Annotated in this window: 42 protein-coding genes and 1 tRNA gene (2 of these 43 running past the window's edge); 16 read left to right on the top strand and 27 right to left on the bottom strand. The window is 31.8% G+C overall.

Translation table 11 applies throughout. The annotated features are described in order from the left end of the window. From ACYEKI_RS08005 to ACYEKI_RS08015, 3 genes are all read right to left on the bottom strand, one after another. Window positions 1-707, bottom strand: partial view of a T9SS type A sorting domain-containing protein gene (locus tag ACYEKI_RS08005; protein WP_459210656.1) — the start only. 841 nt of this gene lie to the left of the window's left edge; 707 of the gene's 1548 nt are visible here — the first part of the coding sequence; its start codon is at window positions 705-707; its stop codon lies beyond the left edge, outside the window. 208 nt (window positions 708-915) lie between these two features. Beyond that, window positions 916-1647, bottom strand: a complete 732-nt coding sequence (locus ACYEKI_RS08010) for a LytR/AlgR family response regulator transcription factor (protein WP_459210657.1) — start codon at window positions 1645-1647, stop codon at window positions 916-918. Window positions 1648-1661: 14 nt separating this feature from the next. Then, on the bottom strand, window positions 1662-4853 hold the full coding sequence (locus tag ACYEKI_RS08015; protein WP_459210658.1) for a ligand-binding sensor domain-containing protein: 3192 nt from the start codon (window positions 4851-4853) through the stop codon (window positions 1662-1664). Between the two features lie 400 nt (window positions 4854-5253). On the opposite strand from ACYEKI_RS08015, the gene ACYEKI_RS08020 reads away from it, so the two are divergent. The 4 genes from ACYEKI_RS08020 to ACYEKI_RS08035 are packed head-to-tail and all read left to right on the top strand — an operon-like array spanning window position 5254 to window position 7580. Next, window positions 5254-5793 carry a carboxymuconolactone decarboxylase family protein gene (locus tag ACYEKI_RS08020; RefSeq protein ID WP_459210659.1) on the top strand — a complete coding sequence of 180 codons (540 nt, stop codon included), beginning with the start codon at window positions 5254-5256 and terminating at the stop codon, window positions 5791-5793. Window positions 5794-5795: 2 nt separating this feature from the next. Then, window positions 5796-6257 (top strand): YHS domain-containing (seleno)protein, encoded by a 462-nt coding sequence (locus ACYEKI_RS08025; protein ID WP_459210660.1) that lies wholly within the window; start codon window positions 5796-5798, stop codon window positions 6255-6257. Between the two features lie 26 nt (window positions 6258-6283). Continuing rightward, window positions 6284-6694, top strand: a complete 411-nt coding sequence (locus ACYEKI_RS08030) for a DUF1348 family protein (protein ID WP_459210661.1) — start codon at window positions 6284-6286, stop codon at window positions 6692-6694. Window positions 6695-6704: 10 nt separating this feature from the next. Next, complete coding sequence (locus tag ACYEKI_RS08035; RefSeq protein WP_459210662.1) at window positions 6705-7580, top strand: helix-turn-helix domain-containing protein; 876 nt, start codon at window positions 6705-6707, stop codon at window positions 7578-7580. Between the two features lie 399 nt (window positions 7581-7979). Here ACYEKI_RS08035 and ACYEKI_RS08040 read toward each other — a convergent pair whose 3' ends face one another. Continuing rightward, window positions 7980-10736 carry a CHAT domain-containing protein gene (locus ACYEKI_RS08040; RefSeq protein ID WP_459210663.1) on the bottom strand — a complete coding sequence of 919 codons (2757 nt, stop codon included), beginning with the start codon at window positions 10734-10736 and terminating at the stop codon, window positions 7980-7982. 124 nt (window positions 10737-10860) lie between these two features. Continuing rightward, window positions 10861-12141: a S8 family serine peptidase gene (locus tag ACYEKI_RS08045; RefSeq protein WP_459210664.1), complete on the bottom strand. Its 1281-nt coding sequence runs from the start codon at window positions 12139-12141 to the stop codon at window positions 10861-10863. A gap of 241 nt (window positions 12142-12382) precedes the next feature. Between ACYEKI_RS08045 and ACYEKI_RS08050 the strand changes: the two genes are divergently transcribed. The 4 genes from ACYEKI_RS08050 (at window position 12383) to ACYEKI_RS08065 (ending at window position 15823) form a co-directional block, all read left to right on the top strand. Further along, the gene (locus tag ACYEKI_RS08050) at window positions 12383-12928 is read left to right on the top strand and encodes an RNA polymerase sigma factor (RefSeq protein ID WP_459210665.1); all 546 of its coding nucleotides are present in this window, start codon (window positions 12383-12385) and stop codon (window positions 12926-12928) included. A gap of 11 nt (window positions 12929-12939) precedes the next feature. Beyond that, window positions 12940-13761, top strand: coding sequence for a tetratricopeptide repeat protein (locus ACYEKI_RS08055; RefSeq protein ID WP_459210666.1), 822 nt, complete (start codon window positions 12940-12942; stop codon window positions 13759-13761). Between the two features lie 290 nt (window positions 13762-14051). Further along, window positions 14052-14849 carry a hypothetical protein gene (locus ACYEKI_RS08060; RefSeq protein ID WP_459210667.1) on the top strand — a complete coding sequence of 266 codons (798 nt, stop codon included), beginning with the start codon at window positions 14052-14054 and terminating at the stop codon, window positions 14847-14849. A gap of 44 nt (window positions 14850-14893) precedes the next feature. Further along, the gene (locus ACYEKI_RS08065) at window positions 14894-15823 is read left to right on the top strand and encodes a hypothetical protein (RefSeq protein WP_459210668.1); all 930 of its coding nucleotides are present in this window, start codon (window positions 14894-14896) and stop codon (window positions 15821-15823) included. Window positions 15824-15870: 47 nt separating this feature from the next. Here the strand turns inward: ACYEKI_RS08065 and ACYEKI_RS08070 are convergent, their stop codons facing one another. Both ACYEKI_RS08070 and ACYEKI_RS08075 read right to left on the bottom strand, forming a co-directional pair. After that, window positions 15871-18645, bottom strand: a complete 2775-nt coding sequence (locus tag ACYEKI_RS08070; protein ID WP_459210669.1) for a CHAT domain-containing protein — start codon at window positions 18643-18645, stop codon at window positions 15871-15873. Between the two features lie 86 nt (window positions 18646-18731). Next, window positions 18732-20078, bottom strand: a complete 1347-nt coding sequence (locus tag ACYEKI_RS08075; protein ID WP_459210670.1) for a S8 family peptidase — start codon at window positions 20076-20078, stop codon at window positions 18732-18734. Between the two features lie 81 nt (window positions 20079-20159). On the opposite strand from ACYEKI_RS08075, the gene ACYEKI_RS08080 reads away from it, so the two are divergent. Then, a complete protein-coding gene (locus ACYEKI_RS08080) occupies window positions 20160-20720 on the top strand; it encodes an RNA polymerase sigma factor (protein ID WP_459210671.1) in 561 nt (186 codons plus the stop codon). Continuing rightward, complete coding sequence (locus ACYEKI_RS08085) at window positions 20705-21520, top strand: tetratricopeptide repeat protein (RefSeq protein ID WP_459210672.1); 816 nt, start codon at window positions 20705-20707, stop codon at window positions 21518-21520. The genes ACYEKI_RS08080 and ACYEKI_RS08085 overlap by 16 nt, the downstream gene beginning before the upstream one ends. Window positions 21521-22433: 913 nt before the next feature. On the opposite strand, the gene ACYEKI_RS08090 is transcribed toward ACYEKI_RS08085, so the two are convergent. From ACYEKI_RS08090 to ACYEKI_RS08100, 3 genes are all read right to left on the bottom strand, one after another. Beyond that, window positions 22434-24467, bottom strand: coding sequence for an immunoglobulin-like domain-containing protein (locus ACYEKI_RS08090; RefSeq protein ID WP_459210673.1), 2034 nt, complete (start codon window positions 24465-24467; stop codon window positions 22434-22436). A gap of 146 nt (window positions 24468-24613) precedes the next feature. After that, window positions 24614-25501, bottom strand: a complete 888-nt coding sequence (locus ACYEKI_RS08095; protein WP_459210674.1) for a T9SS type A sorting domain-containing protein — start codon at window positions 25499-25501, stop codon at window positions 24614-24616. A gap of 197 nt (window positions 25502-25698) precedes the next feature. After that, a complete protein-coding gene (locus tag ACYEKI_RS08100) occupies window positions 25699-33153 on the bottom strand; it encodes a hypothetical protein (RefSeq protein ID WP_459210675.1) in 7455 nt (2484 codons plus the stop codon). 541 nt (window positions 33154-33694) lie between these two features. On the opposite strand from ACYEKI_RS08100, the gene ACYEKI_RS08105 reads away from it, so the two are divergent. From ACYEKI_RS08105 to ACYEKI_RS08120, 4 genes are all read left to right on the top strand, one after another. Continuing rightward, window positions 33695-35353, top strand: coding sequence for a hypothetical protein (locus ACYEKI_RS08105; RefSeq protein WP_459210676.1), 1659 nt, complete (start codon window positions 33695-33697; stop codon window positions 35351-35353). A 303-nt stretch (window positions 35354-35656) separates the two neighbouring features. Continuing rightward, window positions 35657-37318: a hypothetical protein gene (locus tag ACYEKI_RS08110; protein ID WP_459210677.1), complete on the top strand. Its 1662-nt coding sequence runs from the start codon at window positions 35657-35659 to the stop codon at window positions 37316-37318. Window positions 37319-37322: 4 nt separating this feature from the next. Further along, window positions 37323-38204: a hypothetical protein gene (locus ACYEKI_RS08115; RefSeq protein WP_459210678.1), complete on the top strand. Its 882-nt coding sequence runs from the start codon at window positions 37323-37325 to the stop codon at window positions 38202-38204. An 18-nt stretch (window positions 38205-38222) separates the two neighbouring features. Further along, a complete protein-coding gene (locus tag ACYEKI_RS08120) occupies window positions 38223-38519 on the top strand; it encodes a transposase (protein ID WP_459210679.1) in 297 nt (98 codons plus the stop codon). A gap of 254 nt (window positions 38520-38773) precedes the next feature. On the opposite strand, the gene ACYEKI_RS08125 is transcribed toward ACYEKI_RS08120, so the two are convergent. The 15 genes from ACYEKI_RS08125 to mraZ form a co-directional block, all read right to left on the bottom strand. Beyond that, a tRNA-Arg gene (locus ACYEKI_RS08125) sits at window positions 38774-38847 on the bottom strand. Window positions 38848-38888: 41 nt separating this feature from the next. Beyond that, window positions 38889-39338: a GatB/YqeY domain-containing protein gene (locus ACYEKI_RS08130; RefSeq protein ID WP_459210680.1), complete on the bottom strand. Its 450-nt coding sequence runs from the start codon at window positions 39336-39338 to the stop codon at window positions 38889-38891. Between the two features lie 96 nt (window positions 39339-39434). Beyond that, a complete protein-coding gene (ftsZ, locus tag ACYEKI_RS08135) occupies window positions 39435-41474 on the bottom strand; it encodes a cell division protein FtsZ (RefSeq protein ID WP_459210681.1) in 2040 nt (679 codons plus the stop codon). Window positions 41475-41571: 97 nt separating this feature from the next. Then, on the bottom strand, window positions 41572-42942 hold the full coding sequence (gene ftsA, locus ACYEKI_RS08140) for a cell division protein FtsA (RefSeq protein WP_459210682.1): 1371 nt from the start codon (window positions 42940-42942) through the stop codon (window positions 41572-41574). Between the two features lie 7 nt (window positions 42943-42949). Continuing rightward, complete coding sequence (locus tag ACYEKI_RS08145) at window positions 42950-43666, bottom strand: cell division protein FtsQ/DivIB (protein ID WP_459210683.1); 717 nt, start codon at window positions 43664-43666, stop codon at window positions 42950-42952. Next, window positions 43656-45008: a UDP-N-acetylmuramate--L-alanine ligase gene (gene murC / locus ACYEKI_RS08150; protein WP_459210684.1), complete on the bottom strand. Its 1353-nt coding sequence runs from the start codon at window positions 45006-45008 to the stop codon at window positions 43656-43658. The genes ACYEKI_RS08145 and murC overlap by 11 nt, the downstream gene beginning before the upstream one ends. A gap of 1 nt (window position 45009) precedes the next feature. Next, complete coding sequence (gene murG, locus ACYEKI_RS08155) at window positions 45010-46104, bottom strand: undecaprenyldiphospho-muramoylpentapeptide beta-N-acetylglucosaminyltransferase (RefSeq protein ID WP_459210685.1); 1095 nt, start codon at window positions 46102-46104, stop codon at window positions 45010-45012. Then, a complete protein-coding gene (locus ACYEKI_RS08160; RefSeq protein WP_459210686.1) occupies window positions 46101-47318 on the bottom strand; it encodes an FtsW/RodA/SpoVE family cell cycle protein in 1218 nt (405 codons plus the stop codon). Before ACYEKI_RS08160 ends, murG begins: the two co-directional genes overlap by 4 nt. Before the next feature lie 19 nt (window positions 47319-47337). Then, window positions 47338-48690 carry a UDP-N-acetylmuramoyl-L-alanine--D-glutamate ligase gene (gene murD / locus ACYEKI_RS08165; RefSeq protein WP_459210687.1) on the bottom strand — a complete coding sequence of 451 codons (1353 nt, stop codon included), beginning with the start codon at window positions 48688-48690 and terminating at the stop codon, window positions 47338-47340. Then, window positions 48690-49931 (bottom strand): phospho-N-acetylmuramoyl-pentapeptide-transferase, encoded by a 1242-nt coding sequence (mraY, locus tag ACYEKI_RS08170; protein ID WP_459210688.1) that lies wholly within the window; start codon window positions 49929-49931, stop codon window positions 48690-48692. The genes murD and mraY overlap by 1 nt, the downstream gene beginning before the upstream one ends. 44 nt (window positions 49932-49975) lie before the next feature. Further along, window positions 49976-51439 carry a UDP-N-acetylmuramoyl-L-alanyl-D-glutamate--2,6-diaminopimelate ligase gene (locus ACYEKI_RS08175; RefSeq protein WP_459210689.1) on the bottom strand — a complete coding sequence of 488 codons (1464 nt, stop codon included), beginning with the start codon at window positions 51437-51439 and terminating at the stop codon, window positions 49976-49978. Beyond that, on the bottom strand, window positions 51436-53430 hold the full coding sequence (locus ACYEKI_RS08180) for a penicillin-binding protein (protein WP_459210690.1): 1995 nt from the start codon (window positions 53428-53430) through the stop codon (window positions 51436-51438). The genes ACYEKI_RS08175 and ACYEKI_RS08180 overlap by 4 nt, the downstream gene beginning before the upstream one ends. Before the next feature lie 13 nt (window positions 53431-53443). Continuing rightward, the gene (locus ACYEKI_RS08185) at window positions 53444-53755 is read right to left on the bottom strand and encodes an FtsL-like putative cell division protein (protein ID WP_459210691.1); all 312 of its coding nucleotides are present in this window, start codon (window positions 53753-53755) and stop codon (window positions 53444-53446) included. A 17-nt stretch (window positions 53756-53772) separates the two neighbouring features. Continuing rightward, complete coding sequence (gene rsmH / locus ACYEKI_RS08190) at window positions 53773-54687, bottom strand: 16S rRNA (cytosine(1402)-N(4))-methyltransferase RsmH (RefSeq protein ID WP_459210692.1); 915 nt, start codon at window positions 54685-54687, stop codon at window positions 53773-53775. Beyond that, window positions 54674-55135 carry a division/cell wall cluster transcriptional repressor MraZ gene (gene mraZ / locus ACYEKI_RS08195; protein ID WP_459210791.1) on the bottom strand — a complete coding sequence of 154 codons (462 nt, stop codon included), beginning with the start codon at window positions 55133-55135 and terminating at the stop codon, window positions 54674-54676. Before mraZ ends, rsmH begins: the two co-directional genes overlap by 14 nt. A 296-nt stretch (window positions 55136-55431) precedes the next feature. Between mraZ and ACYEKI_RS08200 the strand changes: the two genes are divergently transcribed. Both ACYEKI_RS08200 and yihA read left to right on the top strand, forming a co-directional pair. Then, window positions 55432-56196 carry an alpha/beta fold hydrolase gene (locus tag ACYEKI_RS08200; protein ID WP_459210693.1) on the top strand — a complete coding sequence of 255 codons (765 nt, stop codon included), beginning with the start codon at window positions 55432-55434 and terminating at the stop codon, window positions 56194-56196. A gap of 83 nt (window positions 56197-56279) precedes the next feature. Next, a complete protein-coding gene (gene yihA / locus ACYEKI_RS08205) occupies window positions 56280-56888 on the top strand; it encodes a ribosome biogenesis GTP-binding protein YihA/YsxC (protein ID WP_459210694.1) in 609 nt (202 codons plus the stop codon). Here yihA and ACYEKI_RS08210 read toward each other — a convergent pair. Then, the gene (locus ACYEKI_RS08210; protein WP_459210695.1) at window positions 56885-57247 is read right to left on the bottom strand and encodes a GTPase; all 363 of its coding nucleotides are present in this window, start codon (window positions 57245-57247) and stop codon (window positions 56885-56887) included. The two genes, yihA and ACYEKI_RS08210, sit on opposite strands and share 4 nt — an antisense overlap. 111 nt (window positions 57248-57358) lie before the next feature. After that, window positions 57359-57671, bottom strand: partial view of a gliding motility protein GldC gene (gene gldC, locus ACYEKI_RS08215; RefSeq protein ID WP_459210696.1) — the 3' portion only. Its footprint extends 26 nt past the window's final position; the window shows 313 of its 339 coding nt (coding positions 27-339); its start codon lies off the right edge, out of view; it ends in the stop codon at window positions 57359-57361.

Consider the following 57671-nt stretch of genomic DNA (forward strand, 5'->3'; position numbering starts at 1 on the left):
GGGATAATAGTTTCTCCTACTATAGTTTCATTACATTTTATACAAATGTTTGGATCTGATAAACTTGTAGGTGCTGGTGGTTGTGGTATTACTGTATTTCTTTGAGGCAAGTATGATGTAAACCCATCAACAACTCCCTCACTAGGTGTTAATTTAAATTTCTGATTATCTAAGCCTGTAAAACTCCCAAAATAAATATTATGATTTCCTTCCCAAGGGTATTCATAAGGATTATTCCCTTCCCATGTATTGCTACAGCTAATATAATTTTGAGCATTCAACGGACTACCTATATAAAATTCTCCATTTCCTGCATCTGTAAATTTAAAGACTTGGTTATTTCCACCATGGGTATATTCTGGGTAAGAATATACATTCCCAAGTCCCCAGTTTGGAATATACCATATATCTGCAATTCCTCCAGTCGCTTTATCTGCAATAAAATAATCTGAGCTCCCAGGATATGTTGGCATGATTAACCATTTTTGGTTATCTCCTCCATGATATCCCCAATATCCATAAATATTAAGATAATAATCTCCTGTACCCATCCATCTATCCCAACTTCTATTAAATTGTTTATCAGAGATTCGGTAATAATTTTTGTAAAGATCATTTAATGCTACTTGATTTTGTCCTTTTATTTCTGAGCAAAAACTCAAAATAAAAAAAACACTACATACTAATGTAAATTTAAAAACCTTCATTGTGTTTGATTTGTGTGAAAATTCCCTACTCTATCATTGGCTTTTCGGGTTTCGCCTTTTATCTATTTCGAAGGTCGTTTACATTAAATATTAATACAAAATATGATACATCAAAGGTTATTTTTTAAACATAATCGGTTTTAAACTACAATTAGTTCTTATCTTCTATTTCTATGAATATAGTTCTTACATTATTTAACTTAAAATACTATTCCAATACTTTTAATAAGTCCTTTTTATTTCTTCTACTAAGACTTATCTTGTAATCTCCTATTATAATAAGATTATTATTAACATCTATATTATCTATTCTATCTATATTAACCATGCATGACTTATTTACTTTAAAAAAACATGCAGAAGGTAGTTTTTCGGCTAACTCTTTAAGTGATGTTTTAACAGACAATAATCTATCTTCTAAAACTATACTAGAATATCTATTATTCACCTCGATATAATAAATAGATGGAATATGTATTTTATGAAGTCTATGTCCTGCTTTTATAAAGAAGCTATTTCCTTGATTATCATATTCTTTTTCTTTCCATATATTAGAAGATTTGAGAATCTTTGTTCTATTTTGATCTAATGCTAATGCGATAGTTCTTTTAACAGAAATTCTATCAAAAGGTTTCGTTATATATGCAAAAGGTTTTGTTTCTTTAGCATTTTCAAAGGTTACATCGTCTGATAAAGATGTTATAAAAATAATACTGATAGGGATTTTTTGTTCTTGTATACGTGTTGCTATTTCTATACCGTTCCATCGACCTCTAAGATGAATATCTAACAATATTAAATCTGGTTTGGTTGCTCTTATTAATCGAAATGCTTCGCTAGAATCTCCTGTATGTCCTATTAATTCACAATTCATTTCTTTTAATAAAACTTCTAATACTTCAACATAAATACTATCATCTTCTATAATTAATACTTTCATAATTTAATTAGGTTTTATGTATAAAATATCACTCGAAATACACTTCCTTTTTGTAATTCACTTTCAACTTCTATAATAGCATTATTCAGTTTTGCAAATTCTTTACACAATATTAATCCTAGACCACTACCTTGTTCTTTTCTAACACCATAATGATTTGTTTTACAGCTAATATCAAAAAGTTGTTCAAGTGTTTTTGTATCCATTCCAATTCCAGAATCTTTTATTTCCAAAATGACTCTTCTGTTTAACGTGAATGCATTTAATTTTATATATCCTTTATTGGGGGTGTATTTGATAGCATTACTTAATAAATTCCGAATAATACTCATCGTAGAATTATAATCTACGTATAAAAGGATATCATCTGGTATGGTTATTATTATATCTATTTCACATACATCTATACTTACTTGATATTTTTCAACGCATTCATCTACTACTGATTTCAAGATTATTCTTTCTGGATTACTTGAGATATTTTGCTGTTGAATCATTGCCCAATTCAATAAATTATTTAAAAGATCGTGAAGCCCTTTAGCAGATTGTTCTACCTTATTTATTATTTTTTTTATCTTATCAATACGGTTATTTTCTAAAAAATGATTTATCAAATATGGTATCTCTTGAAAAGAAGTAAGTGGCCCTCTTAAATCATGTGCTACTATTGAGAAAAAAAGGTCTTTTGTATGATTAGCTGTTTTTAATTCTACAGTTCTTTCATGAACTTCTTTTTCTAATTTCCTTTTTTGTGATTGAATAAATCGAATATGTATTATATAACCTACAAGTAGAAGTAATAAAATCAATATTCCTATTACAATTCTAAATGTAGTTGTTACCCAAAAAGGAGGTATTACGTGAATAGGTAACACTATTCCCTCTTCATTCCATACACCTTGATTATTTGATGCTTTAATGCGTAGTTTATATTTTTTGTTTGAAAGATTTGTTAGCGTTATATGTCTTCGATTTCCTAAAGATATCCAATTGTTATGTAACCCTTCCAATTTATATGCATATTGGTTTTTATAGGGTTTATCATAATTCAATGCAGCTATTTCAAAAGATACTACTTTGTCATTGTGAGATAAGGTTAATACCCCTTTAGATGAAAGGCTTTTCTTTAAAGAAATCTCTTTATTAAACTTTTTAAACTTTGTAATAACTAATGGTGGACAATATTGATTGTATCCTAATTCATTTGAAAAAAAAGTAGATACACCTCCTTCTCCTCCTAGAAAAAGTTTTCCCTCTTTATTTTTATATTTAGCTCTTGGAAATAAATTTGTATTAAGAATACCATCTCTTTGATCATAATTCACAAAAAACTCATTCTCAACGTCAAATTTAGAAACACCTTGTGGAGTTCCTAACCACAATTTCCCTTCTCTATCTTCCAAAATAGACATTATTCTATTTCTTGGTAAGACGTCTTGTATACGATAATATTTAAAAGTTTCTTTTTTGCGATTAAATAAGTTTAATCCTCCTGAAGTAGCTATCCAGAAATTTCCTTTTTGGTCTTCGTGGAAATCATGTACACTATTGTTACTTATGCTATTCTTTTGCTTTGAATTATGCTTATATCTAGTAAACTTCTTGGTTAACCGATCCATAAAAGCTATTCCATTCTCTTCTGTCCCAACCCATATTCTCTTTTGTTTATCAATATAAACTGTCTCTACAATTCCACTAGGAATGCTATAAGGATCATCTGGAGAATGTTTATACCATTGAAATACTCCTTTTTGTAAATCAATTTTTTGTAAACCATTACTACATGCTAGCCAAAAAATATGTTGTCCTTCTGGAACTATATCATATATATCTACTTCGTCATTATCATTTTCTTTTTTAGGTTCGTATAAAATTATTTCATGTGTTCGTTTGTTAAATTGAAGTAATCCTAATCGTGAAATAGATATCCATAACAAATGATTTCTACCTTGTGGATCTCCTACAATCTTTAGTGGTCTACGAGATTTTTCTCTAGATATAAGTTTTTCTGAATCGTATTTCAATTTTAGATTAATAGGAGTTGTTGAATTTTGATCAAAAAATGCTAAGCCCCAATGCCCTCCCATCCATACAGTTTTATCTAAATCTTCATAAACAGTTTCTACTAATCCATCAAAATCATAATTCTGTATTTGCGCTTTTTCTATATTAATTTTATATACTCCTATTTCTGTAGCTATCCACGCAATGCCAGATTGATCTACTAATACAGTATTTACCCGTTCTATAGTTTTATTTTGAAACCTGATTAAAGGATAGTGTTTTAAAACTTTATTCTTCTCAGGATCAAATGCAATTACTCCATCTGAACTAGATTTCCATATAAGTCCATTTTTTGCTTTAAAAAGTAAATTACTAAACAAGGGTTTTTTATTTATATCTTTTTGTTTTCCTTGTAACGATAAATCATATTGGTATTTTTTTGTTTTTCCTGTAGAGATATCAAAACTTTCAATTTCCTCTTCATTATGTCTATATATTTTTAATTCCCCTTTTTTGTCTTTAACTATAATCTGTCTATCATGTTTATTGGAACGTTTAAATTGTTTTGCGTATTCATGTTCAATAAACGTTTTTTGTTCAATATCAAAGACAGCTACATCTTTCCCTCTAATGTCTAAAAACAGATACTTGTTCTTTTGATCCTCATGAACATCAAATACATATTTATATTCTTGTTTTTCTCCGTATGATTCTATTTCGTGATTCTTTGGGTTATACTTCTTAATAATAAGGTGTTCTGTTATCACCCATACAATCCCTTGATTATCAATAAAAATCTTATAAACATTACCATCTTCAGGTTGGGTTAGTTTTTCAATCTTTATTTTCTTAAAACATTCGGTAATAGGGTCAAAGGTGTATAGGCCTCCCTCGAAGGTTCCAATCCACAGTTTTCCTTTTTTGTCTTCGTTTATAGTAATTACTATGTTACCTTGAAAGCTACAAGAATCAAAAGAAGTTTCACTATATGTCTTATAACGATATCCATCATATCTATTTAAGCCATTATTAGTACCAAACCAGATGAACCCTTTACTATCTTGAAATATCGTTTTAATACGGTTACTAGCTAATCCATCGAATTTAGTCAAATGCTCTATGGAACTATCATATTCTTGTGCATATATAACTTGTAAAAAGCATAACACTACATATATGTAAATAATAAATACTAACCTCATTAAGGATTTCTCATTTTTAGTAATTTGAAAATTATTAATGGCCTATCTCAGCCTTATTCATTCATTTCATTTTCTAGTAAAAAACTCTTCAAAAACACTAAACAAATATTAATCAGTCTTTTACTTTCTTATTACTAATCCTGTTATCCCTTTTCTAAGCTATAATTTTTTCTCAGGTTTCTACTGTGTATTTTACGCAATATTATTACGTATTTTTAATATCATACTTAACTTCTAAAACAACGCCTTAAACACAAAACAAATAACACACTCACTACCAATACACTACACAGTATTGAGAAAATTGTCCATTTATAAGCGTAAATCATCCATTCTCTAGCAGGCTTCATATTAAGAAATTTGTACTGTCAATAATGATATAACTTTTAAACAAAATAATATGACACGTTTACAGCCCGTAACACCTGAAAAGGCTACAGGAAAAACCAAAGAGTTATTTGATGGAATTCATAAAAAACTAGGTATGGTTCCTAATATGATGAAAACTATGGGAAATTCTTCTGCTGTGCTAGAAGGGTATTTAAATTTAAGTGACGCTCTAAGCAAAGGATCATTAGGTGCTCCATTAGGAGAGTTAATAGCCTTGGCTGTTGCCAATACTAATTCCTGTAATTATTGCCTATCTGCTCATACTTTTATTGGTCAAAATCTAGTAAAAATAGATCCTCAAGTTTTAAAACTTGCTCAACAAGGAAAAAACGCTGATAAAAAGGTAGAAGCGGCTTTAACTTTTGCTCAAATCTTAGTTAACAAAAAAGGACAATTATCTGATAGTGATCTTGATATTGTAACTTCTGTAGGATATACCAATGGTGAAATTAGCGAGATCATTGCTCATGTATCCTTAAATATTTTGACTAATTATTTTAATAATGTCGCTAATACCGAAATAGATTTTCCTTTAACCTCAACTATATAATTATGAATACTTTCAAATTTTTATTTACAATACTTTTTATTTCATTTGTTTCAATTGCACAAGCTCAAGTAGCTCCAGTAGACGATAAAGGAGTTGCCATTGGTGGTTATGATGTTGTCGCTTATTTTTCTGATCAAGCTCAAAAAGGTCATAAAAAGAATAAAGCGACTCATAATGGTGTGACTTATTATTTTAAGACCAAAGAAAATCGAGATACTTTTAAAAAGAATCCAACTCAGTTTTTACCTCAATTTGATGGTTATTGTGCTTGGGGAGTTGCAGAAAAGCAAACTAAATTCCCTATAAACCCAGAGACCTTTGATATCGTTGATGGTAAACTATACTTATTCTTTAACGGACCTTTTAAAGGGCAAAACTTTAATACTATCCAACCGTGGAATGCTGAAACAACTCGTTTATTACAAGCAGCTCATTCAAACTGGAATACTGTAAAGAAATCTTAATTACTCATTTTTTATATTAAAATACTATGGAACAAAGACATCCCCTTCCTCCTTTTACCGAAGAAACTGCTTTACAAAAAGTACAAATGGCAGAAGACGCGTGGAATAGTAAAGATCCTGTAGCTGTTTCTAAAGCATATACTATTGATACCGAATGGCGTAATAGAACGTCTTTTATCAATGGTCGTGAAGAAGTACAACAATTCTTAACTCAAAAATGGGAACAAGAACTTGATTATAAATTAAAAAAAGAACTCTGGGGTTTTAGAGGAAACCGTATGGCTGTTCGCTTTGAATATGAATACCGTAATAAAGATGGGCAATGGTTTAGGGCTTATGGTAATGAATTATGGCAATTTGATGAGAATGGTTTAATGGAGAAGCGATATGCTAGTATCAATGATAATGCTATCTTAGAGAGCGAAAGAACATTATAGACCATAACTAATGCTTAACAACAGTACTTATACATTAATCAATAAGCAATCTGGAGAACTTGCTTTCAAGTTATCAAAATTTGAAAGCCTTCACCATTTTGATCACGTACAAAGGTTAAACTACTATTCTTTGATCTGGATAAAAAAAGGAAAGGGAGAAGCTACTATAGATTTTAATAGCTATTCGTATGATGCTAATTATTTATTTGCTTTTTCTCCCTATCAGCCTTTTTTATTTGAAACTACTGCTCCTACTGAAGGTGTAGTCATTCATTTTCATCCTGATTTTTTTTGTATTCATAAACATCAAAAAGAAGTAGCCTGTAATGGTATCTTATTCAATAATATATATCAACCGCCCTTTGTCGTTATAAATGAACAAGGTGCACAAACATTAGATATGGTCATTGGAGAGATGGAAAAAGATATAGCCGCAAATGATCTAGCTTTAAATGAAGCTGTTTTGTCTTATCTTAAAATCTTTTTAATAAATGGTTCTCGCCTTAAAGGAGAACAATTACCTGAACAACCTAAAGTAGAAGAAGAGGATATTTTTATCGTTCAAAAGCTTAAGGATTCTATTGAATCTCATTATAAAGTAAAACATTCTCCCAAAGATTATGCAGAGGATTTAAATATCTCTCTCAAAGCTTTGGCTAAAATTTCTAAAAAGCATTTTAATAAAACGCTTACTGCTCTTATATCAGAACGTATTATTATTGAAGCCAAACGAGAGTTATATTTAACGAGTAAATCTGTTAAAGAAATTGGCTACGATTTAGGGTATGAAGATGAGTTCTATTTTAGTAGATTCTTTAAAAAGAATACAAATATTTCTCCTACTACTTATAGGAAGACTGTAGGTTTTAATAGAGCCAATACTTAACACTGTAAAGACTTTTCATTTTATAATGAACCCTTTTTTATAAATATAGCATAGTTAGTTTTTTATCGGTACTACCATAGATATTCTATACAATAGTTTATCTGTGGTAGTATTTTTATTGTTCTTCTTCTACATAAACTGTATGCTACTACTCTTTATTTTTACTGCAAAACCTATATCCACTCTCCTGTTTAGACCTTTCTTTTGCAGTTCTTTAAACGTATTAATATTGTGGAGGTAACGCAGCCTAAATATCACGTAATAAAGTAGCTTTGTCTATCAAAATTATCAGTGTTTTATCGTTAATTAATATATCAAAAAATCATATTCTTTAACTTTAAAGATAGCTCTCTAATTATTAAATTTAGCTTTACATGATTCGATCATCATTAAAAAAGCTTATTTGTATTTATACAGGTAAGCTTTTTTTATTATTAGTATAACGAGTATTATACCTATCAATACAAACCAGATATAATAAGTTGGTTTTTCTTGTAAAGTTATGGCTGTGGTATTGCCGGTTAAAATTAATGCTCCCCAAAAATAGGGTGACCTTTCTGATCCTTGATGTGTTGTGATATAATCTAATTTTGCTTTTCGTAATGCTGTTGCTTTTTGATCTCCTTCTTTAAGATATTTATAGAATTTAAGTAATACTTCGTTACTTGATTTCTCATTAGTATTCCATAAAGATGATATCACACTTCGTGCTCCCGAATAAAAAAATCCTCGTGTTAAACTCATTAAGCCTTCTCCTGGTTGTAGTTTTCCTGTTCCAGTTTTACAAGCATCAAGTATTACCAAATCTGCTTGATTTTTCACAAAATACAATTCGCTTAAAAAAAGTTTATCTTCATAAAAAGCAATCCAGGGTTCTTGATTACTCAATGAACTTGCATGTGTTGCTAGGTGGATTATTTTATACTTATTTGATTCTTCGATAAATTTACGTTTTGATGCTTGTTCCTTAAAAAACATATTTCCTCGATATACTTTTTCTAGTTCCTGCATCATAGGTTCGCTTCTTTTTAGATCTGAAATCGCTAAGGTTTTAAAATCTATTGGTGCCATCCCTACAAGATCATATTCTGGCATTCTTTTCTTTTCTTCAACGCTTTTTAAAAGCGACATTGAATACAAATAGCTTACTTCGGCAATTTCAATTAAGTACTTTTCTTCTTTTCCTCTTTCTGCTATATTTAATGCTTCAAAAGGAAGGTATTGTAAAAAATGATCTGGTATAATTACGACTTTCTTATTTGCTATTAAATTGGTTCTACCTCTAGGAAATAGTTTTTGATAAATAGCTATAGATAATTCTTTATAGCGTTCTTGTTCTTTTCTTGAGAATAATGGTTTTGCTAGCAGTTTTCTTAATTCTAAAATTTGGTTATGCAGTAATTTGATTTTAGGTATCTTAAAAAAGTGTTTTTCTTCGGCAGTTATCATTATGCCATAAGCCTCTTGATCTGTTACTATATATTCTATCAAAGAAACATTATCTGATAAAACTTTTTGAATACTTTCTTCATACGTTGTAATATTTATTTTCTTCTTATATTCATAATAACTCGGATATTCTTTTTCTAAAGAGTTTAAAAAGGCTTCATATCTCTTTTTCTCTTGAAAAATCAATGTCTTTTTTTGTGCAGTTGTTAGTGCCTCTTCTTGCTTTACAGTTTCTTTGGTCTTATATATTTCATATCGCAAAGCGTATTCTCTTTCTCTGATTTCTTCTGGAAGTCCTGCTTTATTTTTAGCTTCTTCATGAGTAAGGTTCTCTAATAAAGATAAAGACTTACTCTTTTCCATAAAATAAAATGCTTTTGCTGGTTTATTAAGTTCATAACAAATTGATGTAGCTAGCATATATAAATCTAATTCTTTTGCTCTCCAAAAGAATTTTGATTGTTGTTCTAGACTCTCTGATCGAATAATATCTACTATTCTATCTGCTATGGTTATCGTGTTAAGTCCTTGTTCTAGATATGATTTATTTTTTGTTGCTTTATAAAACTCGTACCAGGCTTTGGCTTTATCTTTTAAATCATTTACTAAAGCTATTTTATCATATGATTGTATTAAGGTTGCCATATCAGGTAAGCTATTATAATGCATTTCTTTATATCCTTCTATACTATAGCATATGGCTTTTTGATAATGTATTAACGCTTTTTCATATTCATTTTTATGTCTATAGTAATCTCCTAAATTATCCTGAATAGATGTTTCAAAAGGAGCATATACTAATCCTTTTTGATAAAATAAATACGCTTTATCATAGTCATTCTTTCTAGCATGCAACAATCCTATATTATTATAAATCCGAGCTATGTGTTCATAATTAATCTTAGTTAAGCTTAAGCTCAATGCTAAGGCTTTATTGTAATATAAAATCGCCTTATCAAATTGTTTTAATTCATCATAGATATCTCCGTATCTATTATAGATTATAATTTGTTTTTTAATTTGATTTTGGATAGATAAATGCGTGATCGAAGTTTCTGCTTGCTCTAAATAGGTAAGTGCTTTTTCAAAATTAGCCTTTCCACCTATTTTCATATAGACTCTAGAAAAGCTTAAATAAATACGATAGTTCTCTTTTTCTAATTCTTTGTCGTTACTTTGTTTTATTGTATTTCTGGCTTCGTTCAAATAATCAAGTACGCGATAATAGTCTCCTCTTTCTACATATAAACTAGTTAAACCTATAGCATATGCCATAATGGTGTACCTATCCTTATGCTTTTGTTTTATTAACTTTTTAAAAGTTGTGATCGCATTGATTTGGTCTCCTGCATAGAGGTAAAAATATGCGAGATTATTATAACTTCTATTAAGTTCGGTAGGGTGTTTTGCTGCAAATTTCTCTTGAATTTTTATAGCTCTTGTTCCATTAACAATAGCATTTTTATAATCTTTATGCTTATTATTAAGTTTGCTTAACTTATTGTATATAAAACTCAATTGAACCGAATCAACTTCTTCTCTTTGAGCATCAATTAGTCTATGGATACGTTCTATTTTCTGAGGATACGCTACATTTAAAGCTATTATAGTATCATATTTATTATGGATAGTTTGTGCACATCCTATATTGGTATATATTATTATGCACAGAATTACATAGATTTTAGAACAAAAGTTTTTTTTCATACAAGTAAGCATAGCCACTATCTAAAAATAGTCATCTTTTTTGGTATAAAAAAAATAGGGCTATGCTTCTAACACACTTCTCTAACACAAACAAAAATGGGTTGTCTTATCTATTATATTTTATTTAATCTATAACTCTATCTCCATAAAGCACTTCTAGAGGATTTTGATCTCCTAATAATGTGCCATTATAATATATCTGTTTCATTATCGCTATTGGAGCTCTATCTCCTTTCAAAAAGTAGTTTATTGCTTTTGAGGTGACAAATGGAACTGCAAAAGAAGTTCCTGAAACCTCGTATCGTTGTTGATTGTGATCTTCAAAAGCTACTTGTTCTCCTAGGGATAGAAAATCTATCGAAGTTTTACCATAGTTTGAAAAAGATGAAATGGCAATCCCTCCTATTTCTTTTTCATAAAAACTACCGATACCTAATACATGACTATATGCTATAGAGGATGGATAATGTGCTATATTATCATTATTGTATCCATGATTACCTGCTGAAGTGAGATGAAGAACATCTGGGTTTTCTGAAATAAATTTGTCTAACAATACACTAGGAGTTCCATACCATCCAAAACTCATATTCATTATTTGCATATTGGGTTTTCTTACTGCATACAAATACCCGCAAAGGATACTAAATGTTGATCCTTTACCTCGTTGATCAAAAATCTTAACTGGTAAGATTTTATATGCTGTTATATTGTCTTGCTCTAATCTAGATTTGAGAATACCTGTTACAATGGTTCCATGTCCGTTATCATCAAATACATCATTGTCATTATTTATAAAATCCCATCCAGAAATTTCTTCTTCTCCATCTACTCCACAAAGAGTTTCATCTTCTCCTTGATATAAAAAAGGTGTTGATTCGTCTAGTACACTTAGATTAATTCCTGTATCCAACACTGCTATCACTATAGCTTCTTCATTTGTGTTTATAAAAGATTGGATCAACTCATCATGATGTTCTTCTATAGTACTATCTAATGTCGTAGCTGCTGTATTTTCGTTTTCATAATAAAACTGATAGTCTATTCCTTCTACTCCTCCTTCTTGAGCAATCTCTCCTTTTCTTCCTTCTATATCAACCCCTATACTAAACTCCCATTTTTCTATTCTATCATTAGTACAATCACATTTATCATAAGCGATTACTCCATATTTATCTCTAAGCTGTTTCTTGACCGCTTCTTTTAATCCTCTGCTAAATTCTACAATCAATTCGTTAGTCGATTTTTGAGGATATGTTACCGCACTAACTACTGTTTTTTCATTATTATTTTCTTCTATACCTATGTATGCATTTTCTTCCAAAATATCTATTTGTTCATGTGCACAGCTATACAACATCAAACACATCAATACTAGGCTATATAAGAGTTTTGAATTTTTCATTTATTATTATTTTTAATCATGCTTATATATAAACAGTACGGCTTTAATAAATTCATTACCCAATTTTGTATTTTTCTATACCTTTAGTGTTTTATTTGCTAAACCATATCCTATACTATAATAAATCTATAACTTAACTGTTAAGTTTATTCATTAGTTATTTTCTATACAGAACCTAATCATGTTATAAAAACCTGAACTTGGATAGATCACATGGCTACTTTTTAATTTTCTATACTAAATGCAATCAGAAGATCCTTTTATAAAAGCATTACTACAAGGCGACGAAATTGTCATCGAAGAAATTTACAATCGTTTTTTTACTAAAACATTACGATTTGTTTTACAAAATAAAGGGACTCATGACGAAGCCAAAGATATTTTTCAAGAAGCTTTATTGGCCATTATTGTAGCTGTTCAAAAAAGAAATCTCAATATCAACTCTTTTGAAGCCTATTTAATGACCGTTTCAAAAAATATGTGGAGAAGAGAACTTGAAAAGAAAAAGAAACGGGTAATAAAAGATGGTAGTGCTACACTTATAGATAACGATAATGATTTTGCGCTATTCATTTTGGAACAAGAGCAAATGCAATTATACCGAGAAATGTTTCATAAACTATCTGATAATTGTAAAGAAGTTTTATCCTTATTTTTTAATAATGTTTCTTATGAAAGTATTGTTAGAGAACTCGGTTATGCCAACATCAATACGGCTAGGCAACGTATTTTTAAATGTAAAAGTAAATTGATTAAACTCATAAAATCTGATATCAGATTTAAATAATGTAATAGACTATGGAATTTGATAATGATACATACATACTGATTGAGGATTATATTACAGCTAAACTTAGTGAAACTGATAGAAAAGCTTTTGAACTAAGATTACAATCAGACGAACAACTTAAAAAGGAAGTAGATATCCATTTAACTTTAAAACATGCTGTTACTGAACAAGGGTGGCATTCTTCTATTGATTATCAAAAGAATCATCAAGAAATTAAAGAACTCTCTGCTTACAGAAGAAGTGATGAATTTACAGCTATCCAAAATAAACTACAAAAAGTAAGCTCTCAATATTTTGACAATACAACTCCTTCTCGTCATAAAAAACGAAATTATTATCTCATTTCTGCTGTAGCAATTTTATTGATACTTGTAAGCATACAATTCCTTCCTACATCTAGTAACTCTTTATATAATGATTATAATGATTGGAAAAACTTACCTTCTCTCACTACGCAAAGTGATACAGAGAAACTTCTTTCTCAAGGTGAGCAATATTTTCTTAATCAAGAATATGAACTAGCTATTCCTATTTTTTCTGAATATATTCAAAAACAACAACAATCGAATCAATCGTTACATCCTTATGTCTTATCTTATCTAGGTGCTGCTTATACCGAATCTGGTAATTATACTAAAGCTCTTGCTACGTTTAAACTACTTCAAAACGAGAATGCCATTGATGCTTCAAGAAAATATTGGTATACTGCGATGGTTTATTTAAAACAAGGTGATAAAGAAAAAGCTAAACAAGAACTACAATTTTTGATAAAAGATCAAGAACATTTTAATTATCAAAAAGCTAAAGAATTATTAGAGTTATTAGATTAATTATTTTCTACAAAATAGTTATTCTATTCATATTATCCAGTACCTACTATGAAGAAATAAATTTATATTTCTTCATTTATTGTTTTTGTAAAAACCATTCATTTTTTCTTCTCAATTACGATCTATACATGTTTATCTAAAGCATTACAAAAAACTTTATAAAATCTTCACATTTTTTGGGTAATGAAATTCTAATTCTAACCCATGCTTATAGATCGATCTAATCTAATTAAATAGGTGTATCCCGAAAAACCTTTTATCAGAGTAGGGCTAATTAAAAATTATAAATCATGAAAAACTATTTTGTTAAATCATTATTTATCTTTCTGTTCTCAATTTTTATTGTAGGATGTCAAAAAGATGATGGTATAACACATCAAAATTCAGAATCCATTGAGGTTTTGAAAAAAAATGAAGCAGAACTTCTTGAAAATATTGTTGATATTACGCACTTGTATTCCTATCAAGGAAAAGATTTTAGAGTTACCTATACTTTAAATCAAAAAGAAAGAAATGTCATCAAAACTTCAGGTGATACAGATATTGCTCAGGAAATATTTGGTAAAGAAGATGCGCCTAAAACATTGCTTTTTGAGAATCCTATAATGGAACACACTGAAATTTCTATAAAAGTATTTGATTCTGATGAAGAAATGAATCGTTATTTAAAAACAATAGATGGTCTTCCTAAAGAATCTTTTAATAGTAATAATAACAAAGCTTCATGTAATAGTTATAATTATTGGGGGCCAGGTGCTTTCTATTTCTACAAACATGCCTATTACAATACCGAAATGTATAGCATGAGACGAACATACGCAGGTGCTACTGGTAATCATTGGGTTGGATCTACCAATAACGACAATCTATCTTCTATAAGATTAGGTATTCCTATAAATACCAAAGGCTTTCTTAATCTAAAAGAACACATATGTTATGGAGGAAAATCTCTCAACTTCTATATACATGATTACACTACTTCTTTATTTGGAGTTCCAAATTTACAATGGTATACCTTATCTGGATGGTGGTGGTGGAAAACATCATGGAATGATCAAGTCTCTTCATACAGAGCATGGTGTTGGTAAACCTACGTTTAAATTTATTAAAAAACATTTTAAAATTTAAAATCATGAAAACAAAACTTAAAATTTCATTCTCAATACTCTTTACTCTTATTGTTATAATCGCATGTGTAAAAGAAGATGAAACCTTATCTTCTAATGCTATCTCAACTCCTTCATTAAAACATTCTGGTATATATCAACATCATAATTCTTCTTGGGCATTCTTTATGGAATGGATGTATAGTTTTGGGTCTTGTAGTTCTGGTCCTGGAGTATGCTTTAGAAATGACAATGGAGAGAGTGTTATTCACTGGGGGGGCGTTGATAACTCAACAGCAAACACTGATTATGTCTCTAATATTCAAAAAGCTTTTAATGTATTGATGAATGGTAATGAAAACCCTGATAATGGTGTTATTGCTTTTAAGTTAGAAAAGGATCTATTACGTATGGTATTTTCAAGAGATTTAGAAGAGCCTTATTTAAATATAAAAGAGGATGTTACTCTTAGCGAAAATGTTTCTAGAACTTTAGGTAAACATGAAATTATCATCCCTGCTGGTCAATATGATGTTGATAGAAGTAATTTTGAATTTGGAGAAGTTAAAGTACCTATCATAGCAAAAGATATTGTTTTGGATTATCATGAAGACTATGGTACTATATTAAAAAAAGATTATCCTGTAAGAAGAGAGTTTACTCAAGAAGCTTATTTTAAAGATCTTAATATTTCTAAAAGAGACTTAGAAAAGTATCAAATCATTGAAGCTGAGTTTTCTGGAATTGCTTATGCTGAGCATTTAATTGATGGAAAAATCATTCATGTATGGCATAAATATGAAAAAGAACCTGTATCAATTTTTGAAGGTGTACTTCATGACGGTACCCCAGTATCTTCTCATAGAATTTTTGGGTGTGGAAATCAATTTGGAGGATATAACTCATTCGATTTCTTCTGGGCTTTTATAGAATATGGTTGCTGGTGGTGTGATTAACATTTTTTATTAAGAACAAAGAAGGGAGTGCTAAAAATAGCACTCCTTTACCTTTTTCTACTTACAAAAATTCGTTTAATCAATAGTATTGCGATTAGAGTGATCACAATTAAACTTATTACTATAAAGTGTGATAACTCATAAGTTTTCACTGTAAGTGCTATTGCTTTCGGACTTCCAGTCAATGTAAATGCTGCCCAATAATATGGTAAACCTCTTGTATATGGATATTTTTTCAAATAGTCAATTTTGGCTAATTGTAATGCTTTTGATTTTGATTTTCCTTTTTCTATATAGAGGTAAAATACTTTTAAAATTTCGTTTCCCGAAGTTTCATTTACATTCCATTGTGATGCCAAAACACTTTTTGCACCATTATAGAAAAAGCCTCTAGAAAGATTCATAATTCCTTCTCCCAAAGCCATCTTTCCTACACTCGTTTTACATGCATCTAGTATCACTAATTCTGCATTATTTTCTATACCATATAACTCTTCTAAGGTCATTCTAGTATCATAAAAAGCTATCCATGGCGTAGTTGTTATCGAATCTATTCCCGCATGGGTATAAAAATGTAAAACTTCAAATGCTTTACTTTTATTCACAAAATTCTCTTTGGTAGCTTTCTCTTTATATAATGTTGTCGAAGCTTTAAACTTACTTATTAATGTTACCGTTTTATTCGTTTCTACTAAAGGTTGAAGTTCTTCTTCTTGAAAGTACTGTGGTGCTATTGTTAATATTTTATGTGTAGAGGCTCTTTTTCTCTTTTGGATTTGCCTAAAAGTAGAAAATGAATGGATATATGAGATTTCTGCAAAATTCACCAAATAGCTTTCAGTTAGCTTTCTTTCCAGATTTATTGGTAAAGCTTCAAAAGGGAAATTAGATAAGGTATGATCTGCCACAATAATCACCTTTTTATTCTTCAGTTTTTCTAATGAGTTATCAAAAGGAAAAAGCCTTTTAAAAACTGTTCTCCCTAAGTTTTTAAACTCCTTTATTTCTTTTGTTTCCAATAAAGGACTCCTCATCATAGCTTTTAATTTAACCAATTCTTCTTGCAATGTTTTAACATTTGCAATTTTAAACAGTATTGTTTCTTTATGATTTACAAATAATCCATATCCGTCCTTTTCGTGGAGAATATATTCAATAAAACAGTTTTCTTGAGTCGTTATTGTTGTATTGACAGCCTCTTTAAGCGAACTAATATTTACTTCTTGTTTTATTTTAACATATGCTGGATAATTTATCTTTATACTATCAATAAAGGATTGGTATTGTTCAAATTCCTTTAGATATAATTCTTTATTTTTTTTATCATTTAAATTCTGATGTAAGTCTTTTTCTTTACGTAAGAGTTGATATGATAATTCATGTTCCCTTTTTAGTATTGAAGATGGAATTTCTAAATCTAATTTTGCCTGAACTGTCTTTATTTTTTCCTGTAAAAGCAATGATTTATTCTTTTCCATAAAATAAAACGCCTCTTCTGGTAATTCTAGCAAATAACATATTTTTACAGCTAGCATATAAGTGTTTACTCCTTTTGTTATCCAAAATAATTTAGATTTCTCTGAATCACTTTGATATCTAATTATTGAAACTAATTCGTCTATTAAATGTACTATAGCTTTTGCTTCATATAATAACTTACGGTCTAGGTTTTCTTCATAAACCATTACATATTGATTTGCTAGATCAATTAAATAAATCAACGCATCATGTTCATACTCTGAAGCTTTTATTTCATCTAGTGTAGGCAATCTATTTGTATCTTTTTTATCATCGTGCCCTAAAATCGTATATAATGCTTTTTTAAAATACGCTATTTTATCTTGAGCTGTGATTTGTGGTAAAAAGTATCCTAAATTATCATATGCCGATGCGATTTGTTCTTTACTTGTAGCGGTTGTTATTACTTCTTTAAAATATAATGAAGCTTTATTGTATCTATGTTGTTTAGCATATAGTATTGCATTATTATTAAGTGTTTTTAAATAGTTTATAGTATCGCCCTTCTTTAAATAATACACTTTAGCTTTTTCATACAATGCTGAAGCTTTATCTAGTTTTCCAAAAGTATCGTATAAATTAGCAAGGTTACTATATGCTATGTATAGTCGTTTTTCTTTTAGTTTTGATGTGCTAAATTGTTCTTCGATTATTCGTTGCTGTTCTTCGATTATCTTTAAATCTTCAATATTTATTTCGGCTATATTAATTGTACTTTTGTATTTTTCGGCAAAGACCGCTAGCATTTCTAGCCTAATTTTATTTTCGTATTTAGGAAATTTTACAATTTCTTCTTTTGATAATCCTATTTTTAAATATTGAAGTGCTTTATAAAAATCACCTTTTTTACGTTCTATTTTTGATAATTCCCAATAGGCATTAAATGTATATATATCTGTGCCTTGATTATGAATTAATGCAACTAATATAGAGTCTTGCTTTGTTAATAGTCCTACTTTTTTAAAGACATACGCTAGATTATTACGACTACTATTTAAAGCTTTTAAATTGATTTTTTTATAATTCTCTCTATACTTAATCGCTTTATAGTAGTAAAAAATCGCCTTTTTAAACGTTTTTATCTTATAATGACTTTTTCCTAATTGATGATATATATCTCCTTTGAGTTGACCATCTAATGTTTGTTCTTTATCTATCAAACTCTCAAAAGCACTAATTCTTTTTTCTACGTTTTTTATAGTCTTAATACTATCAATTTGATCTTTAATAGTTAGTTGTCCAAAAAAGTTTAAAGAATATAGAATACTATACCAGAATAGTACTTTACGAAATAATAAGCCCATTAATGTGTTTGATTTGCCTATACAAAATAGGCTTATTTTTTCAATAAGCCTATTTTAATATTTCTTTTCAACTTTTAATCAGCAGTTTATTCATCTAGTAATATTATTTTATGATACTTTGTCTTCTTGTGTTCATTAAATGTATTAGGTATTGCTGTTCCCATATTATCAAGATACATTCGCGTAGCTTCTGCTGTCAATGAACTGCCTGAACTATTCATTATCTTGGCAACAGCAGCAGCTAATACTGGAGCTGCAAACGAGGTTCCATCTAATTCGTTGTCATAAAAAGGCACCTTCTCTCCTACAGCAAAGAAATCAACACTGTTTTCTCCATAATTAGAAAACGTAGCTATATCGGCCGCAGCATGTTCATATCCTTCATTAGCTAACGAAATAGCATATTCATTGGCTGCCGCTACGGCGATAACATTAGGATAATCATAACTCGAAGGATAGTGTCTTCTACTATCATTATCAGTACCATTATTTCCCGCAGATGTAGTAAAGATAACATCTTCATAAGTTTCTAATAAATTTGCCATAATAGAATCTATAAATTCACCACTACCATCATCATACCATCCTAAACTCATTTGAATAATATCAGCCTTTTCTGCAGCATTTAATGTTCCGCATACAAAATTAAAATAACTAGATTTACCTTTAAAACTCGATACCTTCATTGGCATTATTTGATGGTCTATGTTCAATGCATTAAGAATTTTATGTATTCTATAAGTCACAATCGTTCCATGCTTACCTGGATGATCATCATATGCATTATGATCTTTATTTACAAAATCCCACCCCGAAGCTTCATTATCCACAAAAGGCGCTATTTCTTTGTACAAGAATTCGTGTGGTATCCCCAATTCGTTAAATACAGAAAACCTCAAATCTAATCCTGTATCTAATACTGCAATAGTAACACCTGTATTACCTCCTTTGATATACGGTAAGTAACTTATATCTTCAATTCCTCCTATATGTGATGATTCTGTTTCTATATCAAAAGAAAATTCTAAATCCACTTCCAAAATTCCTTCTCCAGATAATTCTCCGTCTTCATCTGCATCATCTTCTATAATTTCTTTTTTAGGTTCAATTTGTACTCCATTTGCAAACATCCATTTTTCTATAGTTCCACTTTCACAATGACATACTTCATAATTCAATACGTTATAATAATTTCTTAAGGTATCTTTTGTAGCTGCTGTAGTTCCATCTTTATATTGGATAACCAATTCTGTATCCGAATATTTAGGCATATTTTTAGGCGGACCTTGCTTAGGGTCTTCCTTCCCTCCTCTTCGCTTTTCTTGAACATTACTATTAAAATCGTTAAAACTTTTTACCAAAAGATCATCATTATTACATGAAAAAATTAAAAAGAGTGTACTAAGTATGATGAGTTTTTGTATATTTTTCATAGTGTTTAAATTTTTATGATTACACTACATTGGGTATGAACTGCAAAAATATTACCCACTTTTTTTAGTTTAATTAAATCCATGGATACTACCGAAAAATACATTAATGCATTAATTAACGGTAACGAACAAATTATCAAAGAGATATACAAAAAGATATACCCCAAGATAGAATCGTTTATATGTGCTAATAGAGGTCAATCTCATGATGCACTAGATGTATTTCAAGATGGTCTTATGTATATCATCGTTACTCAAAAAGAAAAAAGACGTCCAATAGCTTCATTTGAAGCCTATTTATTTGTGATCTGTAAAAATATTTGGAAAAGAACCTTAAAAAATAGGGTGATAAAAACAGATGTTGTGACACTACCTAATAAAGAAACTGATTTAAGTCTATTTATTTTGGAACAAGAATGTTTTGATTTCTACATAGAAAAGTTTGATCTCTTATCTGATAATTGCAAAGAGATTTTAAGTAGTTATTTTAACGGAATGAGCTATGAGGAAATTTTAAACGTTTATGCTTATTCTACTATTAATACTGTACGACAACGTGTTTTTAAATGTAGGGCAAAATTAATGAAGTTGATTAAAACGGATAATCGATACCAAAAGATCAAAAAATGGAAACAAATTTAACCGCAGCAATGCTAGATAAAATCGAGCAATATATTAAAGGGGAAATGAATGATGCAGATCGAATTGCTTTTGAAGCTTTATTAGCCAATAACGATCAGTTGCAAGAGGAGGTTATGTTACAAAAACAATACTACAGCCTTCATCAAAAGGATTGGAGTATGCTTAAAGATGATCCTGATAATGAAGAGTTACAACAGTTAAAACAAAAGCTTAGAAGCTCAGAATATCAACATTTATCAAATACTATTAAAAAGGCTGGAGCTGACTATATTTCTCAACAAAATAAACCCTCTACATTTAAAAAGTATTATCATTATTTTGCTTATGCTGCTGTAATCGCTATTATTTTTACTATTGTCATTACTAAGCAAAACCCATCACTAGATACCTATTACCACGATTATGTAGAGTGGAATACACTTCCTTCTTTGATAGAAAAAAGTCAAAACGAAAACAATTTTATTAAAGGAGAATTAGCTTTTAAAAGAGAAGATTACACTACTGCCATCACACATTTTAATACCGTTACTGCTGATAGTAAGTTTTATGTATTTAGCTTAATGTATTTAGGTGCTTCTTATGATAAACTCGATCAAAACGACAAAGCTATAGCTGCGTTTAACCAACTTATTTTAACCGATTCTATCGAAAAAAGTAAAGGTTATTGGTTTAAACTTTTAATCCATTTAAAAACTAATAATAAAGAGAAAGCCGTAGCTGTATTACATCTTATTACTGCAAATAAGAATAATTATAAGTATACTGAAGCTCTTGAATTATTAAAAAAGATTGAAGAATAATTCGCTATAAAAGACTTAAATAACAAAAGACTACACGTATAATACATGTAGTCTTTTTACATTTTGTGACCTCGGCAGAACATATCCCGAACCTTTTTTAAAAATTAAATATTGATAATCAAATAGTTAACAAAGTGTTTTAAAGTTGCTTAGCAAAATTGGTATGTTACTTAATAGAGGATTGTATAAAAGCAGTAACAGTTAGATAATCTAATGCTCTACTATGGCTATAAGAAACCTTCAGACTTGACTCATAATCCAAAGGTCACAGGTTCGAATCTTGCTTCTGCTACTTTAAACTTTAAAACCCTGTAAAGCATTAATTTAAGAGGGTTTGTTAATTTTTGCTAAAATTCTATATTTTTGTTTAAGTATTTGATTTTATTACAATAAAGAGTTCTATAAGTCACAAAACCCTGATTAGGTTAGTAGGGAAAATCTTAAATAAAATGGATTAAAACCAATAGTTGTTTTTAGACAAATATTCCAGTTAATCTAAAGAGGAAGAATTATATATTTTTCAATTTGTCTACCGTTAATAATTTGTGTCAGTTAAATTTATAAAAAAACTGCCTAAGTTTATTTCAAGCAGTTTTCGTCATAAACTGCTAATTATAATTGATATAAAGCCTTTTAATTCTCTATATAATAATTAGCAATTCTTTTGATTATCAAATCAAGCAAAAGATAATCGCAGTATGATGTACAACATCAATCCGTAAAATACTACTAGGGTAATTGTTAGCCTATCTGTTATATTTTCTATGTTCATATTCATTTGGTTTAAATCAGCCTTTATTTGCTGAATTTTTTTAATTTTTTAGGTTTCATAGTTCTGAGGTTTTCCATGCCTATCAAATAGTTATTACTTCTCTTTTTCACAGGCAGTATCCATAGGCAATTATTAGCTGGATTATCTCTTCACAACTCGTTTTACTGCATTTCCTTTATTTGTAAAAATATGTATCAAGTAAACTCCTGATCTGTACAAAGACATATCAATACTATTGTTATTAGTCTCTAGTATTTTTTGCCCTGTTATAGCATAGATAATTACTTTTTCAACTTCTTTCGAAATGAACAATTTATCTGAGGTTGGGTTTGGATATATTTCTAAAATTTCAATTTCATTCTCTTCAACATTAAGAATGGCGGATACATTTACTGTTCTGGTTATTTCTGCCGCTACATTTCCCGCTGCATCCATCACATTATAAGTTATCGTATAGGTTCCCTCTACAGAGGTATCTACAGGGTTTACTACAACAATATTAGCTGTAATATCGCTATCTAAAGAATCAAAGGCTGTCGCACCTGCATCTATATAAACTTCTCCTTGTGCTATTTCTATTGGATTATCTCCGATCAAAGTAATTATAGGTAAAGTAGTATCTACAACGGTTACCTGTCTAATGACTTCAATTGCAGCATTTCCAGTAGTATCACTTACATTGTAGGTTACTGTATACACTCCTGGTACAGCAGTATTTACTGGATTTATGGTAACTATGTCTGTAGTAATATCTCCATCAAAAGAATCACTGGCCATTGCTCCTACGTCGGAATACGTAGTTCCAGCTTCTATAGTCACAGTTGCATCTCCAGTTAATATAATGACCGGTATTGTAGTATCAGAAACGGTTACTTCTCTGGTTACTTGTATTGCATCATTTCCAGCTGCATCACTTACATTATAAGTTACTATATACAATCCTGGTACAGCAGTATTCACTGGATTTATGGTAACTATATCTGCAGTAATATCCCCATCAAAAGAATCACTTGCCATTGCTCCTACGTCGGAATACGTAGTTCCAGCTTCTACAATCACAGTTGCATCTCCTATTAAACTAATTACAGGAACAGTTGTATCTACTACGGTTACTTCTCTGGTTACTTGTATTGCATTATTTTCGGCTACATCGCTTACGTTATAGGTTACTGTGTATATTCCTGGTACAGATGTATCTACTGGGTTTACCGTAACAATTTCTGTAGTGATGTCTCCATCCAAAGAATCACTTGCTGCAGCTCCGGCATCAGCATAGATACTTCCTGCTTCAACAGTCACTGCCGCATCTCCTATTAAACTAATTACAGGAACAGTTGTATCCACTACGGTTACTTCTCTGATTACTTCTGCTGCAGCATTACTAGCAGCATCATTTACGTTATAGGTAACAGTGTATACTCCAGGAATAGACGTGTCTACTGGGTTTACCGTAACAATAGCTACCGTAATATCTCCATCTCTATCATCTAATGCAGTAGCTCCTGCATCAGAATAGGTAGTTGCTGCCTCTACTGTAACAGCAGCGTCTCCAGTTAAAGAAATTACTGGTACGGTAGTATCAGGAGTAGCTCCAGAAGAATCGAAGGTATCATTGGTAATTTGTACTCCTGGGTTGTTTGTGCAATCAGGTAATCCAAAAGTTGCAGGCCCACAAGCAGTAAAGAACTGATCTAAAAATACAGCGCCAGTTTCGAAAGCAACTGTTGGCTCTTCATTGATATCTTCATACTTAATTTTTATACTGAATAAATGTTTAGCAGTACCGGTAACATTGTTTGCAGTAATGGTACCACTGCTTAGTCCTAGTTGAAAGGATGTAGATACTCTAGAATTTGTATTGTCATTAACGATAAAAGACGAGTAAGCAGGGAAACCGCTATAGGTTTCTGCTAAGATAGAGCCATCAGGCTGTAAGTATTCAAAATTTCCGCTACCATCTATGTTTTCACCAAAAGCAGTGGTATTGTAGGTGAAATAAATTTGTCCGGATCCTAACTTGAAATCAATAGAAGATTCAATATAAACATCAGCTTCATAAAAATCATCTGTTCCATCATTGGTGTTCCTAGCATTCTGAAACGTAAACGTTATGTCCTGCGCACCAACCACGGAGGTAAGAAAGAAACATATAATCAAAAAGGTAATTTTTTTCATCGTTTTTTAGGTTTAATGTGTTCTAGCTATTTTGAAAATTGCTTGAAATTTGGGCAAACAGATCTCTATTAGCTGCGCTATGAGGAAAGAGTAAAACGTAGTACTGCAGCTAATAAGAGGTTACTATGTTGCCTGTTATCTCTTAGTTATTCTTTGATCAACTTGTAACTCTTCCGGGAGTTTTGAGTGTCTATTTTTACAAAGTATACACCAGTTTGTAATTGTGAAATATTAATAGTGTTCTCTAGTGAATGACTAGGTAGTATTTGTACCAATTTGCCATTGATATCTGTAATATGAATATCTGTTTCTATATTACCCAATCCTTGTATTAAGAAATATTGTTGAGCTGGATTGGGGTACATACTAACTACTGCAATATCTTGCTCTTCTACACTTAAGGTTTGCAAGGAAGCACCACTAGAATCATAGGTGTCATTTACCAATTGCACACCAGGTAGGTTAGCACAATCAGGAAATCCTGCCTTGTCACCTGTCTTAAGCATACTTCCACATGCAGTAAAAAACTGATCCTGATATACTGATCCTGATTCATAAGCAACCATTGGATCTTTGGTGACATCTATATACTTTAACTTTACATGTAATAGAGGTTTAGCAGTAGTGGTAACATTTTCTTTGGTAATGGATTCTGTACTAACTCCTTGTTGAAAGGTGAACGATATACGATTATCTGTGTTATCGTTTTGAATAAAACTTCTATATGCAGGAAGTACATAATTTTCACCTAGGATATAACCAGGTTCGTATGTATATACTATTCGATTATTTTTAAAAATACTAGTTCCAAAAGCTTTAGGATTATAGGTTAGATAGATTTGTCCAGATCCTAACTTGAAAGCTTCAGAGCTTTCGATCATGATATCAGCTTCATAATAATATTCACCATTATCAATTGTGTTTTGAGCATTGTCAAAAGTAAAGTGAATATCTTGGGCACTAACGATAAAGATGGTGAAAACAGCTAGTATCAATGTGATCTGTTTTGTATATGTGTTATTTGTTAATTTCATAGGTTTATCTATTAAGGGGGTATAAAGTTTTTATATGCTTTTTATATTCATATAAACTCCAATGCAATAGTACATATGATGGTTTGATAAACCAATAAAACAAGGGGGTGCATATTGGGGTGCAAGGTTGTATCCTCTTGTTTTATTGGTGGTTTTGTCAATATGTGTGCTATAAAAGTTATGCATTTAGTGTATGGTTAAAACTGTTCCCCTTTTCCAACATTAGGATTCATTAGGTTATTGATGTCAATATTTTGGACCTGACCATTCATATCTATATCAGCATTGTGGTAGCCAGAACCTCCCAATAATTGAATCACCGAATTGATATCAGAATTCTGGATCTGGCCATTTTCGTCAAAATCTCCAGAAATCATGGCAACAATCCCGTTACTCATTCCAACAACAGCGTTTGCTCCTCCAGCAATAGCAGTACTAGAAGTGAAATCAACAGTCGCAATAGTACTTGATAAATTGATAGCAGAAGAGGACATAATACTTAAATGATTTCTATGTTTCACCACTATGTAGTAATTACCATGACTAACACTAAAAGATAGTGGAGTACTTCGATCATTGGTTGTTGCTACAATATCACCATCACGTTGTAGAACCCCTGACTGTTGAGCGACAACGATACTTACATCATTAGCATCTCTTAATTCTATCCAAGCCCAATCTATCATTGAATCTGCTCCAGCGTCATCTAATTTTATAGCATCTGAAATGGTAGCACTGTCAGAGTAAGGACTCATTGTAGGTAGCAAGGTATTAGCTCGTAGATCATCGCGCATCAGGCTTTCTTCCCCAGAAGTCGGATTGCTAAACGCTCCTTGAAGAAAAACATTGATAGCTAAGGATACGTTACACGAAACTTCATTAAAACTAGTATGATCATCAATATTTGTCCAATTAGTAGTACTATACATAACATCATCTACCAAAACACAGGTTAACAAGTCATTATCTTCTGCATCAAATGAGTGGATTATACCATTGTTTCCATTTTGAATGTTTAAAGATGTAAGCTCATTATCAAAAACAGATACTTTCTCTAAACTTATGGCACTAGAAAGGTCTAAACTTATAAGAGCATTAGAATATGCTGATATATTCTCTAGATTTACTGCACCTTCAAAGTCCAAATGAGCGAAATTATTTTCATTACCAATAAACGTTACCAAATTGGAAATACAAGCAGATAGATCAATACTTGTTAAACTATTTCTTTGAATATTTATATACTCTAATACTGTAGAATTAACCGAAGTGATGCTTGTGAGTCCACTATTTACTACGTACAAATCAGTTAAAGCAGTATTGGTCACTAGGTCTAAGGTTGTTATGAAATTGTTACTTAACACAAGTTCTTTTAAAGCTGTATTATTGGTTAGATCTACTACTGTTAAATCGTTTCCACTCAATCGTAATTCATACAACAAAGTATTATTGCTTAAGTCAATACTTGCAAGACTGTTATTACTGATATGTGCAGTTTCTAGTAAGGTATTGTTGGATATATCTATACTCGTCATACCTGAATTATAGGAACAACGTAAATCCGTAAGTGCTGTATTTTGTGTCAGATCAATGGATGTTAATGACATCGCATCTAGTCTTACAAATTCTAAAGCAACTAGATTAGTTAGATCAATACTTCCTGCATTGTTATTCCCTATATCCAAATACGTCAAGCCAACAAAATCTTCAATACCTGTAAAATCAGTTATAGATTGGCCATTTACAGTTAACGAAGTAACGCCTTCAATTAATGCTGTTGGCACTTGTCCATCACCAGAAATATCGTCATAACCAAGAGCTTCTAAACGTGCTTCAAAATTCGCATCTGGAATGGCGGTATAATTGCAGTAGACTTCACTAAATACTAAACCACTTGGAATATTTGTCCAGTTTGTGGTACTATAACTAGAATCGTCAACTAGAACACAGTTCAGATCAGGGTTGTTTTTAATTTCAAAAGTTGTAACATTAGTATTATTACCATTTCTAACATTTAAATTACTTAAGCTTGTATCGTGTGCCCAAAGTTTTTCTAAAACACTTTGATTACTTAAATCTAAACTTGTAATACCTGTATCATTAACACGTAATGTTTCAAGTTTATTATTATTAGTTAAATCCAATGATAAAACATTTGTTTCATCTACACGTAGTGATCTTAATTCAATATTATTAGAAAGATCTATAGAGGCTAGAGATGTTCTATAGGCTGAAAGTATTCTAAGTTCAGTATGAATACTCAAATCTAACGTTGACACACCAGAGCTATAGGTGTATAATTCTCTTAATTCAAGATTATTACTCAGATTTAGGGTGGTTAATCCACCATTTCCTTGTACCCAAAGATCTCTAAGGTCTGGATTATTAGATAGATCTAAAGAAGTAATTGCATTAGAACCAATATTTAAATTTCTTAAAACAACATTTTTAGATACATCGATTGAAGACAGATTATTACTATTAATATATAGATGCTCTAGTAAGGTGTTTTGACTCACATCTAGAGTAGTAAAGTTATTTCCTCTAGCATTTAAAGTTACCAGAGCAGCAAAGTCCTCTATTCCAGTAGCATCATTAATCCCTAGATCATTTAAAGTTAAACTTGTTACTACCTCTATCAAAGCTGTAGGTACCTGCCCATCACCCGAAATATCGTCATAACCTAAAGCTTCTAATCTAGTCTCAAAAATTGAATCAGGAATTGATGTGTAATCGCAATACGTATCGCTAAAGCTTGTTGTAGCATCTATAAGCGTCCAGTTGGTCGCACTCCAAGCAGTATCATCAACCAAAACACAGCTTAGATTAGGATTATTGGTTACATTAAATAGATATGAAGCAATATTGGTATTATTGCCATTCTGCATATTTAGGTAACTTAAGTTTGCATCTTTGGCATTCATCGTAATTAAGCCCACTTGATTCCTTAAGTCTAAGCTTTGTATACCTGTATCGTTTATACGAAGTTCGGTAAGGCTCGTATTATTTGATAGGTCCAATACCGTAATATCAGTAGTGAACAGGCGTAACAATTCTAGCGCTGTATTCGTGGATAAATCTAAAGATGATAATGGCGAGTCATTAGCTTCCAGATTTCTTAAAAGCGTATTGTTTGTGGTATTTAATGCCGTAATATTCGTTTCAGAACAATCAATTTCTTCCAAAAGGATATTATTACTAATATCAAAATTGGGTAGATTCGTATTTCTTTGAATATACAATTGCTTCAATGCAGTATTATTGGATAGATCAATAGTGCTTAAATCATTAGAAAACAGATACAGGCTTTCTAGTAAGGTATTATTGGATAGGTCAACTGTTGTTAAATTATTCTGAGCCGCATTGAAATATGCTAGTTGTATATTTTGAGTAATATCAATTGTAGTCAGATTATTCCCATTACAGTTTAAGTAGGTCAAAGCAACAAAATCCTCAATACCTGTTAAATTATTAATATTCTTGCCATCTACATCCAAGCTTGATAATACTTCAATAAAAGCAGTTGGTACTTGTCCATCTGCTGAAATATCGTCATACCCTAAAGCCTCTAACTCAGCTTCAAAATTGGCATCTGGAATAGCAGTGTAACGACAAAAGGTATTCGTAAAAATTGCAGTACCATCGATATTTGTCCAGTTGGCAGTACTCCAGGTAGTATCATCTACAGTAATACATGTCAATGACGGATTGCCTGTGGCAATAAAATCTGCATTAGGCATATTGGTATTGTTTCCATTTTTAACGTTAAGGTAAACCAAACTGTTATTTTCACATTCTAAGCGTACTAAAGCTGGATTGTTGGATACGTCAAGGTGACTAAAACTATTATCTGCAATTCTTAACTGGGTCAACGCTGATAAATTAGAAACATCTATCGTATTGAAATTAACACGTTCAATAACGATAACTTCTAATAAAAGGTTTTGAGAAACATCTAAAGCTGTTAATCCCGTATCCTGAAAATATAAAAACTTAAGATTAGGATTGTTACTGATATCTATATTCGTCAAATTTGAGTTGCCTCTTAGATTTATAGTCTCCAATAATGGATTGTTTGATACATCTATTGTGGTAAATAAATTGTCTCTAAGATTTATAAATGTTAGATCGGAATTTTGACTTACATCAATTGTCATCAATTGGTTGTAACGCCCTTCGATAGAAGTCAAATTTGAAATTGTACCTAAATTTAAATTGGTAATACTATTATTATCAAAGTTCAACGTTTGAAGGTTTGTATTGCTACTAAGATCTAAGCTGGTTAATACATTGGTATCCAGATTTAAATCCGTAAGTGCGACGAAGTCCTGAATCCCAGTTAGATCTGCAATATTTTGATTACTGATGTCTAACGTAATTACTGGTGCTACTAAAGCAGTTGGTATTTGTCCATCATTAGCAATATCATCATAGCCTAAAGTATATAATGCAGTTTCAAAATTTGCATCAGGAATGGCTGTATAATTACAATAAGTGTCACTAAAACTCATTGTACCGTCGATATTCGTCCAGTTTGTCACACTGTAAGCTGCATCATCTACCAACACGCAATTTAGATTTGGTGTGTTATCAGCGTGAAACTGCGTGAAGTTTGTATTATTTCCATTCTGGACATTTAGAAAATTAATGGGTGAATTATCTACATAAACGTGTATTAGACTGCTTTGATTAGATAAATCCAGCTTGTTTATATTGGATTGATTTACTCTAATAATTCTTAAGTTCAGATTATTACTTACATCTAAATCTGTAATTCCTGTATTATCTAATCGTAATTGATCTAACTGTATTAAGTTTGAAACATCTAATGTTGTTAAGGAACTATTGTTGTATAACTGAACATTTTGTAATAGTGGATTATTACTAAAATCATAACTCACAACATCTGTATTGTATGCTTTTAGTGTTGTTAAATCTGGATTATTACTGGTATCTAACACAGTAATATCATTATATAAAATATCTAATCGCTTCAGCAAGTTATTATTAGAAATGTCAATTGAGGTTAAGTCATTCGCTCCAATAATTAAAGTTTCTAATACAGTGTTTTGAGATAGATCAATATTGTTAATATTGTTTGCGTTAGCTGTTAATTCAATTAATGCTGCATTGTTAGAAATGTTCAAGGCTGTAAGATTATTAGATTGGCATTCCAAAATCTGTAATGCTTTAAAATCTTCTATTCCTGTTACATCCGAAATACTTTTATTGCTTATATCTAATGCTATTACTGCTTCTATTAAAGCAGTAGGGACTTGTCCATCACTAGAAATGTCATCATATCCTAGAGCTTCTAATGCGGCTTCAAAATTTGCATCTGGAATTTGTGTGTATATACAATATCCTGAATCTTGAAAAGTTGTTATAGGTTCAATATCTGTCCAATTATTTGTACTATAAGTCGCATCATCAACCTTAACACAAGGTATTGGTGTTCCTACAGTTTCAAAAGTTATAATGTTTGTATTTGTACCATTTTGCATGTTTAAACCTGTAAGCGTCGTAATATTTTCTGCGTATACATATTTTAAGGCTGTATTATTAGACAGATCTAACTCAACCAAACTAGTACCATCAATTTCTAAACCAGTTAAATTAATATTTGTACTTAAATCTAATGTTGTAATATCAGAATTCTCTAAGTCTAAAGAAGTTAAATTTGTATTTGTACTTGTGTTTAGTGAAGTAAGACTACAATCTACACACATAAATTCTATTAACGCTGTATTATTAGAGATGTCTAATGAAGTTCCTGAATATTGTATTCTAAAGTCCTCGAGTGCTATATTGTTACTAACATCTATTGAAGAAAAGTTGTTATTTCCTTGTCTAATCCAGAGTACTTTTAAAGCTGTATTATTAGTTAGATTAATAGCTGTTAAATCATTACCATTGGCTTTTAATTCCTCTAGCGCAAGAAAATCTTCAATACCTGTTAAATCTGCTATTCCTTTATTACTAATATTTAAAATAGTAATTACTTCAATTAAAGCAGTTGGTACTTGTCCGTCACCAGAAATATCATCATATCCTTGAGATTCTAATTCGGCTTCAAAATTAGCATCTGGAATAACTGTATAAGCAGCTTGATTTACGGTTACTCTTCCTAAATCTAAAACACACGAACCTTTATTATATCTTGCTTTCAGCTCATATGAACCTACTCCAAGATTAGTTATTATACCGGTTAAGGCATCATCATTAAATGTATATGGAAAGGATGTTCCTCCATCGATACTAAACTGAATTTCAGTTCGTGTGGCTTCATCACTAAAATTGAGCGTTATCGTTGCATTATTTTGACCAACAAAAGCTTCTGTAACTGCTGTAACCGAAGCGGTTGGAGTTACGGTACTTGCCAAAGGAACAAAATGAATTGCTCCAGAATTTGAAGGCGAATCGTCTTCATTTTGCCCTATTAATAGATATGGATGAGAAACTGCTACCGCTCTGTTTGAGAATTCATCCCATCCTCCTCCAGAAGTTAATTTACTAAGTTGTGACCAGGTATTGGTTCCATCATCTTTAAATACATAAACCGCATCACCATTGATACTTCCATCTCCCCATGTACCTACATATAAAAATCCATTTTCTATAACTACATCTGTTCCAAAACGCTGATCTGTAAAACTATCTTTATCTGTATTTTGAACTATCACTCTATTGGCATCCAAATAATCACCATTACCATCTGCTTCATAAACATACACCCTTCCTTGGTCAGCAGCAGTTGTAGAAGATACTTCAAAATTATATGCCCCAATAGCTAAATAATCTCCTTCTACACTAATACCAGAGCCAAAGGATTCTGAAGTTTGTGTCCCTCTTAATCTATGTGTCCTTGACCAAGATCCATCATTGGCTTGATCCCATATTTGAACAGATCCTGCTGATGCATTACCCACAGAAGAATAGTCTTGTGGTCCACCTACATACGCACGACCATCTTTAACCAAAACATCATATCCAAATCGCGCTCCAGAATAATTAGATTGTACTTGAGGCTCCAACTTAGTTTCTGTATAGGTAAAGGTATTGGTTCCATCATTTTCATATAAATAGGCACAACCTCCTACACAGCCATTTCTAGCTCCAATTAAAATCAAATTTCCTTCTATTGAAACGGATTCTCCAAAACGGTCTCCAGAACTTCCATCACCTGGTTCAAAAATAGCTACCTCAGTCCAAGTACTAGAACCATTGTATTCAAATAAGTACGCAGCTCCGGTATCTACTGCCGAAGCATTAGTTTGAGATCTTGCACCAACTACTAAATAATTCCCTTCTATCGCTATAGAATATCCAAAATTATCACCTGCAAAACCATCACTAGCTGTTAGGGTTGTTTGTTGTGTCCAGTTACCAGCCCCATCATTAGTATATATATACACTTTACCAGCTGCAGTACCGTTGGCACGTGATACTGTAACTGCTACATTACCATCTATAGCAACACGTTCTCCAAATCGATAGTTTGAAGTAGCATCACTAGCCTTAATTTTTCTTCCTCCAACTTCTACTGTGGTAAATGTTCCTGTAAGTTTAGTTTCGTCTAAAGAACAATCTGTTTGTGCTTTTGTACATATTGTAGTAAGAAAAAGGAATAGTAAGAGTAATTTTAACTTCATACCATATAGATTTTGGGGTTAATATTTTTGTTTTTTTACGAAGCGGTTTATTTGTTTTTAAACTGTCTACATACATTTCTATAAATGTTGAGAATTTTTCACTAGTAGCATACAACCATCAAGTACACTTGATGAAAAAAACTACCGTTAGTTTTAGTTTTTTTTTGTTTATCCCATATTAAAAACAAATAAGGCTAGCGCTCTTATTTCTGTTGCCAAAATTATGAGAGAAACCTTACTTGTTCCAAAAAATGAAGGGGTGCAAATCGGGGTGCAATCTTCTAAAATTATGATTACCAATTCTTTAATTCAATTTCACAACAACCATTAAGATGCAAATTATAGTTCTATTTTTAATCAAAAACAGGTGAATTTTACGAGATAGGCACTTTATTTTTGTCAAGAATTCATCTTTTTTCTAAGGAATTTCATATGGTCTAGAGAGGAAATTTAGACATGAATTTTGATTGGTTCAAGACAAGATTTTTTAGTTTAGATATTTCGGTTATTTTTGAATGTATTTAACTATTTATTCTAGCAAATGGAAAAGCTCATTTGTTCATTTTTGATATTTTTTTCTTTAGGTACTTTCTCTCAGGATAAAGATTCTACTGTTGTTGATTATGAGAGGAAAATTAAAAATGCACCAAATGATTCTCTAAAAGTAAAATACCTTTTAAGTTTGGGAACCTACCAAAAGGCTAGAAACTTAGATCAACTTCCCATATATCATCAGCAGGTTAGAGAAATTTTTGAACGAAAGAATTACGATAACACTAAACATCTTAAGACACTACTCATTCAGTCGGGTGTATATAAACGAAGAACATTCGATTATTCAGGAGCATTAAAAGACTATTTGGCTGCTCAAAAAGTTATTCTAGCAACTAATGATACGATATACTTAGGTGTAAACTTTGGTAATATAGGGATGTTGTACAAGTATAAAGATGAATGTAAAAAAGCTATTGTAAGTTTTAAAAAAGCAATTGAGCGAAATACATTAAATAAAAATTATCGATTATTAGGTATTAACTATGGTAATGTTGCACAATGCTATGCAGATATCAATCAGATAGATTCGGCATTTTATGCTTTTGATAAGGGAATTTACAATGCTGAAATTTCTGGTGACGAAAATATTTTACAATTAGTCAATTGGCATAAATCACTTTTATTATTAGATCAAAAAAGATATGAAGAAGCACTTCCTTTACAGCTAAAATACTTAGAACATAACAAAAACATTAACAAATATCTTTCCGTTTTAACTGCAAATAAAAATATTGCGAAAACTTATTTGGGATTAAAAAACTATTCGAAAGCATTATTTTATGCGAATGCAGCTATTGATCATGCAACCAAAACGAATATAGAAAACCGTGTTGCAGAGGTGTATAAAACTAGAGGCAATATTTACAAAGCCATGGGTAAATATGAATTAGCCCTTAATGATTTACAAACCTATGACAAGATTCAAAAAGAAGTTGACATTGTAAACAATGCTAAAAAATTTAAAGAGATTGAGATGGCAAATTCTTTTGAAAAAGAAAGAATTAAGGATAGTGTTGTATATGCAGAAGAGAAAAGAAAAATAAGCTTGCAAGTAGAAAAACAAAAAGTGGAAAAGCAGTTGTATTTTGCAAGCTTTATCATCATGGTGATGATCAGTATCCTCATTGTATATTTTGGGTATCAACTGTATTTACGAATCAATAAGAAAAATAGAATTAAAGAGGAAAAATTATCTCAAAAGATTGTAGATCTAAACTCTGAAGTTACGACTAAGAAAGAAGAGGTCAATCAACTTTTAACGGAAACTGTAATTCATATAAATACCAAGGAAAAACTTGCAGAAAATTTGGCGAAACTCTCGCAAGCAGAAGAGGATGTTACGCTCAAAGGTATTATTGCGGATTTAAAAGCGGACAAATTAGAAGATTCTAAAGTATTAGTACTTAAAAAGAATATTGAAACATTGAATTATGAATTCTTAAAAAGTTTAAAAAGTTTGCATCCCAATTTGACCAAAACTGATATTGAGGTTTGTTCTTTTATAAAAATAGGCCTTTCTCGAAAAGAAATTTCTAGCTTAAGAAACACAAGTTTGGACGCCATCAAATCTACTAAATTTAGACTTAAAAAGAAACTAAATCTATCCCAAAACGATTCATTAGACGAGTATATTCGTTCCCTATAAACCTACATTTTAGTACATTTTTTTCATATTGTAAACATGTAAAGAGCATGTCAAAAACATCTGAAAAGCTCTGTAAAATCAAGGTGTTTGGTTATTGCACCCTCATTTGCACCCTCAAGTTTTTTTAATTTCTAAAGTTTCGATTGTTATTTAGCGCCACGAAATTGTAATTCCTATCAGACAATTATTTGCACTATTTCTCTAACAAAATTACTTGTTTAGAATACTTAAAATAATATGTGTAGAAAATAGTAATTACGAAATTGACCCTAAAATAAACGTAAGAAAATAAAATTAACGAGCATGAAAATAAAATTACGATGTACACTATGGATCTTCCTAATAAGTATTCTTGGGTATTCGCAAACACCACAAGGTTTCAACTACCAATCGGCAGTTAGAGATGCTGCTGGGGACATATTAACCAATACTGCCATAGGAGTAGAATTTAAATTACACCAAACTACCACGGATGGAACGGTTGTATATACAGAAACACATACGCCCACTACCAATGCCTATGGAGTTTTTGACCTAATCGTTGGTCAAGGAACTAGTACTGATGATTTTTCTACTATTACTTGGTCATCCGATTCTTATTTTTTGGAAGTCAGTGTAGATATTGCAGGTGGGACTAGCTATACAAGTATGGGAACCACACAACTATTAAGTGTTCCGTACGCATTACAAGCTAAGTATGTAGAGAATGGTGATAATTTAGGAAATCATACAGCAACTAAGAATTTTCAAACCGGTGGCTATTGGATTTCTAATGATGGTGATGACGAAGGTTTATTAGTGAATTCAGGAGGAAGAGTGACCACATCCAATAAATTATTTATGGGTAGTAACATTAACCTTGCTACGCACTGGATTAACGGAGATGGAACAGAAAACAATGGGATTCAATTTGATACTAGCGGAAATGTAATTACATCATCCAAAGTTTCTTTAGGAGGAAACCTACAGTTAAATGATAATTGGTTGTCTAATGACGGTGATGATGAAGGGATCAAGATATTAGATAACGGAACAATAGAGCTTACAGGTAATATAAAATTAGCTGATAATTGGATTAATAATGACGGTGGTGATGAAGGACTACAATTTGATACTGCTGGTAATGTAGCTTCTTCTGGAACTATAACTTTAGGAGGTAACGCATTATTAAACAACAACTGGTTATCTAATGACGGAGGGGATGAAGGATTACAAATTGATAATACAGGAAATGTAACTACTTCAGGAGATTTAACTTTAGGTGGAAATTTTGACTTTGGCGGTATACTAACATCTAGTTCAGAAAACCAAATCTTCGGTTCTTATGATAATACAAGTAATCTTTCTAATCTTAGTAGAAGAAATGTAATTATTGGACATCAAGCCGCAGAAGGTGTACAATCTGGAGACAGTAATGTTGTTATCGGATACTTTGCAGGATATAACTTACAAGGAGATTCTAATGTACTTATAGGAACTGCTGCAGGAGCTGCAGGTGGTGGATTCTCGAATCGTTTATACATCAGAGATTTGTTATATGGAGAATTTGATAATGACTTACTACAAGTTAAAGGAGATTTAGAAGTAGATAATGATATCACCTCCAATGGAGAAGTAATTATTGATGCAGGAGATGATAACTTTAAGGCTGTAGGTGCCACAAATGCGATTGAAATTATATCGATAATTGTGAATACAGATGGTTCTTTAAATTCCAACGTTACGAATTCAGCAGGAATTACTACTTCCAGAAGTGGACATGTGTACACCGTTAATTATGCAAATCATTTTTCTGCACCTCCTGTAGTAACTATAACTTGTATTGCTACTAATGATACTTCGAATAGAGTAGCACAAATAACTAGTTTAGCTACAGGAAAGGTAGAATTTACGATTGAAAACCATAATGGAGATTCAATTACAAACGCAGGAGCTTGCTTAACGATCATCGGTAAAAGAAAGTAAGATCATGAAACAGTACATATTTATCTTAACCTTGTTCTTTTCTGGTTCTTTGTTTTCACAAACCTTAGAACGTTCTGTAATTGGATCCAGTGGAACAACCTTGAGCAATGCCAATGCAAGTTTAGATTTTACGGTTGGAGAATTGGCGGTTGCAACATTGTCTAATGGAACCACAACATTGAATCAAGGATTCCATCAGGAAGTCATTACATTACAACTTAAACTTTCTCTCGTTGTTTTTCTGCAAGGACCTTTGGTAACTTCAGGAACCGTCATCATGGATGATAGTTTACGAAGTAATAGTTTACTTCCCATAACTAGTCCATATGCAGATAGCATAACCAGTGAGACAACGGTTTTTGATATCACGGGAACCAATGCTATTATCGATTGGGTTTGGATAAGCTTACGTGATAAAAATGATCCAACTGTAGTGCTTGCCAGTCAATCTGGATTGCTACAAGCAGATGGAGATATAGTAAGTGTTAATGGAACATCAGCTTTAGAATTTGATTCGCCTTCAGATAGTTATTACATAGCAGTAAACCATAGAAATCATGTAGCAGTAATGAGTGCGAATACCGTTGCTCTAAACACATCGACAGCAACTACCATAGATCTTAGTGATGCTACAGCTTCTGTATTCGGTGGCTCAAATTCGGTAGTAAATATGGGAAATGGAGTTTTTGCGATGATTGCTGGAGACTTTGATGAAAATGGACAAATTCAAAATACGGATACAAATGCGGTGATACAATTACTTGGTATTTCTGGCTATAGTAAAGCCGATATGGATATGAATGGTCAGGTACAGAACTCAGATATCAATAGTATTCTGAATACGAATATTGGTAAAGGAGTACAATTTACAGTCACCAATGAATAGTAGCTATTGAATTGTGGAATGTCTACATTTAACAGGGCAAAAAAGTATGAAGATGAATTTAAGTTAATGATTGTAGCGTTATTACAATTAGGTCAAAGTGTTAAACAAGTTAGTGAAGAATATGCGTTAAATAGTAGTATGATTCGTAAGTGGCGTAAATCCCATGAAGGAAATCCTGGTAATTATATCACTACTTCAGTATTATTAGAAGATCAGAAACGTATTCGATTTTTAGAAAAAGAATTAAGAAACGTACAGTTAGAGCGAGATATTTTAAAAAAGGAGGTAAGCATCTTTTCCGTGAGCGACAAGTGAGATATCATTTTATTTTATCGAATAAAGACAATTTTCCTGTTGAGAAGATCTGTAACTGTATGAAAGTTAGTACGAGTAGTTTTTATAATTGGTTAAAAACAAAAGATATAGACACAGAGAAGAGGAGTTTAAAATATCTAAGAAATAGGATTTTTAAAGTTGTTTCCATAAGTTGAAAAAAAAATCAATAATCCGTTAAAGGATTAAATAACAAAAGACTACACGTATAATACATGTAGTCTTTTTACATTTTGTGACCCCAAAGGGATTCGAACCCCCAACCCTCAGAGCCGAAATCTGATATTCTATCCAGTTGAACTATGGGGCCCTTAATCCTAAATTCCAAGGATCATATATTGAAAAATAAGATTAACTTAATTTTGCTTTTACGATAGTAGAAATAGTTTTTCCGTCAGCTTTTCCTGCTAACTTAGCGTTTGCAGCTCCCATTACTTTCCCCATATCTTTCATTCCTGCAGCTCCAGTACTTTCTATAATTTCTGCTACAACTTTTTCTATTTCTTCTTCGCTTAATTGTTCAGGTAAGAATTGCTCGATAACTTTAGCTTGCGCTAATTCTGGCTCGGCTAAATCTTCACGACCTTGCTCTACAAAAATAGTAGCACTATCTTTACGTTGCTTTACCAATTTTTGTAACAATTTTAACTCTTGTTCTTCTGTCAATTCTTCTTTAGCACCGCTTTCTGTTTGAGCTAATAAAATTGCAGATTTAATCGCTCTTAATGATGTTAAAGCATTTTGATCTTTTGCCTTCATTGCAGCTTTCATGGCTGTCATTACTTCTGTTTGTAAACTCATGGCATACGTCTTTTGTATTGGATTGCGAAGATAAAAAAATAAACCGATAACTCTTAGTTGAATTATCGGTTTAGCATATATAACTACGATTTATAATTAATCTACGTTGTCATGTAAAAAGGAGTTGTTACTTCTTAATTGAATATCATCTCCATCTGTATTTAAAGTAGTTCTTGAAATACTTGAAGCATTAGGTCTAGAAGCTACATCTAATCCTGCTCTTTTATATGCAGGTTCTTTCTCAATTTCGTCAATTTGAGAAGCGCTATTTCTAAACTTATAATTAAACTCCTTCATTTTTGCTCTACGCTCTGCTGCTCTAGCTTTTAACGTTTCAGAGATTGGTTGATTCACTGGATCAATCTCTTCTGTAGCTGCAGGAACTTGTGTAGCAGTAGGAGGTGTTGCTGTTTCTTCTTCTGTAGTATTTGTATTCTCTACTGGTGTTTCAATTGTACGTCTCTCAAAAACTATTTCTTCTTCAGCTTTGGCTTCGTTTCCTTGCTTTTCATCTTCTAAATAATCTTCAAGGCTATAACGCATTCCGCCATCTTCTGTAATTTCTCCAGAAGGTGATACCTCAATCGCCTCTTTTACTTCTACCTCTTTGATGTTATCTGTAAGGTCAAAAACCACAGGTTTTTCTTCGTCTACAATAGTATCTATTGTACTCTTAGGTTCTTCTGTAGATTCTTGTTGTATAGGCATATCAAAAGATAGCGTAAACTGATCTTGACTTTGTGATTGAGTTTGGTTTTCTGAAACTACTTCTTTTGCTTCATTAACCTCTATTTGATTAATAATTTCTTGTGCATTAATAATCACATAGTCACTATCTGTAGACGTAAATGGATTTACTATTTCGTAATCTACATCAAGGTTTTTTACATACTGCGTAGTAGGCATCAATAAATCTTCATTAGGATCTGATTTTATATCGTCCTCATCATCAAATAAATTGTGCTTAATAATCGGTTCTTCAATTATTTCTTCTTCTTTTTCTTCTACAGCGATTGAAGTGTCTATAGAAACTGAAGGAACGATTTCGCTAGTAGATGTAGATTTTGTATCTAGGATTTGAGTTGCTTTTTGCTCATCTTCTAGGGTATGGATGATTTTTTTGGATTCTGTATTAGTGATTTCGTCTTGTTGTTCTATATCAAAACCTGTTGCAATTATGGTTACAGATATCGCATCTTCTAAAGCATCGTCTTCTCCAACCCCCATGATGATATTAGCTCCATATCCTGCTTCTTGCTGGATATGATCGTTAATCTCACCTATTTCGTCTATAGTGATTTCTTCTTTTCCAGATACAATTAAGAGTAGTACATTTTTTGCACCTGTAATTTTATTATCATTTAATAGTGGTGAGTCTAGCGCTTTATGTATCGCATCAGTTGCTCGATTTGCTCCAGATGCAGTAGCTGATCCCATAATAGCTGTACCGCTATTACTCAATACAGTTTTTGCATCACGTAAATCGATATTTTGTGTATAGTGATGTGTTATTACTTCTGCAATACCTCTTGATGCTGTAGCTAAGACTTCGTCTGCCTTAGAGAATCCCGCTTTAAATCCTAAGTTACCGTATACTTCTCTAAGTTTGTTATTATTGATCACAATCATAGAATCTACGTGTGATCTCAATCTTTGCACTCCTAATTGTGCTTGTTCATTACGCATACGACCTTCAAATTGAAATGGTATGGTTACTATCCCTACAGTAAGGATATCCATTTCTTTGGCCATTTTTGCAATTATAGGGGCTGCTCCTGTTCCAGTTCCACCACCCATTCCTGCAGTAATAAAAACCATTTTGGTATTCGTATCTAGCATCATACGAATATCATCATAACTTTCTATAGCTGCTTGTTCACCGATTTCTGGATTAGCTCCAGCTCCTAAACCTTCGGTTAACGATACTCCTAATTGTATTTTATTAGGTATTGGGCTATTTTCTAACGCTTGAGAATCTGTGTTACAGATTACAAAGTCTACCCCTTTTATTCCTTGCTGGAACATGTGGTTTATGGCATTACTACCTCCTCCACCTACACCAATTACTTTAATAACATTCGATTGATTCTTAGGCAAATCAAAAGATATGTTTCCAAACTCATCACTACTACTCATAATTGCTAATTTATTGGTTGTATTTTCTACTTTTCCTTTCTATAATATTTCCTAATTCCAGTTCTTCGTCTTAATTTCTTTTACAGTTGTTTTCCCTCTACTCTGCGTTATCAAGAAACTCTTTAAACTTCTCTGTCCACTTCTCTAGTATATTCTTTCTCGGCTTTATTTCTTCTACAGGCTCTTCCTCTTCTGCTTTTAAAGCTTCTTGTGCAGCTTCAGCAGCTCTTTCTTTTTCCATTTCGGCTTTTTTCTCCTCTTCTAATAAAGCCTGTTTTATCGCCTCTTTTTGTTGTCTTTTTATGTGTGCCAAACTATCCATTACCAATCCTACTGCTGTAGCATACATTGGGCTAGTAGTTTCTGCATCACTATTACCGGCTAAATGCTCGTTTGGATATCCTATACGAGTATCCATTCCTGTAATATATTCGACTAATTGCTTTAAATGTTTTAATTGAGATCCTCCTCCTGTAAGCACGATACCTGCTATTAATTTCTTCTTTGCAGATTCGTGTCCATAGTTCTTGATTTCAACAAAAACTTGCTCTATAATTTCAACTACTCTTGCATGAATAATCTTCGACAGATTTTTCAGCGTAATTTCTTTTGGTTCTCTTCCTCTTAATCCTGGAATAGAAACTATCTCGTTATCTTTATTTTCTCCTGGCCAAGCTGATCCAAATTTCACTTTAAGCAATTCTGCTTGCTTTTCTATAATAGAACATCCTTCTTTGATATCTTCTGTAATCACATTACCTCCAAAAGGAATTACAGCTGTATGACGTATAATACCATCTTTAAAAATCGCCAAATCTGTTGTTCCTCCTCCTATATCTATTAAAGCAACTCCTGCTTCTTTTTCTTCTTGACTTAAAACAGCATTTGCAGATGCTAATGGTTCTAAAGTTACATCTGATAAGTCTAACCCAGAACTCTTCACACATCTTCCTATATTGCGGATAGATGTTATTTGACCAACTACAACATGGAAGTTTGCTTCAAGTCTTCCTCCAAACATCCCTACTGGTTCTTTTATTTCATTTTGTCCATCCACTTTATATTCTTGTGGAAGCACGTGTAAAATTTCTTCTCCAGGTAACATGACTAACTTATGTACTTGATTACATAATTGATCGATATCCCTATCATCAATTACAGCATCAGAGTTAGGTCTAGTGATATAATCACTATGTTGTAAACTACGTATGTGTTGTCCTGCAATTCCTACAGTAACCTCTTCAATTTTTACGCCAGAAACATTTTCTGCTTCTTGTACAGCTTGCTGTATAGATTGAATTGTTTGTGTGATATTATTTACAACACCACGATGTACTCCCAAGCTTTTTGACTTACCAATTCCTAGGACTTCCATCTTTCCGTATTCATTATATCTACCCACCATAGCAACAATTTTTGTTGTTCCTATGTCCAATCCTACCGCTATTTCATCGTGTTCTTTTTCCATATTGGTATTATTTTTTTGTACACACTACTTGGTTTCTATACTGCAAATTCACAACAGCATATTCTGCTATACTTTTGTCTTTTCTTGCTTTTTGATAAAAGGCTTTTAAATTATTCACCTTCGTTTCTATATATTCTATTTTTCCAAAATAAATATCAAACGAATAAATTCTCATTTTTAATTCATAGTCACCTCTATTATTTTTTGAGATTTGTATGATATGCTTACGCATAAATTCGTCATCATATATTTTTTTCAATAATGGATATACCTCTGGTACATCTTTTTCTTTCACATTATATACCAAAGGCACATGTGCTGTGAAATTTCCTGATAAAGGAATCGTTTTTCCTACATCATCTACATAAAAAGAAGGCAAAGCGTTCACCCTGGCAATAGGGGTCCGTTGCCTTATATTCACCTTAAGCTCTCCATTTACAGTTAGATACACATCTGAATCTTTTATCAGTTTATGTGCATCTAAACGCTTTTCTAGCGCATTCAAAACTAAAGCTTCTTTTGCAACTTTTCCAATAGAATTTCGATTTTGTATCAACAATTTGTTAACCGCTGATTCTGTGATATATGGATTTTGCTCTTCTAAAAACTCGATCGTCAACTTTTCTACACGACGTGTTGCATTGCGCTTTGATGTAAAGGCAAAAATTGAAATTAATCCTACGATTAATCCTAAATTACGTATATGTGAAAGTTTAATTTTCACTGTTAAGTGCTTCTTTAATTTCTTGTACTTTTTCTCCTATATCTCCTGCTCCTATGGTTACAATCACTTGTGCCGAGCTTTCTTTTATATGAGTAATCATATTTTCTTTGGTCACCAACTTCTTGTTGTTTAACGTTACCTTTTCTAACAACCATGAAGAGGTTACTCCTGCTATTGGTAATTCTCTTGCAGGGTAAATATCTAACATCAATAGTTCGTCAAATAGGCTTAAGCTTGATGCAAATTCATCTGCAAAATCTTGAGTTCTACTAAATAGATGTGGTTGAAAAATGGCTAAAACTTCTTTTTCCGGATGCATTTCTCTTACTGCTTGATGCACTGCTTCTATTTCTGTAGGATGATGTGCATAATCATCTATGTATACCAATTCTTCTGTTCTTATCTGGTATGAAAATCTACGTTGTACACCTTTAAATGTTAATAAGGCCTTTGCCAGCAATTCGGTTGGGGAGCCGTAGAGTTGTGCAATTGCAAAGGCCGTGATAGCATTTAACAAGTTATGTTTACCTGGTAAGTTTAAATGCAATCCTTTAATTACAGTCTCGGGTGTTTTTAGGTCAAAATTATAAACTCCGTTTGTTATTGTTATATTGTGAGCACTATAATCTGAATCATCTGCTATACCAAAAGTCATCCCTTCTAAGGATAATCCTTTGCGTACCAACAAATGGTCTTTTGCTCTTGAAGCAAATTCTTCAAATGATTTTTGAAGTTCATCTGCTTCTCCATAGATATCTAAATGATCTGCATCCATTGACGTCACTGCAGCTATATCTGGATATAGTTGTAAAAATGATCGGTCAAATTCGTCTGCTTCTACTACTACAACTTCATTACCTTCTAGAACCAAATTAGAATTATAATTTTCGCTAATTCCTCCTAGAAAAGCAGTTACTTTTGCTCCACTTTCTTTTAATAAATGAGCTAAGATCGCTGTTGTTGTAGTTTTTCCATGCGTTCCTGCTACCGCTAATGTATATACATCATGAGTAATACTTCCTAATACCTCTGCGCGTTTCATGATTTGAAATGCTTGTTTTTGGAAATATTGTAACTCACTATGCTGCTTAGGTATCGCAGGTGTATATATGATTAATGTTTCTTCTTTATCTAAAAAAGGTAATGCAATCTCCTCGATATTATCATCAAAATGAATTGCTATTCCTAATTCTTCTAGGCTTCTAGTAATAGCTGAAGGTGTTTTATCATATCCCGCAACATTCTTACCCAAAAAATTAAAATATCTAGCCAAGGCACTCATTCCTATTCCGCCTATGCCGATAAAATATATATTTTGTATGTCTTTTATTTCTTTCTTCATTTTAATTCATCAAGCGTTCTACTTCATCTACAATACGCTGTGTTGCATCTGGCAAAGCCAATTCTTTTATATTTTTGCCTAGTTTATTTTGTTGTTCTTCTGTTTTTATCAATGTTTTAAAAACAGTTTCGAACTTTTCTGTTAATTCATTTTCTTTTACCATTAATGCTGCATTTTCATCTACTATCGCTTGAGCATTCTTTGTTTGATGATCTTCTGCTACATTAGGTGACGGTATAAACACTACTGGTTTTCCTACTATACATAATTCTGATACCGATCCTGCTCCTGCTCTTGATATCATTACATCTGCTGCTGCGTAGGCTAAATCCATTTGATCCAAAAATGCATGAACTGTTACATTATCTCTTTCATTGTATTTTTTATATTCTTCAAAATATAAGCTACCACATTGCCAGATTAACTGTAAGTCTAATTCGTTAAAGAATTCTAATTTTTCTTCGATCAATTGATTAATTCTTCTCGCTCCTAAACTTCCGCCTATAATCAATACTGTTTTTTTATTCTTATCTAACCCAAACTTGGTTAGAGCAGCTGTTCTTTTTTCTTCTATAGCTAATAAATCTTGTCGTACCGGATTTCCTGTTTTTAAGATTTTATCTGCTGGAAAAAATTTTTCTAATCCATCATAAGCCACACAAATTGCTTTTGCTTCTTTTGCCAACCATTTATTGGTTATCCCTGGAAAAGAGTTTTGTTCTTGCAATACTGTAGGTATATTCTTCTTGCTTGCCATTTTTAATAAAGGCCCACTAGCAAAACCACCTGTTCCTATTGCTATATCTGGTTGGAATTGCTTGATAATCTTTCGCGATTTCCATAAACTGCTAATCAATTTTAATGGAAACATCAAATTGCTTAAGGTTAACTTTCGCTGAATTCCGCTAATCCATAATCCTTCGATCTTATATCCTGCTTTAGGTACTTTTTGCATTTCCATACGATCTCTTGCTCCAACAAACAATATTTTTGCTTGTGGAAATCTTCGTTTGATCTCGTTTGCAATCGCAATGGCTGGATAGATATGTCCTCCAGTTCCTCCACCAGATAATATGATCTTAGGTTCTTTTTTCATATAGTATTTGCATCTAAAGCATCTATTGATATATCATCGATCGCTGCTTTACCCGCCTTTTTATTCTTTTCTTCTTTAATATCTTTACTTACACTTAATACGATACCGATTGCTAAACAGGTCATCCATATCGATGTTCCTCCACTACTGATAAGTGGTAACGTTTGCCCTGTAACTGGAAATAATTCTACAGCTACAGCCATATTAAGTAATGCTTGAAATACAATAGGTAAGCCTACTCCTATTACAAGCAGTTTTCCATATACATCTAAACTTTTATGTGCTACTATTACTAATCTAAATAGTAGTAACATATACATAGACATTAAAAATAGTGCTCCTACCATACCCCATTCTTCAATAATGATGGCATAGATAAAATCTGATGAAGATTGTGGTAAAAAGTTTTTTTGTACACTTTTACCTGGTCCTTGTCCCAAGATTCCCCCTCTTGCTATCGCGATTTTTGCACGTTCTATTTGATAGTTTGCTTCTTTTTCTTTGTCTTCTTCTGCAGAAACAAAATTTTCTATTCTACTTACCCATGTATCTACACGATTGGGAAATAACCCTGGAAATGCTTTCGCCGTAAGGATAAACATGGTCAATCCAACCATTCCTGTTCCCATTACAAATACTATGTATTTAAATGGATATCCTCCTAAAAACACCAACATCATCACCATAGCAAAAATAATTGCTGCTGTAGAGAAGTTGGCTGGCAATATCAACATCAAAATAACAAATACGGGTACCCAAAGCGGTAATACACTGTCTTTAAACGATATTACTTTATCTTTTATTTTTGATAAATACCGAGCTACATATGCTAACAATACTACTGAGGCTAAGGTGGATGCTTGAAATGATACTCCTACAAAAGGAATCCGTATCCATCTACTCGCATTAGCTCCTCCTATGATAGTACCTTGTGCCATTGTTATTAATAGCAAAAGAATGACTACTGGTAGCATTATTATAGAGAGTCCTTTAAAATAATTAAAAGGGATTTTATGAACCATGTAGATGATTATAAATCCTAATGTTAAATGAGCAAAGTGCTTTCTTAAATACCCAAAAGTATCTCCATTACCGTATAGATAGGCCAAGTTACTACTTGCACTATATACAGGTAAAAATGAAAACAAAGCTAATAACGCCACTACAGCCCATATTACTCTATCTCCTTGTATTTTGGTTAATACTTTACGCATTTTAATTCTCTCTAATCTTTTATAATTCTCTTACTGCTTGTTTAAACTGACGTCCTCGATCCTCATAACTTTCAAATAGATCAAAACTTGCACATGCTGGTGATAATAAAACATTATCATTACGCTCTGCAATTTCGTAGGCTGCTTTTACAGCTTCTGTCATCGAAGCTGTTTCTACTATTGTATCTATACAATTTTGAAATGCATGAATGATTTTTCTATTATCAACTCCTAGGCAGATTATTGCTTTTACTTTTTCATTTACTAAAGCATATAAATCACTATAATCATTTCCTTTATCTACGCCTCCAACTATCCATACTGTTGATGTTTTCATTGCGTCTAAAGCATAAAATGTCGCGTTAACATTTGTTGCTTTTGAATCGTTGATATAACGTACATTGTTAATCTTTAATACATCTTCAAGTCTATGTTCAACTCCTTGAAAATTCTCTAAACTCTCTCTTATTGTTGCTTTTCTAATACGCAACAAATGTGCTGCTGCAGAAGCTGCCATAGCATTTTTTACGTTATGTTTTCCTTTTAATGTTAATTCTGATGTTGGCATAGTAAATTCGGTATTATCTACTTTTATTTTAATATTGTTATTTTCTAAATACACTCCTTTTTCTAACTTTTTTTCTAAAGAAAAAGGGATCAATTGTGATCTCACAGGATGTTTTTCTAAATACGATGTTATCACTTTATCATCTGCATCATAAATCAAATAATCATTTGAAGTTTGATTCATCGCTATCCTAAACTTTGAAGCGATATACTGTTCAAAGTCGTTATTATAGCGGTCTAAATGATCTGGTGTTATATTCGTTATCATTGCAATATGTGGTGCAAATTCACGAATTCCATCTAATTGAAAACTACTAAGCTCCAACACATAATGCTTATGTGTTTTTTCTGCCACAGTCTTAGCAAAACTATCTCCTATATTTCCTGCCATACCTACATCTAAGTTTCCTGTGTTTAGAATATGATAGGTTAACATTGTAGTTGTTGTTTTACCATTACTTCCTGTTATTCCTATGATCGTAGCATCTGTATATATTCCTGCAAATTCAATTTCTGAAATTACAGGTATATCTTTTTGCTTGATTTGTTTAATCAATGCTATATGATCTGGAATTCCTGGGCTTTTCATTACCACATCTGCTTCAAAAATCTTAGCTTCTGTGTGTTGTTGCTCTTCCCAATCGATCTCAAAATGTTTAAGAACGTCTTTATATTTTTCGCTTATGCTTCCTTTATCTGAAACAAAAACTTGATATCCTTTTTGTTTACCTAAAATAGCTGTCCCTACTCCGCTTTCTCCTCCTCCTAAGATGACTAGCTTTTTATGTTTTTTTATTGATTCCATTATCGTATTTTCAATGTAACCACAGTAAGTATCGCTAGTAAAATTCCTATAATCCAGAATCTTGCTACGATTTTACTTTCGTGAATTCCTTTTTTCTGATAATGATGATGAATTGGCGACATTAAAAATACACGTCTTCCTTCTCCATACTTCTTTTTGGTATATTTAAACCAACTCACTTGAATCATTACTGATAAAGTTTCTATAAAGAAAACTCCACATAGTAACGGAATCAAAAATTCTTTTCTGGTTGCTATAGCTATTACTGCTATTATTCCTCCTATTGTTAAACTCCCTGTATCTCCCATAAAAACTTGAGCTGGATATGTATTGTACCATAAAAACCCAACCAAAGCTCCCGCAAATGCAGCTATATAGATTGTCATTTCTCCAGAGTTAGGGATGTACATTACATTGAGGTAATCTGAAAAAATAATGTTTCCAGAAACCCACGCAAATAGTCCTAATGTCAATACCATAATAGCAGATGATCCTGCTGCCAATCCATCAATTCCGTCTGTAAGATTAGCTCCATTAGATACTGCTGTTATAATAAAAATCACAAATGGTATAAAAATGATCCACGCATATTTAATATAATCTGGATTGATCCATGTAATTAAACTCGCGTAATCAAATTCATTATTTTTTAAAAACGGTAATGTTGTTTTAGTCGATTTACGCTCTGGTAAAAATTCAGCTTTTTTTGTAGTATTTTCTGTTACTACAACTTCTTCTTGTGTAGCGTCTTTTACAATTTCTTGTTTGATAGTAATATCTTGATGAAAATACATCGTGCATCCCACTATAAGTCCTAAACCTACTTGTCCTACTATTTTAAATTTACCTTGTAATCCGTCTTTATTTTTCTTTAAGATTTTTAAGTAATCATCTACAAAACCAATAGCTCCCATCCATAGCGTAGTAACTATTAATAATATCACATAAATATTATCTAATTTGGCAAACAACAGTACTGGAATTAGTGTTGCAAGGATAATAATAACTCCTCCCATAGTAGGTGTTCCTGCTTTTTCTGATTGTCCTTCTAACCCTAGGTCACGAATACTTTCGCCCATTTGTTTTTTACGTAAAAAGCTTATGATTCTTTTTCCGTAAATGGTAGAGATTAATAATGACAAAATAATAGCCATTGCTGCTCTAAAAGTAATGAACTGAAACAATCCTGCTCCTGGAAGCTGGTATTGTTGTTCTAAATATTCGAATAGATAATATAACATAGTCTTTTTGGTTCTTGGACTAAGAGTTTTCCCTTCCTCTTAACTTATTTATTATACTTAGTTAGTTCTTCTTTTACTATCTCAAAGTCATTAAAGTCTGCTCGTATTCCGTTGACTTCTTGATAGGTTTCATGTCCTTTTCCAGCTATCAGAATAATATCATTCGTGTTCGCCAATTGACAAGCTGTTCTAATTGCTTGTTTTCTATCTGTGATTGATAATGTCTTTTTATAATCTTCTCCTGCTACTCCTTCTTCTATATTTTTTATAATTAATTCTGGATCTTCTGTTCTAGGGTTATCGCTAGTAAAAATTGCTTTATCACTCAGTTTTGCTGCTATATTTCCCATTACTGGTCGCTTGGTTGTATCTCTATCTCCTCCACAACCTACAACAGTAATTAAAGTTTCATTTTTTGTACGGATATCATTAATGGTTTCCAGTACATTTTTTAAAGCATCTGGTGTATGTGCATAATCAACAATTGCTGTGATTTTTTGATCAGAAATTAAATATTGAAATCTACCACTCACACTTTCTAATTCACTAAGAAGTCTAAGCACCTCCATAGTTTCTATTTCTAATAATGTAGCTGCTCCATATATAGCTAGTACATTATAGGCGTTAAAGCTTCCTATAAGTTTTACCCAAACCTCATTATCATTCATTCTCAACAATAATCCTTCAAGACTATTCTCAAGTATTTGCCCTCTATAATCTGCATATGATTTTAATCCATATTCATATTTCTTAGCCTTAGTATTTTGAAGCATAAAACTTCCGTTTTTGTCATCTTTATTAACTAAAGCAAAAGCAGTTTTGGGTAATTGATCAAAGAATATCTTTTTTACATCTCTATATTCTTTGAATGTATTGTGATAGTCTAAATGATCATGTGAAAGATTGGTAAAAATTCCGCCTTCAAAATGCAATCCTTCTGTACGTTTTTGATGGATTCCATGAGAACTTACTTCCATAAAACAGTAATCAACTCCTTCTTCGACCATTTGATTGAGATAATAATTAATAGTCAACGAATCTGGCGTTGTATGTGTTGCCTTATAAGTAGTTGTATCTACCATTATTTTAACTGTAGAAAGCAATCCTACTTTATAACCTGCTTTTTGAAACAGTTGATATAAAAGTGTAGCTATAGTTGTTTTTCCGTTCGTTCCTGTTACTCCTACTAGCTTTAAACTCTTTGATGGTGCATCATAATAATTTGAAGCCATTATTGCCAGTGCTTGCTGTGCATCAAGAACTTCTACATATGTCACTTCTTCTAGTTTTTCTTCTGGAAGTTGTTCACATACAATAACTTTTGCGCCTTTATTAATTACCTCGGCTATGTACTGATGTCCATCTACAACAGTTCCTTTAATAGCCACAAAGACATCATTGAATTCGATTTTTCTAGAATCAAATTCAATTTTCTGAATAGCTATATTAGTATCACCTACTACTGCATTGATAGCTACTTTATATAATATGTCTTTTAATACCTTCACGATAATTCTAAACTTATACTTTGATTTTTCTTCACTTTGGTTCCCGGAGCAATAGATTGGCTTCTTACTATTCCTTTACCTTTTAATCGCACTTCTAACCCCATATTCTCTAATAAAGTAAGTGCATCCATAGCTGTCATTCCGTTTACATTAGGCATAATTGTTTTATACTTTTCTGCCTTTGCATAATAGGATTGATAACTTCTATTCACTCGCTTATTATCTTTTACTTTATATGGTACTTCATCGATAATCGGAGTATCATTATATATTTTTTGAGATACTGTTTTAAATACTGGAGCAGCAACAATACTACCGTAGTATCCTTTTTCTTTATTAGGTCTATGAATTACTACTATACAAGAATACTCAGGGTTATCTGCTGGAAAATAGCCTACAAAAGAAGCTATATATTCTCGCTTCTTTTCTTTCCAATAATTTGTCCAACAAGTCCCTGTTTTTCCTGCTACTTGAAACTCTTCTGTATAAATATTACTAGCTGTTCCGCGTTTTACAGTATTTTTCATCATTGCTTGAACTACCTTTGCTGTTTCTTTTGAACAGATCGCTGGGTTCAATACTTTTTTCTCAAACTTTTTTTCGACTTTTCCTAATGATTTTACTTCTTTGATAAACCTAGGTTTCACCATTTCTCCGTTATTAGCAATTGCATTATAAAATGTCAATACTTGTAATGGTGTTAAAGACACTCCATAACCATGTGCCATCCACGGTAATGTTGTACCGTACCAATCTGAATCTCCAGGATATGGTATTTTAGGTTTCCCTTCGCCTTTGATTGCTAATCCTAATTCTTTATCTAATCCCATATTGATCAAGCGATCAACAAACTTTTTTGGGTCATTTTTATAATTATTATTAATAATTTTTGCGAAAGCTGTATTTGAAGAAACTTCAAAAGCTTTTGAAGCAGAAATTCTTCCGTATCCCCCAGATTTAGAGTCTTTTACCACACGATCATAAAATTTCACTCTTCCTTTCTCAGTATCTACTACATAACTAGAATCTATCACTCGATCTTCTAGTGCAGCTACCATAGCCATCAATTTAAACGTAGATCCTGGTTCATGAGATTCTCCTACTGCATAGTTAAGTTTCTCATAGTACTTACCTGATTTAGTACGACCTAAATTTGCTATAGCTTTAATTTCTCCTGTCTTAGTTTCCATTACGACTACGGTACCATGTTCTGCTTCAAACTCTTCTAATTGAGTTAACAATGCATGGTGTGCAATATCTTGAATGTTAACATCTATAGTCGAAATCACATCAAACCCATCTTCTGGTTCAATTTCATTATCATCTCCTATAGGTTTCCATTGTCCTTTTGCTATTTTTTGTTTTAAGCGCCTTCCTTCTTTTCCTCTTAAAAAAGGTCCATAAGCACCTTCTAATCCTACTCTTGTGTAATATCCTTGTTCATCTCTACGCTCATATCCTACAGTACGTTCTGCTATTTTACCGATAGGGTGTTCTCTTACTGTACGTTGTTCTACTATTAATCCTCCTTTGTTGGCTCCTAGTTTAAACAGAGGAAAATTTCGTACTCTCATGTATTGAGAGTACCCCATATTACGACGAATCAATAGGTATCTATTGTTATTTGATTTTGCTGCTCTTATCATTTTATTGTAATAAGAAGCTGGTTTATCAAATTCTTTTCCTAATGCCTCGCAAAGTGCTTTTATATTTTCTCTAAAATTCTTTTCGGATACTGTTACAGCATCAAAGCGTATATCATATTTAGGTACCGAAGTTGCTAATAAATTCCCATCACTATCATAAAGGTTTCCTCTATTGGCTGGAATCACAAAATCTTTGAATACACTATTTTGAGCTTTAGCTCTATATTTTTCTCCTTCGACAAATTGGATATTTACCAACTTGACTACAACAGCCAAAGCGAAGAGAAACATTCCCCCCGCTACCACATATAATCGCGTTAATATTTTTTTATCCTTTATTGCCAATACTTTTTTATTTTCAGTGTTTTACTATTATTTTTTTTGGTGGAGCACTCGCTGGTTTAACTCCTCTAGGTTTCATTTTATCGATAATCGAGGACTCCATTTTTAATCTCATCAGCTCTGATCGCCCATCACTAAAATGTGTTCGCAATTCTTGAACCTCATTATTAATTCTTGCTATCTCATGTACTTTTTTCTCTGCACTATGCGAACTTGCAATCATTATAATCGCCAATAAGGATAGAAATAACAGCATCTGCCAATTCTTTACTGCATCATCTGCAATCAAGAATTTACCTTTTAATATGTCATATACTTGCTGTTTCATCTATACCTTAATATATACTATTGCATATTGGTTCTCTCGGCTATTCTTAATTTTGCACTTCTAGCTCTATTATTCACCTCTATTTCTTCTTGACTTGGCACCACTAGTTTTCCTACTTTTTTAAACGGAACTTCTACATTCCCGAAAAAATCTTTTTCAGGTTCTCCTTCAAACATACCATTTCTTATATAGCGTTTTACCAATCTATCTTCAAGAGAATGATATGATATCAAACTAATCCTTCCTCCTTCATTGAGTAATTCTTTAGTTTGCAATAAAAATTCTCTTAGCACTTCTATCTCTTGATTTACCTCAATTCTTATTGCTTGATAAATTTGAGCTAGTGCTTTATGTTCTCTGTGCTTTGGTAAAAAAGGCATTAATGTCTCTTTTAACGCTACACTTGTTTTTATAGGTTGTGTTTCTCTTGCTGCTACAATAGCTCTTGCTAGTTTAGGTGCATTTTTAAGTTCTCCATATAAATAGAACATGTTTCTTAAATCTGCTTCTTCATATGTATTTACTACTTCATAAGCCGATAACTCACCGTCCTGATTCATACGCATATCAAGGTCACCATCAAAACGAGTAGAGAAACCTCTTTCTGCTACATCAAATTGATGAGAAGACACTCCAAAATCTCCTAAAATCCCATCTACTTTTCTGATTCCATGAAATCTTAAAAATCTTTTGATGTATCTAAAGTTTTCATTGATCAAAGTAAAACGTTCATCGTCAATTGCATTATTCAATGCATCTTTATCTTGATCAAATGCAAACAATTTACCATCTGGCCCTAAACGACTCATGATCTCACGAGAATGCCCTCCTCCTCCAAAGGTTACATCCACATAGATCCCATTCTCTTTTATATGTAGTCCGTCTACTGTTTCTTTTAACAGTACCGGATTATGATATTCATTCTGTTTCATCTTCAAATCCCATTACCTCTTCTGCCAAATCTGCAAAATCATCGGCAGTATCTTCAATTACTTTTTCATATTGATCTTTGTCCCAAATTTCAATAATATTCAATGCAGAAGACAACACTATTTCTTTGGTTATCCCAGCAAATCCTACTAAGTCCTTTGGAATCAATAAACGTCCAGTTCCATCAATTTCGATCATCTTCACTCCTGCTGTAAATCTTCTGATAAAATCATTGTTCTTTTTCTTGAATCGATTAAGTTTGTTAATTTTTTGCATCAATACATTCCATTCTGCCATAGGATATAATTCTAAACATGGCTGAAAAACAGAACGTTTTAAGACAAAACCTTCTTCAAGAATAGGCAATAACTGCTTCTTCAATGCAGCAGGAACCATAAGACGTCCCTTTGCATCTACTTTGCATTCGTATGTACCTATAAGATTTATCACTATTTTCTCCCCTCGAATTTGATAGTTCAAATATATTGATTTTTTACCACTTTTTACCACTTTCTACCACATTGTTAATAAATTCTCATCAAATCTCACCACTTTACCTCAACTCGTTAAATTTCAACAGCATAGAAAACAAAAAGCACTAACCCTCTCATTATCATATACAAGCAGTTTTATGGTTGTTCTTGATCTAGAATCTAAGTCTCCTCATTTTCTGAGTATTCACAAAAACATAACTATACTATCGATGAAAATGCTATATTTGCGTTTAAGTCTTGTAACAAGAATCAATGAAGCACGAATTAAAAAAAGAAGGAAAATTTAGTTATTTAGAATCAGGAGAAGGGACTCCTATCGTTATTTTACATGGGCTCATGGGTGGGCTTAGTAATTTTGATGGTGTTACTTCGTATTTCCCTGATAATGGATATAAAGTCCTTATCCCCGAATTACCTATTTATACTACACCTTTGATTAAAACTAGTGTAGGTACTTTTGCAAAATACTTGAATGAATTCATTACTCATTTAGGTCTTGATCAAGTGATTGTATTAGGAAATTCTTTAGGAGGTCATATTGCTTTGGTATATACCAAGATGTTTCCAGAAAAAGTTAAAGCTTTGGTTATTACAGGAAGTTCTGGTTTATATGAAAGTGCTATGGGAGAAAGCTATCCAAAGCGTGGTGATTATGAATATATTAAGCAAAAAGCTGAAAATGTTTTTTATGACCCTGCTATTGCTACCAAAGAAATTGTTGACGAAGTTTATGCTACTGTAAACGATAGAAACAAGTTAGTTAAGACTCTTGCTATTGCTAAAAGTGCTATTCGTCATAATATGGCTAAAGATTTACCTAAAATGCCTACTCCTACATGTGTAATCTGGGGTAGAAATGACAATGTCACTCCTCCAGAAGTTGCAGAGGATTTTAATCGTTTATTACCTGATGCTGATTTATACTGGATAGAAAAATGTGGTCATGCTGCTATGATGGAACATCCTGATGAATTTAATCAGATTTTACATAAATGGCTAAAAAACAGAAACTTTTAAATAACATTTTATAGCTAATAAAATACAATTTAATCTAAACAGGGCTTTATGTCCTGTTTATTGATTTACAAAACTCTTGGTTTATGAAAATTACTAGTGCTAATTTTGTAATGAGTAACAGTGATGTTGCCAAATGTCCTAAAGATCGCTTACCTGAATACGCTTTTATAGGTCGTTCTAATGTTGGTAAATCTTCTTTAATCAACATGCTTACTAATAGAAAAAGTCTAGCTAAAACATCTGGAAGACCAGGAAAAACTCAATTGATTAATCATTTTATAATTAATAAAGAATGGTTTCTAGTAGATTTACCTGGGTATGGTTATGCTCGTGTTTCTAAATCTGCAAAAAAAACTTTCCAAAAATTTATCACTGCTTATTTTTCTAAACGTACACAATTAGTTAGCGCTTTTGTTTTAGTCGATTCTAGACATGAACCTCAAAAAATAGATTTAGAATTTATGCAATGGCTAGGCGAAAATCATATTCCGTTCTCTATCATTTTTACCAAAGCAGACAAATTAACTGAAAAGAAACTTCCTGCTCAAATTGAAGCTTACAAACAAGAAATGCTTAATCACTGGGAAGAAATGCCTAATTATTTTGTTACTTCTTCATCTTCTGGTTTAGGAAAAGATGAAGTACTATCTTATATTAATGAAATCAATAAGGAATTAAACACTCAATCTTAAACTACTGTTAATTTATTCTGGATTAGTGTAATTAACTCTTCTACTTGTCTGATTTTTTTTAACTCATTAGTAGAAATTAATACTCGTATTTCGTTCCTTTTATTTTTTTCAAGAATAACTGGATAGGTTTCTTCTGGTTTGAATTCTTTTTCAAATTGATCTTTGTATAAGAATATTAATTCTTTTGTAAAGGTCTTTCTAAATTTTGTCCACGCTTCTCGTTCACCAAAATTACCATGTGTTAAACTACATAAGTCACAAGTATATGTTTTAGGGCTTATAATCTTATGTGCAAAATCCAAGTATTTATGTAGTTTATCAGATTTTGCATTATACACAAAAAAATATTCTTTACTCATTTATACGATTATTAGACAGTAGACTTCTATTTAATCGTTAAAAAACCTCTTGAATTACATCTTCAAGAGGTTTTTATTTTTCTTTGTCAATACTACTAATCTAGCACCAATCTATTTTTGCTTTAATTCAAGTTTTTCTGCAAAATAATCACAAAAATCTTTCATAGTAGCTGTCATTTTCTCGTCTTGAGTAGCTCTGTTAAAAGTATCACTCATAGATACTAACGTTTGATGAAAGAATATTTTCATCTCATCTACAGGCATGTCTTTTGTCCATAAATCGATACGTAGACTTTCTTTATTTTTAGAATCCCAAACAGACAAAAGTACTGCCTTTGTCTCTTCATTTTCTATTCCTCCGTCTTTTGCAGTCCAGTTTAATTTTTCTGGAACTCTATTTTCATCTAATGCTACATCAATTTTT

It is taken from the genome of Aquimarina rhabdastrellae (assembly GCA_947387485.1).
GTDB lineage: Bacteria > Bacteroidota > Bacteroidia > Flavobacteriales > Flavobacteriaceae > Aquimarina.

Coding starts and splice junctions, on each gene's coding strand:
- ACYEKI_RS08010 (WP_459210657.1), bottom strand. CDS start 1,647: ATGAAAGTATTAATTATAGAAGATGATAGTATTTATGTTGAAGTATTA.
- ACYEKI_RS08015 (WP_459210658.1), bottom strand. CDS start 4,853: ATGAGGTTAGTATTTATTATTTACATATATGTAGTGTTATGCTTTTTA.
- ACYEKI_RS08020 (WP_459210659.1), top strand. CDS start 5,254: ATGACACGTTTACAGCCCGTAACACCTGAAAAGGCTACAGGAAAAACC.
- ACYEKI_RS08025 (WP_459210660.1), top strand. CDS start 5,796: ATGAATACTTTCAAATTTTTATTTACAATACTTTTTATTTCATTTGTT.
- ACYEKI_RS08030 (WP_459210661.1), top strand. CDS start 6,284: ATGGAACAAAGACATCCCCTTCCTCCTTTTACCGAAGAAACTGCTTTA.
- ACYEKI_RS08035 (WP_459210662.1), top strand. CDS start 6,705: ATGCTTAACAACAGTACTTATACATTAATCAATAAGCAATCTGGAGAA.
- ACYEKI_RS08040 (WP_459210663.1), bottom strand. CDS start 10,736: ATGAAAAAAAACTTTTGTTCTAAAATCTATGTAATTCTGTGCATAATA.
- ACYEKI_RS08045 (WP_459210664.1), bottom strand. CDS start 12,141: ATGAAAAATTCAAAACTCTTATATAGCCTAGTATTGATGTGTTTGATG.
- ACYEKI_RS08050 (WP_459210665.1), top strand. CDS start 12,383: ATGCAATCAGAAGATCCTTTTATAAAAGCATTACTACAAGGCGACGAA.
- ACYEKI_RS08055 (WP_459210666.1), top strand. CDS start 12,940: ATGGAATTTGATAATGATACATACATACTGATTGAGGATTATATTACA.
- ACYEKI_RS08060 (WP_459210667.1), top strand. CDS start 14,052: ATGAAAAACTATTTTGTTAAATCATTATTTATCTTTCTGTTCTCAATT.
- ACYEKI_RS08065 (WP_459210668.1), top strand. CDS start 14,894: ATGAAAACAAAACTTAAAATTTCATTCTCAATACTCTTTACTCTTATT.
- ACYEKI_RS08070 (WP_459210669.1), bottom strand. CDS start 18,645: ATGGGCTTATTATTTCGTAAAGTACTATTCTGGTATAGTATTCTATAT.
- ACYEKI_RS08075 (WP_459210670.1), bottom strand. CDS start 20,078: ATGAAAAATATACAAAAACTCATCATACTTAGTACACTCTTTTTAATT.
- ACYEKI_RS08080 (WP_459210671.1), top strand. CDS start 20,160: ATGGATACTACCGAAAAATACATTAATGCATTAATTAACGGTAACGAA.
- ACYEKI_RS08085 (WP_459210672.1), top strand. CDS start 20,705: ATGGAAACAAATTTAACCGCAGCAATGCTAGATAAAATCGAGCAATAT.
- ACYEKI_RS08090 (WP_459210673.1), bottom strand. CDS start 24,467: ATGAAAAAAATTACCTTTTTGATTATATGTTTCTTTCTTACCTCCGTG.
- ACYEKI_RS08095 (WP_459210674.1), bottom strand. CDS start 25,501: ATGAAATTAACAAATAACACATATACAAAACAGATCACATTGATACTA.
- ACYEKI_RS08100 (WP_459210675.1), bottom strand. CDS start 33,153: ATGAAGTTAAAATTACTCTTACTATTCCTTTTTCTTACTACAATATGT.
- ACYEKI_RS08105 (WP_459210676.1), top strand. CDS start 33,695: ATGGAAAAGCTCATTTGTTCATTTTTGATATTTTTTTCTTTAGGTACT.
- ACYEKI_RS08110 (WP_459210677.1), top strand. CDS start 35,657: ATGAAAATAAAATTACGATGTACACTATGGATCTTCCTAATAAGTATT.
- ACYEKI_RS08115 (WP_459210678.1), top strand. CDS start 37,323: ATGAAACAGTACATATTTATCTTAACCTTGTTCTTTTCTGGTTCTTTG.
- ACYEKI_RS08120 (WP_459210679.1), top strand. CDS start 38,223: ATGTCTACATTTAACAGGGCAAAAAAGTATGAAGATGAATTTAAGTTA.
- ACYEKI_RS08130 (WP_459210680.1), bottom strand. CDS start 39,338: ATGAGTTTACAAACAGAAGTAATGACAGCCATGAAAGCTGCAATGAAG.
- ftsZ (WP_459210681.1), bottom strand. CDS start 41,474: ATGAGTAGTAGTGATGAGTTTGGAAACATATCTTTTGATTTGCCTAAG.
- ftsA (WP_459210682.1), bottom strand. CDS start 42,942: ATGGAAAAAGAACACGATGAAATAGCGGTAGGATTGGACATAGGAACA.
- murC (WP_459210684.1), bottom strand. CDS start 45,008: ATGAAGAAAGAAATAAAAGACATACAAAATATATATTTTATCGGCATA.
- murG (WP_459210685.1), bottom strand. CDS start 46,104: ATGAAAAAAGAACCTAAGATCATATTATCTGGTGGAGGAACTGGAGGA.
- ACYEKI_RS08160 (WP_459210686.1), bottom strand. CDS start 47,318: ATGCGTAAAGTATTAACCAAAATACAAGGAGATAGAGTAATATGGGCT.
- murD (WP_459210687.1), bottom strand. CDS start 48,690: ATGGAATCAATAAAAAAACATAAAAAGCTAGTCATCTTAGGAGGAGGA.
- mraY (WP_459210688.1), bottom strand. CDS start 49,931: ATGTTATATTATCTATTCGAATATTTAGAACAACAATACCAGCTTCCA.
- ACYEKI_RS08185 (WP_459210691.1), bottom strand. CDS start 53,755: ATGAAACAGCAAGTATATGACATATTAAAAGGTAAATTCTTGATTGCA.
- rsmH (WP_459210692.1), bottom strand. CDS start 54,687: ATGAAACAGAATGAATATCATAATCCGGTACTGTTAAAAGAAACAGTA.
- ACYEKI_RS08200 (WP_459210693.1), top strand. CDS start 55,432: ATGAAGCACGAATTAAAAAAAGAAGGAAAATTTAGTTATTTAGAATCA.
- yihA (WP_459210694.1), top strand. CDS start 56,280: ATGAAAATTACTAGTGCTAATTTTGTAATGAGTAACAGTGATGTTGCC.
- ACYEKI_RS08210 (WP_459210695.1), bottom strand. CDS start 57,247: ATGAGTAAAGAATATTTTTTTGTGTATAATGCAAAATCTGATAAACTA.